54 protein-coding genes (2 of these 54 running past the window's edge) are annotated in these 57,671 nt (G+C 42.2%); 19 read left to right on the top strand and 35 right to left on the bottom strand.

The genetic code is table 11. The features are described 5' to 3' along the window. From R8G66_11630 to R8G66_11580, 11 genes are all read right to left on the bottom strand, one after another. On the bottom strand, nucleotides 1-10 hold the 5' end (the start) of the coding sequence (locus R8G66_11630; protein MDW3193012.1) for a hypothetical protein. The gene continues 179 nt to the left of window position 1, outside the view; the window shows 10 of its 189 coding nt (coding positions 1-10); its start codon is at nucleotides 8-10; its stop codon lies beyond the left edge, outside the window. A 95-nt stretch (nucleotides 11-105) separates the two neighbouring features. Continuing rightward, on the bottom strand, nucleotides 106-408 hold the full coding sequence (locus R8G66_11625) for a hypothetical protein (GenBank protein ID MDW3193011.1): 303 nt from the start codon (nucleotides 406-408) through the stop codon (nucleotides 106-108). Between the two features lie 34 nt (nucleotides 409-442). Continuing rightward, nucleotides 443-724: a hypothetical protein gene (locus R8G66_11620; protein ID MDW3193010.1), complete on the bottom strand. Its 282-nt coding sequence runs from the start codon at nucleotides 722-724 to the stop codon at nucleotides 443-445. A gap of 4 nt (nucleotides 725-728) precedes the next feature. Beyond that, the gene (locus R8G66_11615; protein ID MDW3193009.1) at nucleotides 729-2,879 is read right to left on the bottom strand and encodes a TonB-dependent receptor; all 2,151 of its coding nucleotides are present in this window, start codon (nucleotides 2,877-2,879) and stop codon (nucleotides 729-731) included. A gap of 51 nt (nucleotides 2,880-2,930) precedes the next feature. Next, nucleotides 2,931-3,332 (bottom strand): Fur family transcriptional regulator, encoded by a 402-nt coding sequence (locus R8G66_11610; protein MDW3193008.1) that lies wholly within the window; start codon nucleotides 3,330-3,332, stop codon nucleotides 2,931-2,933. A gap of 783 nt (nucleotides 3,333-4,115) precedes the next feature. After that, the gene (locus R8G66_11605) at nucleotides 4,116-6,287 is read right to left on the bottom strand and encodes a molybdopterin cofactor-binding domain-containing protein (protein MDW3193007.1); all 2,172 of its coding nucleotides are present in this window, start codon (nucleotides 6,285-6,287) and stop codon (nucleotides 4,116-4,118) included. 2 nt (nucleotides 6,288-6,289) lie between these two features. Further along, nucleotides 6,290-6,766 carry a (2Fe-2S)-binding protein gene (locus tag R8G66_11600; GenBank protein ID MDW3193006.1) on the bottom strand — a complete coding sequence of 159 codons (477 nt, stop codon included), beginning with the start codon at nucleotides 6,764-6,766 and terminating at the stop codon, nucleotides 6,290-6,292. 14 nt (nucleotides 6,767-6,780) lie between these two features. After that, nucleotides 6,781-7,446 carry a hypothetical protein gene (locus R8G66_11595; protein ID MDW3193005.1) on the bottom strand — a complete coding sequence of 222 codons (666 nt, stop codon included), beginning with the start codon at nucleotides 7,444-7,446 and terminating at the stop codon, nucleotides 6,781-6,783. A gap of 144 nt (nucleotides 7,447-7,590) precedes the next feature. Then, nucleotides 7,591-8,577 carry a bestrophin family ion channel gene (locus tag R8G66_11590; GenBank protein ID MDW3193004.1) on the bottom strand — a complete coding sequence of 329 codons (987 nt, stop codon included), beginning with the start codon at nucleotides 8,575-8,577 and terminating at the stop codon, nucleotides 7,591-7,593. Nucleotides 8,578-8,695: 118 nt separating this feature from the next. After that, nucleotides 8,696-9,601, bottom strand: coding sequence for an SDR family NAD(P)-dependent oxidoreductase (locus R8G66_11585; protein ID MDW3193003.1), 906 nt, complete (start codon nucleotides 9,599-9,601; stop codon nucleotides 8,696-8,698). Nucleotides 9,602-9,609: 8 nt separating this feature from the next. Further along, nucleotides 9,610-10,518 carry an AraC family transcriptional regulator gene (locus tag R8G66_11580; protein ID MDW3193002.1) on the bottom strand — a complete coding sequence of 303 codons (909 nt, stop codon included), beginning with the start codon at nucleotides 10,516-10,518 and terminating at the stop codon, nucleotides 9,610-9,612. Between the two features lie 522 nt (nucleotides 10,519-11,040). Here R8G66_11580 and R8G66_11575 point away from each other — a divergent pair. From R8G66_11575 to R8G66_11565, 3 genes are all read left to right on the top strand, one after another. Next, nucleotides 11,041-11,835, top strand: a complete 795-nt coding sequence (locus tag R8G66_11575) for an MBL fold metallo-hydrolase (protein MDW3193001.1) — start codon at nucleotides 11,041-11,043, stop codon at nucleotides 11,833-11,835. A 565-nt stretch (nucleotides 11,836-12,400) separates the two neighbouring features. Then, nucleotides 12,401-13,291: a hypothetical protein gene (locus R8G66_11570; protein ID MDW3193000.1), complete on the top strand. Its 891-nt coding sequence runs from the start codon at nucleotides 12,401-12,403 to the stop codon at nucleotides 13,289-13,291. A 132-nt stretch (nucleotides 13,292-13,423) separates the two neighbouring features. Beyond that, the gene (locus R8G66_11565) at nucleotides 13,424-13,657 is read left to right on the top strand and encodes a toll/interleukin-1 receptor domain-containing protein (GenBank protein ID MDW3192999.1); all 234 of its coding nucleotides are present in this window, start codon (nucleotides 13,424-13,426) and stop codon (nucleotides 13,655-13,657) included. A gap of 256 nt (nucleotides 13,658-13,913) precedes the next feature. Here the strand turns inward: R8G66_11565 and R8G66_11560 are convergent, their stop codons facing one another. Further along, the gene (locus tag R8G66_11560; protein MDW3192998.1) at nucleotides 13,914-17,138 is read right to left on the bottom strand and encodes a multicopper oxidase domain-containing protein; all 3,225 of its coding nucleotides are present in this window, start codon (nucleotides 17,136-17,138) and stop codon (nucleotides 13,914-13,916) included. Between the two features lie 237 nt (nucleotides 17,139-17,375). On the opposite strand from R8G66_11560, the gene R8G66_11555 reads away from it, so the two are divergent. Both R8G66_11555 and R8G66_11550 read left to right on the top strand, forming a co-directional pair. Next, nucleotides 17,376-17,672, top strand: coding sequence for a GNAT family N-acetyltransferase (locus tag R8G66_11555; GenBank protein MDW3192997.1), 297 nt, complete (start codon nucleotides 17,376-17,378; stop codon nucleotides 17,670-17,672). Nucleotides 17,673-17,676: 4 nt separating this feature from the next. Continuing rightward, nucleotides 17,677-18,102, top strand: a complete 426-nt coding sequence (locus R8G66_11550) for a (4Fe-4S)-binding protein (protein ID MDW3192996.1) — start codon at nucleotides 17,677-17,679, stop codon at nucleotides 18,100-18,102. A gap of 206 nt (nucleotides 18,103-18,308) precedes the next feature. Here the strand turns inward: R8G66_11550 and R8G66_11545 are convergent, their stop codons facing one another. The 11 genes from R8G66_11545 to R8G66_11495 form a co-directional block, all read right to left on the bottom strand. Further along, on the bottom strand, nucleotides 18,309-18,686 hold the full coding sequence (locus tag R8G66_11545; GenBank protein ID MDW3192995.1) for a hypothetical protein: 378 nt from the start codon (nucleotides 18,684-18,686) through the stop codon (nucleotides 18,309-18,311). Nucleotides 18,687-19,037: 351 nt separating this feature from the next. Next, a complete protein-coding gene (locus R8G66_11540; GenBank protein ID MDW3192994.1) occupies nucleotides 19,038-19,661 on the bottom strand; it encodes a CatB-related O-acetyltransferase in 624 nt (207 codons plus the stop codon). Between the two features lie 372 nt (nucleotides 19,662-20,033). Then, entirely contained in the window at nucleotides 20,034-20,648 is a 615-nt protein-coding gene (locus tag R8G66_11535; protein MDW3192993.1) for a hypothetical protein, read from the bottom strand. 222 nt (nucleotides 20,649-20,870) lie between these two features. Beyond that, nucleotides 20,871-21,152 carry a hypothetical protein gene (locus tag R8G66_11530; GenBank protein ID MDW3192992.1) on the bottom strand — a complete coding sequence of 94 codons (282 nt, stop codon included), beginning with the start codon at nucleotides 21,150-21,152 and terminating at the stop codon, nucleotides 20,871-20,873. A 185-nt stretch (nucleotides 21,153-21,337) separates the two neighbouring features. Then, complete coding sequence (locus tag R8G66_11525; protein MDW3192991.1) at nucleotides 21,338-21,757, bottom strand: EthD family reductase; 420 nt, start codon at nucleotides 21,755-21,757, stop codon at nucleotides 21,338-21,340. 72 nt (nucleotides 21,758-21,829) lie between these two features. After that, nucleotides 21,830-22,642, bottom strand: a complete 813-nt coding sequence (locus R8G66_11520) for an SDR family oxidoreductase (protein ID MDW3192990.1) — start codon at nucleotides 22,640-22,642, stop codon at nucleotides 21,830-21,832. Between the two features lie 129 nt (nucleotides 22,643-22,771). Continuing rightward, complete coding sequence (locus tag R8G66_11515) at nucleotides 22,772-23,680, bottom strand: helix-turn-helix transcriptional regulator (GenBank protein ID MDW3192989.1); 909 nt, start codon at nucleotides 23,678-23,680, stop codon at nucleotides 22,772-22,774. Between the two features lie 94 nt (nucleotides 23,681-23,774). Further along, a complete protein-coding gene (locus tag R8G66_11510; GenBank protein MDW3192988.1) occupies nucleotides 23,775-24,989 on the bottom strand; it encodes an adenylate/guanylate cyclase domain-containing protein in 1,215 nt (404 codons plus the stop codon). Between the two features lie 46 nt (nucleotides 24,990-25,035). Beyond that, on the bottom strand, nucleotides 25,036-26,181 hold the full coding sequence (locus R8G66_11505) for a PQQ-dependent sugar dehydrogenase (protein MDW3192987.1): 1,146 nt from the start codon (nucleotides 26,179-26,181) through the stop codon (nucleotides 25,036-25,038). A gap of 128 nt (nucleotides 26,182-26,309) precedes the next feature. After that, complete coding sequence (locus tag R8G66_11500; protein MDW3192986.1) at nucleotides 26,310-27,218, bottom strand: SDR family NAD(P)-dependent oxidoreductase; 909 nt, start codon at nucleotides 27,216-27,218, stop codon at nucleotides 26,310-26,312. Between the two features lie 30 nt (nucleotides 27,219-27,248). Further along, on the bottom strand, nucleotides 27,249-28,121 hold the full coding sequence (locus R8G66_11495; GenBank protein MDW3192985.1) for an SDR family oxidoreductase: 873 nt from the start codon (nucleotides 28,119-28,121) through the stop codon (nucleotides 27,249-27,251). A gap of 218 nt (nucleotides 28,122-28,339) precedes the next feature. Between R8G66_11495 and R8G66_11490 the strand changes: the two genes are divergently transcribed. Together R8G66_11490 and R8G66_11485 are read left to right on the top strand one after the other, a co-directional pair. After that, on the top strand, nucleotides 28,340-29,383 hold the full coding sequence (locus tag R8G66_11490) for a helix-turn-helix transcriptional regulator (GenBank protein MDW3192984.1): 1,044 nt from the start codon (nucleotides 28,340-28,342) through the stop codon (nucleotides 29,381-29,383). A gap of 77 nt (nucleotides 29,384-29,460) precedes the next feature. Continuing rightward, entirely contained in the window at nucleotides 29,461-30,558 is a 1,098-nt protein-coding gene (locus tag R8G66_11485) for a type 1 glutamine amidotransferase domain-containing protein (protein MDW3192983.1), read from the top strand. Nucleotides 30,559-30,660: 102 nt separating this feature from the next. Here R8G66_11485 and R8G66_11480 read toward each other — a convergent pair whose 3' ends face one another. Both R8G66_11480 and R8G66_11475 read right to left on the bottom strand, forming a co-directional pair. Next, nucleotides 30,661-31,323: a hypothetical protein gene (locus R8G66_11480; GenBank protein ID MDW3192982.1), complete on the bottom strand. Its 663-nt coding sequence runs from the start codon at nucleotides 31,321-31,323 to the stop codon at nucleotides 30,661-30,663. 66 nt (nucleotides 31,324-31,389) lie between these two features. Beyond that, a complete protein-coding gene (locus R8G66_11475) occupies nucleotides 31,390-32,334 on the bottom strand; it encodes an AraC family transcriptional regulator (protein MDW3192981.1) in 945 nt (314 codons plus the stop codon). A gap of 286 nt (nucleotides 32,335-32,620) precedes the next feature. On the opposite strand from R8G66_11475, the gene R8G66_11470 reads away from it, so the two are divergent. Both R8G66_11470 and R8G66_11465 read left to right on the top strand, forming a co-directional pair. Next, a complete protein-coding gene (locus tag R8G66_11470; protein MDW3192980.1) occupies nucleotides 32,621-33,421 on the top strand; it encodes a type 1 glutamine amidotransferase domain-containing protein in 801 nt (266 codons plus the stop codon). 122 nt (nucleotides 33,422-33,543) lie between these two features. Beyond that, entirely contained in the window at nucleotides 33,544-33,999 is a 456-nt protein-coding gene (locus R8G66_11465) for a DUF1801 domain-containing protein (GenBank protein ID MDW3192979.1), read from the top strand. A 148-nt stretch (nucleotides 34,000-34,147) separates the two neighbouring features. Here the strand turns inward: R8G66_11465 and R8G66_11460 are convergent, their stop codons facing one another. The 5 genes from R8G66_11460 to R8G66_11440 form a co-directional block, all read right to left on the bottom strand. Further along, nucleotides 34,148-35,341: an ATP-binding protein gene (locus tag R8G66_11460; protein ID MDW3192978.1), complete on the bottom strand. Its 1,194-nt coding sequence runs from the start codon at nucleotides 35,339-35,341 to the stop codon at nucleotides 34,148-34,150. A 478-nt stretch (nucleotides 35,342-35,819) separates the two neighbouring features. Beyond that, a complete protein-coding gene (locus R8G66_11455) occupies nucleotides 35,820-36,323 on the bottom strand; it encodes a YfiR family protein (protein ID MDW3192977.1) in 504 nt (167 codons plus the stop codon). A gap of 13 nt (nucleotides 36,324-36,336) precedes the next feature. Beyond that, on the bottom strand, nucleotides 36,337-37,452 hold the full coding sequence (locus R8G66_11450) for a hypothetical protein (protein ID MDW3192976.1): 1,116 nt from the start codon (nucleotides 37,450-37,452) through the stop codon (nucleotides 36,337-36,339). 12 nt (nucleotides 37,453-37,464) lie between these two features. Next, complete coding sequence (locus tag R8G66_11445; GenBank protein MDW3192975.1) at nucleotides 37,465-39,633, bottom strand: methyl-accepting chemotaxis protein; 2,169 nt, start codon at nucleotides 39,631-39,633, stop codon at nucleotides 37,465-37,467. A gap of 229 nt (nucleotides 39,634-39,862) precedes the next feature. Continuing rightward, nucleotides 39,863-40,600: a SpoIIE family protein phosphatase gene (locus R8G66_11440; GenBank protein MDW3192974.1), complete on the bottom strand. Its 738-nt coding sequence runs from the start codon at nucleotides 40,598-40,600 to the stop codon at nucleotides 39,863-39,865. A 967-nt stretch (nucleotides 40,601-41,567) separates the two neighbouring features. Between R8G66_11440 and R8G66_11435 the strand changes: the two genes are divergently transcribed. The 5 genes from R8G66_11435 (at nucleotide 41,568) to R8G66_11415 (ending at nucleotide 45,411) form a co-directional block, all read left to right on the top strand. After that, the gene (locus tag R8G66_11435) at nucleotides 41,568-42,623 is read left to right on the top strand and encodes a helix-turn-helix domain-containing protein (GenBank protein MDW3192973.1); all 1,056 of its coding nucleotides are present in this window, start codon (nucleotides 41,568-41,570) and stop codon (nucleotides 42,621-42,623) included. A gap of 119 nt (nucleotides 42,624-42,742) precedes the next feature. Beyond that, complete coding sequence (locus R8G66_11430) at nucleotides 42,743-43,486, top strand: hypothetical protein (protein ID MDW3192972.1); 744 nt, start codon at nucleotides 42,743-42,745, stop codon at nucleotides 43,484-43,486. Nucleotides 43,487-43,617: 131 nt separating this feature from the next. Continuing rightward, nucleotides 43,618-44,046 (top strand): MarR family transcriptional regulator, encoded by a 429-nt coding sequence (locus tag R8G66_11425; GenBank protein ID MDW3192971.1) that lies wholly within the window; start codon nucleotides 43,618-43,620, stop codon nucleotides 44,044-44,046. Then, nucleotides 44,043-44,576 (top strand): NAD(P)H-dependent oxidoreductase, encoded by a 534-nt coding sequence (locus R8G66_11420; protein MDW3192970.1) that lies wholly within the window; start codon nucleotides 44,043-44,045, stop codon nucleotides 44,574-44,576. Before R8G66_11425 ends, R8G66_11420 begins: the two co-directional genes overlap by 4 nt. Nucleotides 44,577-44,973: 397 nt before the next feature. Next, nucleotides 44,974-45,411, top strand: coding sequence for a nuclear transport factor 2 family protein (locus R8G66_11415; protein MDW3192969.1), 438 nt, complete (start codon nucleotides 44,974-44,976; stop codon nucleotides 45,409-45,411). A 90-nt stretch (nucleotides 45,412-45,501) separates the two neighbouring features. On the opposite strand, the gene R8G66_11410 is transcribed toward R8G66_11415, so the two are convergent. Continuing rightward, entirely contained in the window at nucleotides 45,502-46,614 is a 1,113-nt protein-coding gene (locus tag R8G66_11410; protein ID MDW3192968.1) for a BamA/TamA family outer membrane protein, read from the bottom strand. Between the two features lie 554 nt (nucleotides 46,615-47,168). Here R8G66_11410 and R8G66_11405 point away from each other — a divergent pair. The 3 genes from R8G66_11405 (at nucleotide 47,169) to R8G66_11395 (ending at nucleotide 50,785) form a co-directional block, all read left to right on the top strand. Beyond that, the gene (locus tag R8G66_11405; GenBank protein MDW3192967.1) at nucleotides 47,169-49,310 is read left to right on the top strand and encodes a hypothetical protein; all 2,142 of its coding nucleotides are present in this window, start codon (nucleotides 47,169-47,171) and stop codon (nucleotides 49,308-49,310) included. Nucleotides 49,311-49,650: 340 nt separating this feature from the next. Continuing rightward, nucleotides 49,651-50,208: a hypothetical protein gene (locus R8G66_11400; protein MDW3192966.1), complete on the top strand. Its 558-nt coding sequence runs from the start codon at nucleotides 49,651-49,653 to the stop codon at nucleotides 50,206-50,208. 154 nt (nucleotides 50,209-50,362) lie between these two features. Beyond that, nucleotides 50,363-50,785, top strand: coding sequence for a VOC family protein (locus tag R8G66_11395; GenBank protein MDW3192965.1), 423 nt, complete (start codon nucleotides 50,363-50,365; stop codon nucleotides 50,783-50,785). 365 nt (nucleotides 50,786-51,150) lie between these two features. Here the strand turns inward: R8G66_11395 and R8G66_11390 are convergent, their stop codons facing one another. Together R8G66_11390 and R8G66_11385 are read right to left on the bottom strand one after the other, a co-directional pair. Next, nucleotides 51,151-51,654, bottom strand: coding sequence for a hypothetical protein (locus R8G66_11390; GenBank protein ID MDW3192964.1), 504 nt, complete (start codon nucleotides 51,652-51,654; stop codon nucleotides 51,151-51,153). A 179-nt stretch (nucleotides 51,655-51,833) separates the two neighbouring features. Beyond that, a complete protein-coding gene (locus R8G66_11385; protein MDW3192963.1) occupies nucleotides 51,834-52,202 on the bottom strand; it encodes a helix-turn-helix domain-containing protein in 369 nt (122 codons plus the stop codon). A gap of 94 nt (nucleotides 52,203-52,296) precedes the next feature. Between R8G66_11385 and R8G66_11380 the strand changes: the two genes are divergently transcribed. After that, nucleotides 52,297-53,178 carry an NmrA family NAD(P)-binding protein gene (locus R8G66_11380; GenBank protein MDW3192962.1) on the top strand — a complete coding sequence of 294 codons (882 nt, stop codon included), beginning with the start codon at nucleotides 52,297-52,299 and terminating at the stop codon, nucleotides 53,176-53,178. 87 nt (nucleotides 53,179-53,265) lie between these two features. Here R8G66_11380 and R8G66_11375 read toward each other — a convergent pair whose 3' ends face one another. Continuing rightward, entirely contained in the window at nucleotides 53,266-54,123 is an 858-nt protein-coding gene (locus R8G66_11375; GenBank protein MDW3192961.1) for a response regulator, read from the bottom strand. Continuing rightward, nucleotides 54,120-56,645: a tetratricopeptide repeat-containing sensor histidine kinase gene (locus tag R8G66_11370; GenBank protein MDW3192960.1), complete on the bottom strand. Its 2,526-nt coding sequence runs from the start codon at nucleotides 56,643-56,645 to the stop codon at nucleotides 54,120-54,122. Before R8G66_11370 ends, R8G66_11375 begins: the two co-directional genes overlap by 4 nt. A 419-nt stretch (nucleotides 56,646-57,064) precedes the next feature. Between R8G66_11370 and R8G66_11365 the strand changes: the two genes are divergently transcribed. Beyond that, nucleotides 57,065-57,671: the 5' end (the start) of an MBG domain-containing protein gene (locus tag R8G66_11365; GenBank protein ID MDW3192959.1), read on the top strand. The gene runs 17,099 nt beyond the window's last position; 607 of the gene's 17,706 nt are visible here — the first part of the coding sequence; it begins with the start codon at nucleotides 57,065-57,067; its stop codon lies beyond the right edge, outside the window.

Genomic DNA, 57,671 nt, shown 5'->3' with positions numbered 1-57,671 from the left:
TGGCTGCCATTTCAGCGATTAGGCGTCCAAAGCATTCCCACTCATGGGATTGTTTATATAGTTTTTGCAGATCAAAAATATTGATGCAAATGATACTGGAATCCGTCAGCGCTTCGGTATAGTATTCACATGGATTTGCTTGACGAAGCTCTTGTAAGCAGTTACAAATCCATTTTGAGAATAGAAGAAAAGGTTTTTGTCTTCACCGGATTTATAGTCAATGATGTACGAGCGAAAGGTGCCCGCTAGAATGAAACCCAACTCTTTGCAGACATTTTTATAGTCATTAAAGCGTTCTCCTTTTTTAAAGGACTTTTCATGCCAGTAGTTTGAAGATAAATGGAATGCGTCTTCAGACATGCCGGCAAATTCTTTGAAAGCTACCTGGAGAATTTTTAGGTTGGACATGGCACAGAGATAAACAACATTGTAATATGGTGAATTATTGTCTGAGCAGAATCTCTAAGGCCACAAAAGACAGATCAGAAGCGGTGATTAACAACATAATCGATGAAGGGAAAAAGGAAAATAGGGTTATAGAGATCCAGGTACCTAGCACCATTGCTTTATAAACGCGACCAATATAATCATGAGCTTTGTCTGTGTTCTCAAAAACAAGCGGATTTACCCCAGTCTGTTTCCAAAGGATGAAAGACCTGAGGATGAACACCAGCAACAAATAGAGTAAGGAAGCTATAGGAAGAAGTATTTGATAGAAGTTCATGATGTCATAGTTCTAAGATGAAACCTGCATTGATGATTCTACCATCCGTAGGAGCCCATATCTCTGGGAAATCGGGTTTGATATGAGAATCAACCTGGAAGCTCTCCATGCGGTGCTGCCGTGTATCAGTGAAGTTTTCAAAGTTGATGTAAATACTCAGGTTGTTGATCTTTCGCATGACCATGAATCCCATCATCCAAAAGTCATCCGTCTGAGAGCGGTCATTTCTAAACTGCCTGCCTGTGTAGTAGGCTTCATAGCCTATGCGCCACTTGTCTTCTACTTCATACATGAAAACCGAACCTATATTGTGTTTGGGTGTGAGTGGTTTTTGATTGTTCAGGTTATCATATTTCAAACGGGTGTCGATCAAGGCGTAGTTGGCAAATAGCTTAAAGTCCTGGAAACCTAATTTGATGTTGGTTTCTATTCCCTGGCTGGTCACTGGTCCATTCGCATTTTCATAGAAGAACTGACCTAAATTGTTCGTTCGGAATACCAGGGCATCAATTAACTGAGTGTAAAAGAAAAGCTGATTGAAAGAGAATGTCCATTCCTCACCAATAAAGGTCTGATAGTTGAAATCTAGATTGCCTCCTATCGATCTTTCTGCTTCTACGGCACTATTGATAGGCAAGATTCCTTGATACGTGAGGTTTTCGGCCTCTTCGGTGAAGATGGTCGGTAGTTTGTATCCTAAACCACCACCGATTCTTGCAGACCAGCGATCATTGAATTGTGCGAGAAGTGAAAGCCTGGGTAAAGCAAAGAATCCATACTCCAGGTCGTAATCGAAGCGCAAACCACTTTCTAATGCCAGCTGATCAGAGAGATCAATTGTATTTTGTGTGAATGCTCCAAACGTGGTATAATCATAGTCTCGGTCCAAAGAATCGGAAGGAGTCTCTTCGAATCGATCTGTGTAGAGGTTCAGGCCTGAAATCCAACTCGATTTATCAGTACCGAAATTGTATGAAACTTCACTAAAAGAGGACCATTGCTTTCCCATGAATTGAAATTCCGGTTCGATGATTTCTCTTTCGAAAAAGGTAAGACTATTCTTAATCGTGAGGGATCTGTTATCATCGAATTGATTCAGATAGGTCAGCTGATAGGATAAGCGATCTGACAGGTTTTCTTCCGTGAATTGATGGATTCCATTGGGATTGTCATTGATCACTTCCATATCCCCTCCGAGCCGATTTTCAAGGGTTGCGTTTAACGTGAGTCGTAGACTTGAGTGGTCAGAGGGATAATAGAATAGCGAAGGGTTGAGGGTCAAACTTCTGATTTGCGGTACGTCGCTAAAGTCATCCCCATTTGGATCATAGGCTTCCTGTCTGTTACCGGAAGCGTAGAAGGTCATTCCGAATTTATTGAAACGTTGAGCATAGAAACCATTGAGGGTAGTGCCTCGCGCTTGTGTTTGGTCTACCATGAGCTTAGCAATTCTTTCTTTCTCTGGAGTATAAGTAACCAGATTGATCAATCCTGCAATAGCTCCTCCTCCAAACAGTGTGGAGTTACTGCCTTTGATGACTTCCACTTGTTTTAAATCCAGGGGAGGAATCTGCATAATGCTAAGGCCACTGGAGAACCCTCCAAATAGCGGAAACCCATCTTTCAAAATCTGTGTGTATCGGCCATCCAAACCCTGGATTCGAATACTTTGATTCGCAGAACTCGCGGAAGTCTGTTGCATTTGAATCCCGGTGCTTTCCCTGAGGACCATAGCAATATTCGAGGACTTCATGATGGCCTTCTCTTCCAATTCTTCAGAACTGATGGCCTCAATCCTGGTAGGAATGTCGTCAATGGTTCTGCTGCTACGTGTGGAGGTAACAATGATCTCTTCTAACTCTTCACCTTCTTTCAATGCGATGGTCTGTATCTCTGGTAATGGGAGTACATAACTTGATTTAAAGGGCTTGAAGCCAACGAATGAAACAGAAACGGTGATTGTGTCGTCGATGATGTTATTGATCTCAACGTAGCCATTGATGTCCGTGACAGCTCCTTTGTTCGGGCCTATTTTTACCGTGGCTCCAAAAAGAGGTTCGTTTTCTTCCGCGTCAATGACTCGGGCTTTAAAGGTGTTTTGGGCCTGCACCAATGTCCCAACAAGGAAGGCAAGCCATAGCAATATGATTTTCACAATACAAGGATAGGAACCAGGGCGTGCAACCTGGTTGCAAACTTTCCCTGGTCAGCTGCAATTGGCGCAGGTACCTTTATAGACCATACTGGCACTCGCTGCTTTGAAGCCTGAAGGGATTTGTGTTTGAGGTATCTTGGACTGAATGAGGCAATAGGTCTCTCCGCATTTTAAACAGTGGAAATGGATGTGCTGATCCTGTGGCTCACACTCACAGCCTTCCTCACAGAGTGAATATTTGGCAACGCCAGTACCATCATCGATACTGTGAATGAGTTTCTTTTCTTCGAAAGTCTTAAGAGTTCTGTAAAGGGTTGCTTTGTCGGCTCGCTCAAACTTAGCTTCCAGGTCCTTCAAACTTAATGCAGCACCAGACTCCACCAATTGGCGTAGTACCAACAGGCGCATGCTAGTGGGTTTGATGTTCCGGTGTTCTAGTTTCTCTTCGAGCACAAAGCAAAGTTACCAAAAAGAATACCCTCTAATTTGAGAGGCATATAGCTAATTTTGACTTGTGCGAAATAATGAGGAATACAAAAAGGTTTTACATTCTCACGGGCTGAAAGTCACTGATTGTAGATTGGATGTATTTGATTTCCTTTTGAAGGAAAACAGAACTTTGTTTCGAAGTGATCTTGAGAGGCAATTTCCTCATCATGAGGGGCTACTATCTATCGAACACTTTTCAGCTTCCTGGAATCGGGGATAGTTCATAAAGTACCTTCTGAGTCAGGTATAGCCAGCTATGGACTTTGTCATGACACCTGTTCTCCAGATCATCATGATCACAATCATGTTCATTTCAAGTGAAACAATTGTGGTAAGACGGAATGCCTGGATGAAATGGCCATACCTTCTATCTCTTTACCGGAGGGCTATCAGGTCAAGAATACCAATATGATCTTGGAGGGGTTTGTGAGAATTGTTCTTGAGCTCTAGGCCTAATAGAGTGTTGTTCTGAAAAAGAATAAGAAGCCAATAGGGTTTGACTTCTCATTACTCAAATTCACCTAGTTTATATCTTAACTAAAAGTAATCAAGACACTTGAAATATCATGGTTCAAAAAAAGAATGAGCAGCCAATCGGGTTGACTCCTCATTCAATTTCAAATTCACCTAGTTTAAATAAACTAGATAACTAAGATAGTAAGCCTCTATGTACCTTTCTAAGGATTTATGCAACTAACACGGTTGGAAGAAACTCAGGTTAACATATTCACTTTCCTTCGAAATGATTTATATGTTTTCCTCTTCTGGCCTTAGTGGGATGTTTCTGAGGCGATTTCCTGTGAGATCAAAGATCGCATTGGCGAGCGCTGGAGCAATAGGAGATATGGGCGGTTCGCCAAGACCGGAAGGGGGGTAATTGCTATCCAATAAAATTATATCCATTTCGGGAGTATCCTTCAAAGTGGCGAGACCGTATTCATGATAATTACTCGCCACAAATTGACTGTCTTTAACGATCATTTCTTCATACAGGGCGGCACTTATTCCCATCATGATACAACCTTCAACCTGGGTTCTAGCTCCCTCGGGATTTACAATGATTCCTGCGTCCACCACGCTGGTTACACGTAAAACCTTGACTTGTCCTTCTACTAACTCAATCTCAAGCGCAGTAGCTACATACGTCTTTCTATCCTTGATACAGGCAAATCCCTTACCAATACCAGCGCGTTCCTTTTGATCCCATTTTGATCGTTCCCGGAGTGTCTGGATCACTTTTCTCATTCGACCAACATTTTCGTTATCTCCCTGTAAGTGATCCAGCCTGAACGCCATGGGGTCTTTTTGGGAACTATGGGCTAGTTCATCCATGAAGGATTCAATAGGAAAACAGTTGAGCCATGCTCCAATGGCTCTCCATGGTCCTGTGTGAAAAGGAAGTTGAATGTCGTAAATATTTGTAGATCGGTGATTAATCGGATAGAAGACCGTGGCACAGTGATTCGCTGATGGTAAATCGCCACCCAGAAATGATCGCATGGCTGGTGCCGCATTATTGACATACATAGCATCTGAGGCCTGGTGATGTTCAATCGCCTGGATACTGCCATTTATAACAACAGCTTTCATCACATGATGATTATTCGGCCTGTAGTAACCGGCCTGGAATTCCTCTTCTCTTGTAGTGAAGACTTGTACGGGTTTACCGACTATTTTGGAAATTTTCACCGCGTCGGCGACTTTAGGCCGGTAGATCCTTCGACCAAATCCACCACCCATGTAGGTGTTAGTGACTTCAATATTTTCCGCCTCTAAATCGAGCTCCTCTTGAATATAATTAACGACTTGATGGATAGACTGGGTGCCTGTGATGATCGTTGCCTTATCTCCTTGTACGTGAGCGATGCCACCATTCGGTTCCATTTGGGCATGTATACCAATGGGGCTTCTGTATTCGGCTGTAATAACTTCGTCGGCATTTTGTTTGAAGACCTTTTTTACACTGCCTTCCTTCTGAATATTTACAGCTTTACCATTGCCCACGGTCATATGTTCCTCAATCTCTTTTTGCTGCCAAAGCCTGGGGACATCCCATTCAGCTTTAATTCTCCGTATGCCCATTTCGGCAGTAAATCGATTTTTAGCTACAACGGCGACTAACCCATCTTGATTGATGACCTGGGTTACACCTGGGTAGTTTTCTGCTTCAGAGACATCAACGGATTTCAAGGTCCCGTTGAAGTAAGGTGAAGAAAGAGTTACGGCGTAAAGCATGCCGTCCATCTCAGCATCAAGAGAGTAAATACCTTCACCCATTACTTTGGGTTTGAGGTCTACACGTTTCACATCGGTGCCAATCAGTTTGAAGCTCGAAGCAGGCTTTAATTCAGGGGATTTTTTCGGAACTTTCCAATCAGATGTTTGCCTTGCTATTTCAGCATAGGTAATACTTTTTCCCTTCCCAATAACCAAACCTTCTTCTACCATTAATTGACTTTTCTCAACACCTAAAATCGGTTCTGCCGCGGAAAGAAGCATTTCACGCATGGTGGCTGCTACTTCTCTGATGGGTTCAAATAATGTAGATGTAGAAAAACTACCGCCCGTACTTGCTCCATCCTCGGCTCCTTTATGACTGGAGGCTGGTACGGCAATGATTTGATCCAAACGGAGGTCTAATTCCTCAGCTACTAACAAGGAGAAACCCGTATAAACACCTTGCCCCATTTCGACTTTAGGACAATAGAATATAATGTTGTTGTCCTCAGAAATTTCAAACCACACGAGCGGGTCGAAATCTTTGATTTTGAGTAGTTCCGTTTCAGAAATCACTTTGGCTGCAGACCTTCTGAGGGGAGCGCAGGCATATACACCAATGACTGTGGTACCAACGCCAAAACCACCAAGTATAAGAAACTTCCTCCTTGACAATCCTTTATTCGATCCTTCTTTTTTCATGTTTATGGTGTTTGTACTCCTTGTTTGATTGAAGCTGCTCGTTTGATGGCCTTGATTATTCTCGGATGTGTACCACACCTACAGATATTGCTAATATTTCCTTTGATGTCATCAGTGGAGGGTTTGGTGATTTCTTCAATCAATTTGGCCCCAGCCATCATAAAACCAGTCTGACAATATCCGCACTGAGGGACATTTTCATCCATCCAGGCTTGGTGAATAGGATGAAGCTGATTTTCGTCTGAGGATAACCCTTCTATGGTGGTAACTTCTTTGCCTTCTGCATATTTGACAGGATAGGAGCATGAGCGCACAAGATTATTATCTACATGAAGAGAGCATGCACCGCAGGCGGCCTTTCCACATCCATATTTCGTTCCTTTTAGCTTCAACTCGTCTCTTACCACCCATAGCAGGGGCATCATTGGGTCAACATCTACCGACGTGGATTGTCCGTTTATTTTAAAGGCTATTGTCATTCAAATAGATTTATTTATTCAGGAACATATGCACCATTGTCCAGCCACGTATTCAGTGCAGTTTTAAATTCTTCAAAAGGAATCTGAACAGGCTCCCTTCCTTCCCCTGGATCCCATCCCCAGAGAACCAGTTGATCTTCAGTCATATGCTTAACCAGTTCTTCGGGTGTCCGTCCGCCGTTTTGTTGGGGATCAATCAACTTACGACCAATTTCGATATCGGAAAGTCCAAGCCAACCCATTGATCTTGGAGCTAAGGCCCAATGAGGTGCTCCTGGAACATTACTATATGGGTTGTTCTCAGACTTGTGACATGATTGACATTGCTGAATCTTTCCTCCCAGGTTTTCAACCCCTCTGATGACATTGAAATGATGTAAATGCTGGTCATCTCCCTGCCTGGGCCGATCTCCTGATGGATGACAATTCATGCACCGTGGATCTTTGATGACCTCCAATACGGTCTGAAAAGCAAGTAACGATTGCACGCTATCTGTTTCGTTTACTTCATCTGCGCCCTGTGTCGTATTTCCGTTTTTGTCCGGTTTTATCGTATTGGAAGCAAGGATAAAGACAATAATAAAAGTTGGAATGGTGATTTTTAACAACACACCAATCCATGGTCTTAGGTTAATGTTCATGCTCAAGGAAGCGAGTAAAAACAGTAAAGCTAAGGTCACGTTGAATCCTTTACTTCTCCATATCGAAGAAAGAATAATTCGTTTCGCTGAATCTTCTTTTGCCGGTATTCAATTGATGAAACATCGAGTAAGGTTTACTTCATGTTGTCTGGCTTGGCAATTCTTAAGCCTTCATGAACTTCATCACATCAGAATACCATTTACTTCGGTTATTGGAGAAGGAATCTCATTATCTTCTAAGGCTTGTAGCAGGTCTATTTCAATGGTGCGGCAAAGTGAAAGCATAGGTATATCGTTACCTAACCCCTGGAATGGGTTCTCTGTAGTATCCCCAACCAATTCCATCACTACAAATACCCAGCAAACCAGTATAGTGAATGGAACAGATAATATCATCGACAGGTCTCCTAATTTGATGAATTCAGAGGCCATTCCAAAGGGAAGTAGTATGATGAAGATGAAAGTTAATAATAGGCTGGTGCTTGAGTACTGTCTTGGTAATGGGAATTTTTTGATCCGTTCTGCTTTGCCCTGACAATTCAGCAATTCCTGAAGTAGTTCCTGCAACTGCATATGACGGAAATCATCGATGAGGTCTTCTTTCCTGAGCTGTGATAGCGCGATAGATTGGAGATTAATTAACTGTGTTGCTCCGTTAGCAGAATGATCGATCTTTTTTAGATCTTCTTTCGATAGGTACCTGGACATTTCGGTATTGCTTATCTGTGTTTCAAACAGACCAGTACCAAAAGATTTCTTACGAGCATCAGCAATCCTTCGTGCCCTCCCAGATTGTCCTAATCCTTCCCAGGTTGTTGGAATTAATAGCTGTTTCCTCAAAACGTAAAGCCATCCGATGTGCCGATAAATAAGTCGTTTATGGTACTCGTTTAATTCGCTTGACTCGAAATGGTTTTCTCGAAATTGATTGCCCACAAATCCAATAATAGAAACTCCCCAGGTGCGACTTGCATTGACAATGGCTCCCCAAATTTTACGAGCTTCCCATGTTCTGTCGTATGCGCTGTTGTTCTTAAAACCAATATAGAAGGCTACTGCAGTGCCTAAAATTGACATAGGCAGCCATGGGATGATTAACCATGAGATGATCTTAAAGTAATAAAGGGCGGTAACCAGGGTCACCCAAAGGATAATGGCTGATAACTTCACTCCCGTGACCTTTAGAAGCCCAAGGACTGTGAATCTTTTGTAAACGAACATTTCTTAAAATCAATGATTGAGGACTAAAACCTGATGGTTAGTGACCTTTCCAAAAGGATTAGCAGAGCTATGATTGGAAACTACTGGTCACAGTATCGCAGTAATCGAACAGTTTTTTCGCATCATCCATGTTTTTGGCACTTTCAGCCTCTTCGGAGACCTGACAATCAGCGTAATAAGCTCCTTTTACCAATTCCTTTTCGGGCATGGTGGCAACCATTACCTGTGTTGATGCACCTTGTTCCGCATTTTGCATGCTCATCATCATCAGAGGATTGGTGATCATGAAGCGTAGTTTTTGACTGAGCTTCATGGATCGGCCGAGGTTTGTTTGTACCAATCCCGGATGAACTGATGCAGATACCAGGTTAGGAAACTCCAAATTGAACTGTTTTGCTAGCAGAATATTTCCCAGTTTGGCTTGCTGATAGCGCCAGGTTGTATCATAATTGGAATCGTCTACTTCTTTAACTTGATCAAGATCGATTCGAGGAGCACCCAACCTCGTATGTCCCTTTGAGGATAGCCAAACCTGGCGGTTGGTGATATCGGCCAATAGTTTAGCAAGGAGAAAATGGCCGATCACATTGGTTCCAAATTGTGTTTCGAATCCATCTTTTGTTTTACCTGGAGGCGTAAACATGACGCCAGCATTATTGATAAGGCAATCGATTTGTTTGTATTTGCCTTTGACATACTGGGTAAAATTCCTGACAGAAGACAGGTCTCTTAAGTCCATTGTTTGGGACATGTCGAGCTGTCCTTCTTCAAAAGGAATCGAGGCGTCTTCCTTTAGTTCTTTTGTGAATTCGGCCTGTGATTTGGCATTTCGTCCAGTCCCGATTACATTGGCCCTGGCTTTGAGTAGTGCCTTCGTTGTGGCTGCGCCAAGTCCAGAATAGGCTCCGGTGATAAGAAATACTTTTCCCTTTAAGTCTTTGTTCTCGGTGATATCGAAGGCCGTTTTTTTCATAGGATCATTTATTCATTGGTTTTTCTGTATTCATTTGGACTTAGTCCGGTTTTCGCTTTGAAGAGTTTAGTGAAGTTTTGAGGATACTTGAATCCAAAGCCAAGCGCTATATGCGTGACTGGAGTCCTTGAGTTAAGCAATTTGTTTTTCGCCTGTTCAATCAAATATCCATGGATGTGATCCTTAGCACTTTTACCTGTTTGTATCCTCAATAGATCACTTAGATAGGCACCGGACATGTTGAGCTCTTTACCACATGTATCTATCGATGGGAGCCCAGCTTCACTCAATTCCGATGAGTTGAAATACACTTCAAGGAAATCCTGAAATTTCGTGACTACATCTTCATTGGTCTGACTTCTTCTATGAAATTGACTGCCATAATAGCGATCACAGTACATCAAAATCGTAGAAAGATTTTGCACGATGAGCTCTTCTGCGTGCTGATCTTTATTGTCAATGATTTCTCTTTCGATAGAATCGACGAGTGCACTTAAGAATTGACGTTCTTCTAGCGGAAGGTGTAGCGCCTCACTGATTTCGTAACGAAAGAAAGAGTAATTTTTGATTTTCTTCCCTAGCTCATACTTTCTGATCAGGTCAGGATGGAACATGATCGTCCAACCCTCCATCTGTGCATCTGGCTTCTGATTTGACAGGGAGTATACTTGCCCAGCTCCAATGAATACAAGCGTCCCCTCTTCGTAATCATACACGCCTCGTCCGTATTTGAATCCTCCAGTCACGTGAGTTTTCATACCCATGTAATAGAGATCACTTACCATTTTCAGATTACTTGAATCAAAGTCCATTTTAGGCCACTTTCTGATGACTGAAATCAAAGGGTGGGGCGGTTTGGGAGCCTTCATTCCGGCATAGAACTGATCAAGGCTTTTGATGTGAATGATCTCACTCATATTGATTGGGGAAAATTAGAAATTGGTTGCAACTGGTACTTATCCATATCAAAGAAGTAACTATCCATTTCGCAGAAATTAGCAAAATCGAGGATGGAATTGGACTAGATATGTGTACAATGACTTAAACTAATTTTGATACCTAGCCCAAGGGGGTCGATTTACACGTTTGACCTTTGGAACCTCCCAGACGATTCTGATTGCATTCATGCTGATCCATACCTCACGCAGAAATTACAAGTCAGGGTGATCGAAGTTTCCTCATGCCTACTCTTGTTAACTAAGCATAAAAGTCCCTGTTAAAGTACTATACGCTTGATCGTTGATTAACCTGTCGAGACAATTCAAAGTGTTGATCAAATTTGAAAAGTCAAAGATGCTGAACAAACTCCCAACTTGAACGCTTTACCTGATGCTTATTCAGATTTGGGAACAAAATGATAGATTTTACATATGAATGATGCGGTTTGGAAAATAAAATTTTATGGTGTGCGTGGTTCTATTCCCATATGCGAACCTGCAATGAGTGAATTTGGAGGTAATACCACTTGCTTTTATTTGGAATTGCTGGCAGGAGACAAGCACCACGGAACCTCAATCATTTTTGATGCTGGAACTGGAATTCGACAATTGGGAAAAGACATGATGAGTGGCAATATACCGCGGAAGGAGAATATACTGATCCACTTTAGCCATTTCCATTGGGACCATATCCAGGGTTTACCCTTTTTCATACCTGCATACCTGCCAGATCAGAAAATTGCGATCTTCTCGCCTCATTATTTGGCCGATGAAACCAAAAAGTTGGAGAATGTTTTTGAAAAGCAAATGCATAGTGAGTTCTTTCCAGTTCAGTTGGAAAACATGGGTTCCAACATGTGTTTTTTTACAAATGAGGACTTTCAGAAATTGTTGTCATTAGATAACAAGGTGACGTTTACCTATTACAAAAACAACCATCCGGGAGATGCTTATAGTTTTAAGTTATCCGGTTACGGCAAGACCGTCGTAATCAGTACGGATTTTGAGCATGGAGAAACCTTAGATGAGGATTTTGTGACTTTTTGTGAAGGTGCGGACCTACTGATCCATGAAGCCCAATATACAGACAAGGAGCTGCAGGAACACAGAGGATGGGGCCACAGCAGTTTCAGCCAGGCCATGGAAGTAGCTGAAAAGTCAGGTGCCAAAAATCTGTATATCACTCATCATGATCCGGACCATGATGACGTTTTCCTCAGAGAAATTGAAAGAGATTGCCAACAGAGATTCAAGAATTGTTTCTTGGCTAGAGAAGGTGAGGAAGTTGTGGTTTAAGTTATCAGTATTCTTCTTGCCAAGTGCATCTCAATCATCGATTGCACTTTAGAAAGCTAGTTTTAAAATGGCTTGTTCCCAGTTGGAGGGACATTTTAGGTTCATAATCCATTACCCCGTCTCAAAATAAAGGTGCGTTATTCGGTGCTAGCCCGGATTTGTGTGTTCCCGAGAGCTTGATCCATTTATAAAAAGTGCTGGAGACCATGAGAAAAGGAGGGTAAGGTGTGCTGAGGGGTCTAATTTTTGCATGAAATGGGTTGGTGATTGAAGGGGTAGGGGTTATATTGTAGATAAAATGAGGGTGAACTTATTATCGACAACAAATGCTTAAGAACGCATTTGTTGCTGGAAATTAGAAAACTTGGCATCTGAATGTATAAGGTGGATAAATGCACCGAGGTGTTCTTATTATTGATGTTAAAGGCATAGAAAAAGCCTATGACAAACACCAGAAACAAATTGAAAGGTTTGAAATGAACCCGCACAAATTTGTTAAACAAAGATTATGTGAAAATGGCGAATTACATCTGACCAATGTAGAACATATTAAAAACAGATGAATATGTATGAACAAGTAGAAAAGCCGAAAGAGAATAAAAATAGAGCGATTGCTAAATCTGTTGGTCAGAAGAAAAGTATTGGAAAACCAGGTATTGGATTTGTTGATAATCGGCCAGACGCTGTTGCTCAAAGAAAGCTGCAAGATATGGTTATCAGTTCCTCTCAAGTGAAACAAGCTGCTCAGCTTCATGCAAAGGTTGACAATAATTCAACTCAACAGATGCAACCTTTTCAACTGGCTGGAATAGAAAAGGGTAAATGGGTCTCAGATGGAGAAATCCACCATAAAAAACTTTCTGATGAGTTTTATCCAACTTATGGATTCGTTACCCATGTTGAGGACAATGGATATATTGAACCTGCTAATGGACGCAGGAAAATTATTGCACCTGCCTGGTTAACGCTATGGAATGAATACGATCAATTGTGGAGTGCTGCAAGCCAAACTCACAATTATGCGAATGCAAACAGAACTATGTATAGCGCTGACCATGAGTGGGAGTCGTTTGCGGTTGATACGCCACTCCATAATAAACGACTGGAGATAATAGCAGCCGGTGGTTTTCTGACCACAGGACAGCAACGACCTGGTCCCATTCCAATCGTTGATCATCCTGAAGAAGTCCTCGTCGACAATTTCGTTGCCAGAGCATTAGCTGCATACGCTGCTTGGATGGCAGGTGTTAAAACAAAGCAAAATCGAGGACCAAAAGACCCTCAAGGACTAACTAACTTAGGTTCAAACATACTTAAGGGTCGTGCTTTGCCCCAACACTGGACTTTTCACCCTAGTAACAGTGGAACATGGGCAATGCATCGCAGTGGGAATGCAAATACACCGGAAGATCCAGATTCACCAAATGGAAGAATGACATTTATATATCATGTTTAATTCTTGAGTAAAAAGCCCCTTACAAACCTGAAAATCATTAAAACGCTTTTTAGCTCAATAGTTGAATAGCAGAACGCATGGCATACGAATATGATGTATTTGCAAGCTACCTGAGGAAAACGCCCCAAAAAGATGGATGGAAGAGCTATTTCTGCCATTGTTTCAAGATTAGTTATAAGAGGCTCTGGGAGGAAGGAAGTAAAGGTTTTTAGGGATAAAGAAGGAATTGAAAGTGGAGACAACTGGAGGCTTAAGATCAAAAGAGCACTGGCAACATCAAAGTATTTAGTTCCAATTTTATTGCCGTCGTACTTTCATTCTGAGTGGTATACAAAGGAAATTGCCGCTATTTACCATAGGAAATAGAAACTAAGCTTTAACTCTATTAAAAATCCAAATTGGTTAAGTTTCAGTAATCAACAATAAAACAATAGTCTCAACTCAATGAAATACGCCTCAGAGAGATGATGGGTTCACAGGTTCGTAAATGGATTCTTGTAGTAAATCCTAAAAAGAGCTTTCGTCTGCCTTATGGGTAAAAGATACTTATTGCATAATTTGTGTTAAAAAAAGACAGGTGGCATAGCCACCTGTCAGCATCATTAAATCTTGGTCTCGTCGTTCATTTCTCTACGCCAGGTCTGGTGATGACTGGCATCATCATGCCCCGGTCTTCATGGCGAAGGATGTGACAGTGGTAGACCCATATACCTGTACGATTCACATCGTCTGTCACCGTGATCCTATTGATATCTTCATTATTGGACTGCTCAGGCACGTTCATCCAGTATCGGACTTTTACATAGCCATGGGCCGGGACCACTATGGTATCCCACCAGTTGCCGACGATGCCATCCACATCAATTTCACCTTTGTAGATGGTACCTGGAATGGCACTTTCTTTAGCACCCAATGCAGGTTTTTTATCCCTTTGTGGCCAGTCGCCACCTTCGGCCGTTTTCGCTCTCATGAACCAATCGGCTATAGTGTCCCCCTTACTTTCAATCTTATAGTTTTCATATCCTAACTGGCCCACTTCTACAATGAAGAAAGGATTGATGTGGATGTGAAATGGGTGACCTACATCAGAGTTATTGATCAGTATCCACTCTTCCGCAGTAGTCGCAATTGGCAGACCGGGAATGTTGCCTTTATTGACTTCAGCTTTTCTGTTTTTTGGGTTCACGACGGCCATTTGAGGCTTATCGTCCTTATTCGGAATGCCAGATACGGCATACCAACTAGGTTTTCCTTTGCCATCAAACTCGTAAGTTTTTTTATCCTCCTCCAGCATGATGTCTTGATAATAGCCCGGATTGACGTAATACCAATGGTCATCTACTCTGTTCGTGTTCCACTGAATAGGTACGGCATTTACATATTCCAACTTCTGAGTGATGTTACGTCTGTCTTTAGCGTATTCATCATCAACAGGGCTTTTATATCCTTTCTGGATATGATCTTCGTTGGCGTGGGTATTTCCGATGGGATCGTTCAAAAAGAATTCTCTTCCATTGAGTGTGAATTGATTCACCGTAATGGCATTCTCCGGATTATTATTGTTAATCACCTTCACGGCAGTACCTGAAATATCAAAGATGACCGGCCTGGATTGCAGGATATCGTTATTATTGATCGGGGCGACATAGGCAGGGGGCTTCAACCCCTGGTCAGGAGCCGCAGGTGAGATCCTGCTCAGATAATCATTATTGGGCATGTACGGTGATTCATTTCCACTGACAGGCGTCCCTTTCACGTTGATCCACATTAATTCACCATCTGAAATGACGCCATCATTGTTGTTCACCGGTGTGAATCCTGTACCACTACCAAATTCGGCCGATACTTTAAAATCCATTTCCAAAAAGTCGCCATCAGTAGTTGCTGTTGGCTTCACTTTCAGGATAGGAACCACAGATTTCTTTGTTGGCACTTCTGATTCGTTCCAAAGGTGCTGGAATCCCATATAATTATCAGGTGTTGTTCCAGTTGGTTTGAACAAATAGGCATCGTCATAGCCCAATAGCGCCAGACGCGCCGGATTAAAGCGGGTTGTCTCATCATTCGACTTGTAGATGGTATTGCCGAGACTATCCAACAAAACCAAACCATAAGGTGGGGCATAATTTTTGAATAAGATGTAGTCGCCCTGTTCCAGGGAAACCAAAAAGTCGGTCCGATTACCGGGAGCCAGTAGCGCGGGTTTGCTTGCTGTTACTTTGGTCTTTTTCGCGTGAGAAATGCCGTCAGTAGCCACCATGTACATATCTGCGGATTGTACTTTTGGTGCATAAATGGGCTTGCCGTTTTTGTTTTTGCCGACCTGATAGGAAGAATCCGCTCCAACTATTTTTCCTAGCCAGACATGACTGAACGCCCGGTGGTTGGTCCCGGCATTCACCAGTCGCCAGCGCTCCAGCTGCCCTGGCCGCATACTGATGACCAAACTATCCTCACCATTGACCGTGAGGTCTATTTGCTTACCATTTTTAGGGTCAGCTACTTTACCTTGTGCGTTTCCCTTACCAAATTGCAGCCCATAATTGGTGATCTCCTGAATGGTCAGTACCCGGTCATGTTTTCCTCTCCAGTGATCCAATTTATAATCGTTTTGAGTCTTTTTGCCATTATCCACACTGTTCGCTTCTCCGGGATAAGGAACGATGGCGTTGGTTTTATTTTCCATGATCACCATGGTTCCTGCCAGCCCATTTTCTACCTGAGCTGAGGTAGAACCGTGTTTGTGTGGGTGAAACCAGTGGGTACCTGGGAGGTGAAATTCGGGGATGCGGTATTGGTACAGCCAGTCTCCCTTTTTTACGCTTTGATCGGCTACAGAATACTGATTCAGGTCTTTGATCTTACGAACAGGGTGATTGGAGTGGGGAGCGTCATATCCTTTGTTGCTTTCACCTTCCGGTACGATGACAATGGTTACATCGTCTTTAGAGGGATCTACATGCAGTCCATGGACGTGCAGGTTGGTATTGTTCAGATTGTGCGGGATATTGATCTCACCTCGGACGGCATCACCTGCCAGCACTTCGTCCGGATTTAGCGTATCCTCCATGATCTTCTGATAATCCTGAAGCGCCTGACTTGTAGCGGGGTTCAATTGATTCTTGATGTTAACTTCCAGCAGGTCTCCCGGATTGTAGTAAAGTGTAGGCCCGGGGATCATTTCCATGGTTTCACTCAGGCCATAAGCCCGTGTCCAAATGGCCCCCGCGACGGTACCTTTGACCAGATCGGTTTCTCCAAACTGGGTATAAAGCGTGGTAGTCAATACCCCGTCAGAGCTGGTGATCTTTTGCGGTAAGAACAGGACTTTCCTGATATGTACGGCACTTTGCTGATCGTAAACCTCATAAATCTTGATGATGTTGTCTTCTGATTGGGTGTAGCTTTCCGGAATCTGAAGCGCCATGAGGTTGGTTTCGTAATCGTAGCTTTCAAAGGTGGAGAACTGAAGTCTCTCGCGACCATTTACTTCGGCGTAAAAGCCATTCGAGCTTACCTGAACAGGATCTTCAAAATTAGCCTGAATGGCAATCTGCAGATTAGTAGGCTGATTCAGGTTCACCTGAAAAACCACTTTGTTTTTCCCTGTGTTTTTTAGATCCCAACCCTTTTTTGTCTGATCGTAGGTCATGCCTCCAACGGAAGTCAATTGAAGGTTTTGGATGGACGAAGATCCGGTGGGCAAAACGGCTTTTGGTTCCGAGGTGGACAGGTCTTCGTAGGCGTAAGAAACCTTTGCAGGTTTTTTGTCAGGTTCAGGGCATCCTTGCAAGGCAAGTATGCCCAACCCAATGAGCACATGGGAGATGAATAAGTTGATTTTCATGAGTCTAGGTGGTTTAGGTAATTCATGTAAGATATCATATCTCAATTAATTTATCAATTACCGGCGCAAGGTAAAAATGACGTATTATGACGAATCTTAACTTAATGGCATTGACCCGCTCTGGACCACCCCTGGCTCCAAATTCGGATAGCGCTATAATGAAAAACACAATAGGTAGTAGAACAAAATAAGGCTTAAGTTACTTGCAGTTTATATTCACCAAGGAATCGAAAGGAGATGATGGAATATCAATTGATCAACAATGAAGCACGAAAGCAGTATGAGGTGCATACGGATGAAGCGGTGCTGAGAATTGAATACATCCTGGCTCAGGATAGGATTTTTTTGACACATACGGAGGTTCCTAAATCGATGGAAGGGAAAGGTTTGGGGTCTGCCATTGTAAGATTAGCGTTGGAAGATATTGAGCAAAAAGGCCTTACATTGGTCCCGCTTTGCCCTTTTGTAGCGCTTTACCTCAAACGCCATCCGGAGTGGAAGAGATTAGTTATGAAAGGAATTAATATTGAATAATGTTATGGATAAAGAAATCGTAAAAGAATATTCTAACGGAGAACTGACGGTGGTATGGAAACCGAAGTTGTGTATCCATGCTGAGGAATGCGTAAAAACCCTACCGAAGGTTTATAACCCGAAAGAGAAGCCCTGGATCAAGGTAGAAAATGCTACCACGGATGAGATCAAAGCTCAGATTGCCAAATGTCCCTCCGGGGCGTTATCTTATTTCATGAATGGAGAAGATACAATGGAGGTCGAATCGCTGGAGACCAAGGTAGAGGTGATGGAAAATGGTCCTTTGCTGGTGTATGGTACCTTAAAAGTGACCCATAAGGATGGAAGGGTGGAGAAGAAAAACAAAACCACTGCTTTCTGCAGGTGCGGACAATCTGCGAACAAACCGTATTGTGACGGTGCGCATGTCAAAGTCGGGTTCAAGGCTTGACCCGATAATCCCTGGTTGATTGGTCGAGTTATTGTGAAAACCTATTGAGCTTTGCTCATCCGAAAGGTGGACATTTTGTCTTCTGCCTACAACACGAAGGGCTTACTATGTCCTTTGGTTTTGCGTGATACTCATGTGACTTGGACAGTCGTAGGGAACGTAGATTGAGCTATGCAGACGCGGCTCTCGACTTCACTGACTCTTAACTATTTTGGAGCTTTTTGCATTAATTGGAAAACATTACCTTCCGGGTCTTCCCCGTCGCAATAGAAGTATTTAGGGGTGCCGGAAGCGAAGATCTCCCTCATTTCGACATGACTGTCCATCAGTTTTTGTCGGAACTGTACCATATCCTCATCGATCATAAACACCATTTTCGTATTGCTGCTGGCGTTGAAAGGTTCCTCCGGATCGAAATAAGCCTCACCGATTTTGTGCAAGGCGATTTCGGCCCCGGAACTACGTAGAACGACCCATTCACCAGGAATCTCTTCGGTTACCTCCATACCAAAATGACGTGTATAAAAGTCTTTTAACGTATGAAGGTTCAGAGCAAACAAAATAAGGCGGTGAAAGGTAACCATAGGAGGGTGGGGCTTTGAGTTTCACCAAAGGTAGTGACCTCTGGGGTAACGACCAGTCAGTCAAATTTTTGCTTTTTTTACAGAAAATGGATTATTAGCTGATTGCTCACCATAGAAATACGGGTAAACCACGCGAAATTCAACTACCACCACCCCAACGACAATGCGCTTAAGTCAAGGTTGAAATTTTAATTTACAGAAGTCATTCCAGGAATGGAATCTTTGAAAATCGGTAATCAACATAACAGTTTTAGCTAAGACTCCCCTGGCCGTACGTGGAAGCGGAGTGACCTTAACTTAAGAGCATTGCCCCCAACTAATCATAGTAAATAACAATCAGCGAGAGGGCATTCAATCTTCCAGGGCATCTATTGCTCCGCCGGTTAGATGACGCACATTGCGAGTGATCCTTTCAATGGGCCAGTCCCACCAACAGATTTCTTGTAAACGTTTAATTGTTGCATCAGGGAATCGCTTCCGAATGGTTTGTGCTGGATTTCCACCGACAATGGTATATGGAGGTACGTCTTTTGTTACCGTAGCATTACTGGCGATGATGGCTCCATTTCCAATACTCACTCCGGGCATGATCGTGGCATTATAACCGATCCAAACGTCATTTCCCACCACGGTATTCCCCTTATTGGGATAAGTTTTGCCTTCCATGGCGTTATCCCAACCTTGACCGAAAACAGCAAATGGATAAGAAGATATTGAATCAGAAAGGTGATTAGCTCCATTCATGATGAAGGTAACATCGGATGCAATCATGCAGAACTTTCCTATGATGAGTTGATCACCTACAAAATCGAAAAGATATTTAACGTTTTTCTCGAAGTTGCTAACGTCCTCAAAATCATCATAATACGTGTAATCGCCAACAATGATCTGTGGATTCTTGATGATGTTCTTAAGAAAACATAGTCGATTGTATCCCTCGAGCGGAAATTGGGTGTTTTTATCTGGACCGTTCATTTAGATGAATTTGAAAGTTGACAGTTGAAGAAATGAGAGGGGCTAATATAAGTAAGGGTTTGTTTTGGGAATTGTAATTGAGCTTTTGTGATTCAAAAAAAAGGCAAACCTATGTCTGCCTTTTTAGCGTTCACATTAATCGCGCCCTGATTTTATTCAAAACTAGTTGAAACACAGCTTTTTCGCAGTTCGATCCAATAGAACGCTGTATTATTCGATGATTAGAGAAAAGCTATTCTCTTAACCCGATTAAAACTACTGGAGCTCCCCCGGAGGATATCTTCCTATCATCCAGGAGAACACCACTTGCTCCAGTAATTCATATATGCTATTTTATCTCATTTACCTTTTTCATGCGAACACACGATGCAACTATCGTTCAACTTCGGCCTTTAATTCGTTATTAAATGTGTTGAAGTGAAAGATTCCATTTAAAGCCAGTGTCTCCGTCGTGAAAAAGCCGTTGGCATCTACTCCCATGTACTCATCGGTTTGAATGAATCTCGTTTGAGTAGCTGAAATTTCTTCCACTCGATAAATATGATTATCGGTAATTTGATCTGAGCCAGCAACTGGGTCAGACCAACCGAATTCAATTCCGTCACGATAAATTAAGGTGTGTCTATAAGGACCATTTCCAAAGCCTTCAAAGAAGAGATAAGCGTCGACAATTGCTCCATCCTCAATCGCATTACCCTCTATAAGTTCAAGTCCTAGAAATGTAGTACTCCATCCCTCACCATCACCCAGCGTGTAATTATCCCAGTCCGTAAGTACACTCCAGACTTCAGAAGCAGATGCTTCAATCACAATCTCTGTATAAATACTATGGTGGTTCTCTCCAAGTTCACTTATTCGGTAGGAACTCTCGCCGATTTGTCCGGAATCTATGATATTAGGAGTAACCGAATCGTCTTCGGAACATGAAATAAGTCCGATTGAAATGATCGCCAGTAGAAGTGAGTAATTAAATTTTTTCATCATCATTTTTTTAATCCAATTCAGCAAAATTCGAATAGGGTCAGAGGTTTGATGAACACAGAAACAGGAAGGTAGAACACAAGTCATGGAAGATCGAAATCATTTAAATCCCTGGATGAGTTTACAGCCTCATGTTGTGCCTGTATCTTGTTTCCTCCAGTTCTTTTTTTAATTGAAGGAATGGATGGAGTTAAAATGTTTTTCAGGTTTTTGCACCATTGAATTTTCTTAGTAATCCTCTAAAGAGGTGGATTGGTTGATCTTTCGAGTGACTTTATCCAAATCTTCAACCTGTTTTCGAAGTAACCCTATCAGTTGCCATACTTCTTCCTTGTGGTTAAGTGTTTCAAGGAGGTATAGTAAGCCTTGTATAGAAGTCACAGGGGTTCTTAGTACGTGATTGTTGATGAAGCTGATCTTATCTATTGTCCGTGTCTTTCTTATTAAATCCCTTTTCAACTTAAATATGCAATTCGAAAGATCCGATAAACTATTATCAAATTGACTCATGGTTATAGCATTTTATTAGTATTCGTCCCTGCACATGCCCGGGACCTCTTATCATTTCATCGTTATTCTGGTATTCCAGTACAGAAAATGACGACTTGAACGAATACTCCACTTTCGTAAAGTGTCTGCAAAACAGCGATAATGACTGTGATTGCAAAATGGCAAGCTATGCGGGTTGTATATGGCTATTCATCACGTCCGATCAAGACGATCGGAGCTCCCCCGGAGGATATTCTCAAGGCATCTTTTCCTGCTACTTCCATTTCTTTTGAATTGATGGTAGCCTCAAGTTCCTCCCGCGTTTCAAAAGCCATGGTGAACATCTGGTAGTATGGCGCAAGGTTGCCAAATACTTCTTGATTCATTTTGGTGATGTAATAGGGTTTTCCCTGTTGGGAATAACCCATTAACGAATCCAACAGGACAAGGTGCCTTGCATAATCCCGGTTGAATTGAGTGGCATCGGTCGGCTGTGGGTACAGTACCTGGAACTTATATTGTTTTTCTGGAGCAGTTTCCGCTACATTATTTTGCTTTTGTAAAGTAGGTCCACAGGAGCATACCATCAACGTGATTGCGAGGGATAATATATTCAATCGTTTCATAGCGCTTAGATTAATTGATTATTTCTAATTTGTTTTTAACATATTCGGACAGATTACCACGCTGACAAGGATTTACAATCCCAATTGACCTTTCATCATGGAAATGAACTCACCATCGGCCATTTTCTTTCTAGTGTCAAGTAAGAAATGGGCATCATCTCCAGCCCTGTACCTAAGTTGATCAGTTCCATCGGTCACAGCATTATAAATAACATGGGCCACCAGACTTGATGGAGAAACCGTATTGTCCGGGTTTTGCCATTGTTTCATTATTGCGTTGATGATAGGCTGATAATCACTAACCTCACCTGCCTGAAAGTCAAAGGAACGACTGCCGAAATCAGTGGCAATGAACCCTGGCTCCACAATTTTGACCTTGACACCAATTTGTTCCATTTCATAATGGAGCGATTCTGAAATACCCTCAACTGCAAATTTGGTTCCGTGATAGAGTGAACCCAATGCGAATGTCATTTGTCCTCCGATGGATGAAATATTGACGATGACCCCTGTTTTGTTTGCTCTAAAGTGGGGGATAACTGACCGAGTCACATCTATCAAGCCAATGACGTTGGTATTGAACTGTCTGATGATATTTTCCCGTGGAAAAGATTCCAACGGTCCATAAGCACCATACCCCGCATTATTTACCAGGGCATCAATCTTTCCGAATTTCTCGATACCACTTTGGATTGCCAGGTGAATAGATTCCAAATCGAGAACATCCAATTTTTCTACCATTACATGCGCTAATTGATTTAGCTCCGTTTCTTTTTCAGGATTCCGCATGGTGGCAATGACGTTCCAACCGCTGTTTTGAAAGTGAATGGCTGTGGCTTTTCCGATTCCACTGCTCGCCCCGGTAATTAAGATGGTCTTTTTCATGTCTGTGATTTTGTTGCTATTTAGTGATACACAAATGTCCTGTAGCTTTTTTAGCTAAATCAACACGGAAAAAGGAAGCTTAAACACAAATCGCAGAAAGAAAAAGGGGGGCTTTAGCATCCTCTTGATCTAATTCAACTGTCTGTATTCCTGTGGGCTCTTACCTGTTTTTTGTTTGAACAGCCGGGCAAAATAATGGGGATAATTAAATCCCAATCTATACGCAATGCTGCTTACTGAATCGCTTCTGCTCAATAGCAATTGTTTGGCTTTATCTACCAGAAAATCATTGATGTGGTCCTTGGCGGAACGACCAGTCTCCTTGGCAAGCAGGTCACTCAGATAACTCGGTGAGAGGTGGCAATTTTCTGCCAGGTATTGAATGGTAGGTTGCCCCCTCTCGATAAGTACATTTTCCACATAATACTTTTTTAGTAGCGACTCTACCTTAGAAACAACATCAAGGTTGCTGGCAGAACGCGTGTTGAATTGTCTCTCATAGAATCGAACACTGTGATTCAGCATCAATTCAATATTTGAGACCAACACCTGTTGACTATGATTATCTATTCGTTCCTTGATTTCATGCTGGATCAGTCCAATAATTTGATTAAGGATGTTTTGCTCCAGTTCAGAAAGGTGCAGGGCTTCGTGAACTTCATAATTGAAAAAACTGTAAGCATCTATTTTCTCGCCAAGCGAAGTGTTTCTGATCAGATCTCGATGGAAATAAAGCATCCAACCCTCTACCTCATTGAGTTGTTGAGGTTTGGTAACGGTGATTACCTGGTCAGGAGCGGTAAAGATCAATACCCCATCATCAAAGTCGTATGAATTTCGTCCGTAATCAATGCCACAGCGCGAATCTTTCAGAGCGACACAGTATAAATCTGATGAGAAACGTTTTCCCACGGTTTCCTCTCCATAGGCCAGCTTCCTGGTATCGAGAATAGTAATCAGCGGGTGTGTAGGTTTCCCAAGGCCAAAAACTGTCCTAATTTCGGCTATCGTTTTAGAATGAATTATAGGATCACTCATCTTTTTTTTCAAAATTATTTCTAGTGAATCGAGTGCGTAAACACGAACCCCTGATTGTCTAACACATATTCAGCTTTGCCTGCTGCTTTTGAGTTTATTCAAGCTTGTAGATCCTTATTTCATCCCCAATTCCTTTTAAGGAAGTCAGTCCCAAATCGTGAGCTTCAGGTTTAGCATCTAATGCTTCATATGTAGCTGACGAAATCAGGAGTTGACTTTGATGGACTTTATTGAGTTGCTCAATTCGGGCGGCGATGATCACATTTTTACCTGTCAGTGAGTAAAAGTTGCGTGAGGCATTGCCCACATTACCAGCAATGACCTGACCCGAATGAATACCTATACCCACCCTGATTTTGGGGATCTTTCCACTCCTTCCCAATTCCGACGTTCTTTGCACAATTTGCAGCCCGGAATTTACCGCCTTACTGGCGTGATCGCGATAAACATTGGGTGCACCAAAGACAGCCATGATCCCATCTCCCAAAATCTGAAGCACGACTCCTTCGTTTTCCCTGACAATATCTATGATCTCACTGAATACCGTATTTTGAAATGAGGCTACCTGGGATGGATCATTGGAATCGGCAAACACGGTAAAGTCTCGAATATCCATGAATAAAATACTCACTTCATAGTGTTTACTGCCAAAATCTACCGCTCCGGAGATCAGTTCCCGGGCAATTTCAGAAGAGACCTGCTGTCCAAACAAAGATTCCACTCGGTCCAACATTTGAGTGGTCTTATCTTTTTCTTTCGTGAGTAACAACTCAGCTTTGTTGGCCGCACGTGAATAGTAATTGATCAACAGGGATATAATTATCATGCAGATCAATGCGCTACTCAAGGAGTTGCTTTCAAGCAAATTGGCCTCAAGATTATAAATTCCATTTTTGAACCAGTAGAACATTAAAACGTAACTGGCAAGGACAAAAAGCATCAGGGTTATTTGAACATGGTTTTTCCAGGCCGGATTAAAAAAAACCAAACCGCACAGATAGATGAGCCAAAAATGGGCTCCAATGTCCCATCCTCCATAATAGGTACTAAGAATTTGGTGTAACCAAAGTTCCATAAAAGCAAGAGCAAAAGCCGTGTTGTGATGCCCTTTTCTGTTCAATAGAAAGGCAATCAAAAAGGTAGGAATACTGAAAAACATGTTAACCCTGACCATTTCAATGATACCCATTTGCTCAAACATGAAATAGGCCATGATATGACCACAAAACCCAATGAGATAAGCCCATTGGGTGATTATGTAGAACCGATGGTTAGATGGCCGAACATGTGGGGATTGGAATAGCCTCATAGGTTAATTTAGCTATAGCGCCGCAATTCTGCCAATGCATGAGCCATTAGTCTGGTAAGCGGTTTATCTCAACGATGCGATGTGTGTTACTGGTGTCCGAGAATGAGCTTCCATTTGTGGCAATAAATAAGCGTCCATCTGGTGCCATGACAATATCACGTATCCGACCAAATTCCCTTTCGAAGTAGCGCTGTTCTTCGACAACCTGTCGACCATCATCACTCAGTGTTAGGGCAAAAAGCGTTTGTTCCCTGAGGCTGGCCAATAGCAATCGGTTGTTCCATGCAGGTATTCTTTCGCTGGAATACCAAAGGATATCTGATGGTGCAATGTTTGGTGTCCAGTTGGCTATCGACTCCATAACGGGAGTGTTTAGAGCAAACGCCTGTTCGTCCGGATTATCAATCGTGCCAAGTACATCAGGCCAACCGTAATTGCTACCTGCCTCAATGATGTTGATCTCATCATCGGTAGTAGGACCGTGCTCGGAGCTATAGATCATGCCATTGGGATGAACCATAAGTCCCTGTGCATTGCGATGACCTATGGAATAAATATGGCTGTTTGGATATGGATTGTCCGTAGGAATGCTGCCATCGAGGTTTAAGCGTAGCAGCTTACCAGCTAAGGAGTTTATGTTTTGAGAAAGGCTTGGGTTTCCAGTATCTCCGGTGGTCATCAGGATATGGTTGTCTGGTGTGATCACGATCCGTGCGCCATTGTGTCGACTACTTGCAGGGATATTGTTCAAAAGGATGGTTTCGTTTTCCATGCCCCCGTCAGCATAGGTATACCTTACCAGGCGGGCGTTGAAATTGCCAGCGTCCCTATAAGTGTAAACCACGTATACAAAGGGATTATTGGGAAAATCGGGATTAAGTGCCATCCCTAACAGTCCACTGTCACCGCTTTGTTCCACTATACTTGTCAGGTTGGCGATCACCGATCGATCACCTGTCTCAGGATTAATCCGGTTGACACGCCCACTGCGCTCAGTGACCCATAGAAAGTCATCAGAACCCCAAAGCATTTCCCATGGAACACTTAGATCTGAGACCACTGTTCTGAAAGCAGGTAATGAGTCAGGGGAATCAATTGGGTTGATCGTATCGGATCCGTCATCACTTGAGCATCCCATAAACAGCCAAACTGACAAGAACCGAAAACCATTTCTTATCAAGTACTTTTTCATAGTGATGATCATTTTTATCATTTCTTCAGTCTTGAATTGGATTTGTCACCTGTTAGGTAAGAATTGGTAACCCATCATCGGAACAGTATCCGATGATGGGCTTGACTTAAACCATAGCTTTAAAAACATTACTGCTGGCCTGAAAACATTTTGTAAAATTCCTCTTCAGACATCACCTTCCTTAACCTAACTATTTCATCTGCCTTTGCCGTGATGTATGTAATTTTTGGATTCACCAGTTCAGTGGCATTAACAATGGTTTCTGCTGTATCTTCAGCTCCAGGAGCGTCAGCAAAATTTTTCTCTAAAGACTTTGCACTGGCGTCGATCATCGCCCGATAATCATCCGGCACATTGGATTGTTCAAGTCGAGCAAAGGCTGTCGCTCCGAAACCTGTTTGAGCAGCTCCAGGTTGTATTTTTACCACATCAATGTTGAATTGTGCGACTTCTAATCGCAGGGCATCTGCCATACCTTCCAGGGCGTGTTTAGTAGACGCGTACCAGCCAAGCATGGGTAAAGAGAATTTACTTATTGCTGATGACACGATGATTACCCGGCCAGAACGCTGCTTGCGCATATGAGGTAGGACAGCCTGCTGTAGGCGAGCGTAACCGAATACATTGACATCAAACTGATGTTTGAGATCATCGATATTGATATTTTCGATGGTCGCAAATTCGCCGTAGCCAGCATTATTGATCAGTACATCGATACGTCCTTGTTCGGAAATGACACGTTCGATTCCTGCACGGACCTGCGCATCATTGGTCACATCCATTTCAAGTGCATGTCCACCAATTTTGTTCAAATACTTGTTCCCCTTTACATTGATATCACCTCCGTAAACAATGTGACCTTTGGCCACTAGTTTCTCCGCGGTGGCTTTCCCAAAGCCTGAGGCAGAGCCAGTAATGACAATTACTTGAGACCCTTCTTTACGTTCTGTTGTTTCTGTCTGCGCTTGAGCAATCTGATTTAAGCCCACGAAGTATATGAGGCTTACCATGAATACATAATACTTTAGACTTTTCATGACGTTAATATTTTCTATGAGGTAATTGAATTATTTGTTGAGGGTGAGTAGATTGTCCACGCCATTTGCTGCGTAGATTGCTTTTGTGGTTCCATCCAATACCTTATTGTATTGTTCAACCGGTTCTTTCAGACCTGAAAAATCAACCACTGTTCTGAATGGCTTTTCCCCAAAAGGTGTATTGACCAAAGCAACCACAGCATTTGCTACCTTTTCTGGTTTTTGCTCGGGAATGGTTTCAATGTATTGGACATAGTTATTTAATGCCACATCTGGAACTTGAGCCATGTCTCCGTATGCTTGCGTTCTATCACTATCGCTTGGCTTAAGCATGGCTCCCATGAATGCTGTGGGCATTCCTCCAGGCTCTACGATACAGGATTCAATTCCAAATCCCGATAGTTCAGCCCGATATCCTTCCGCCAGAGATTCTAAGGCATATTTCGAGGAGGAATAGGCGGCAAGAAAAGGTGTCGTTATTCTCCCGATACAGCTTGAGGTGTGGATAATAGTACCAACGCCTTGTTGTCTGAAATAAGGTAGAACGGCTCGCATAAGACGTTGAACGCCAAACACATTCACTTCAAACATTTTTTGAAGATCCGCTGTTGTGAAGGTCTCCAGGATACCATTGGCCCCTACGCCGGCGTTATTGAATACCGTATCCAAACCACCCATCTTATCTATGGCAGATTGCACACCTGTATTTACACTAGCTTCATCGGTGACATCCATCTCAATCAGGTGGACACCTGAAGATTTTAATTCTTCTGCCAATGCCGCGTTTTTACCGGAAGTTGAGCGAAAGGTTCCTGCCACCTCATGACCATCTTTTGCCAATTGCAAGCAGGTCAATCGTCCAAAAGCACCACTTGCTCCAGTAACCAGAATTTTATGTTTCATCACTTTGAATTTTTGTTCTATTGGATTTTACAAATGTCTAAAGGCTGCTTTGACTGGAGTAACACAGAAACTGGAAGGTTAAACACAAATCCCAGAATTGCGAAAAACCTGGAATTATGCTTTAATGCAGCTCAATGGATAGGGTAAATGAAATTTTGTGACGCTTTCGGATTTCCGCTGTTTTGGCGATTATAGGATCATATTGATACTTTTACCCAATGACAGCAAGTCAGGTATTTTTGGTAGTGGTAAGTGGTCTTGGCGTACTGCATGGTATGTTCCTTGCCTTGTTCCTTTGGACAAATAAGTTTGGCAATTTTCTGGCTAATCGGTTGTTGGGTGTACTGTTGATCGTGCTTTCATTCCGAGTGGGTAAATCTGTTTTTCTGGAATTCCTGGAAAATCTGGATGCCCAATTCATTTTTATCGGGCTAGGTACCATGATGATCATTGGACCCATCTTCTATTTTTTTGCGCAGGCCATTGCAGACAAAGATTTTCAATGGACCAATCGTCGATTGATCCATTTTGTACCTGCACTATTAGCGATCCTTTTCGGGTGCTGGATTAAGAACGATTATCTGGAAACGCTACCCATATTCCTGTTTGCGTTCCTTTTTCTCAGTTACTACAGCCACTATCTGATCTATTTGATCATGGCCCGGATCTATATCGTCAAACGGCGAAAGGAGGGTTTGAACGATTCGGGGTATCAATTGGTCAATCTCATATTTTATGGCTTACTGGTTATTTGGATCGCATACTTTCTTAATCTTATTGAAGATATTGTTCCCTACATTATCGGTCCCATACTTTATTCGCTGGTGGCATACAGCATCAGCTACGTGATCATATCCAAAGGATATCTCAAAAATCTGGGTCAGGAGAAATACAAGACAACACGGATATCGACAGAGCAAGCAGAACATGTATTTGCCGGGGCCATTGATCTGGTCGGTATGCAGGAACAATATAGAAATCCTGATATTACTTTAAAATCCTTGAGCGCATCGCTAAATGTCAGCACACAGGTGCTCTCTATGGTCATTAATCAAAAGAGTGATAAGAACTTCAATGCCTTTGTGAATAAATATCGTATTGAGGCGGCTAAGGAATTACTGGTCGACCCGGATCATCAGAATTACACCATATCTGCGATAGCTTTCAAGGTAGGTTTCAATAGCTTGTCCAGCTTCAATAGTGCGTTTAAGAAACAAACGAATCAAACACCTCATGCCTATCGACAGGCATTGACAAAATGATCTTTTACGCTGACGAAATGATCATTTAGAGAGTTTTCTTGTCCTGTGACCCATTGGTTTGCATCAAAAAACAAACAATGTCACGATTTAAGAAAATTCTAAAATGGTCTTTGGTTTCACTGCTTGGATTATTCATCACAGTCTTTGCCTTTGGCTACTGGTTCATAAGCTTAATCCCCAAGGCAGAAACAAATGCTGGTCTTAGTGAAACGGTGGCGGCCTCTTTACCATACTTAAGTGAAGACATCATTCCAAATCGAGGAAAGGTATTAGCTGTAGTTACAAGCACTGATCAAATGGGGTCCAGTGGAAAGAAAACGGGATACGAGCTGACCGAACTTTCGAGAGCCTATTATGTCTTTCAGGCCAATGGATTCGAAGTAGATATCGCCAGTCCGCAAGGGGGACAGCCTCCGGTAATCATTGATGACGAAGACATGGGCTCCTATGATTTCGCTTTCTTGAATGATTCATTCGCTCAAGCGAAAACGAAAAACACACTTTCCCTATCGGAGGTGGACCCTACTGCTTATGAGGCCATTTATTTTGTCGGGGGAAAAGGTGCCATGTATGACTTTCCGGATAATCCTGAAATTCAATCTATCGTGAGAGATTACTATGAATCAGGAAAAGTAGTCGGTGCGGTTTGCCACGGGCCTGCTGCATTGGTAAATGTTACCCTGTCAAATGGCGACTACTTGATCAAAGGCAAATCAGTAAGCAGCTTTACAAATAAGGAGGAGCTATTCCTGATACCCGATGCAAAAACAATTTTCCCTTTTCTGCTGGAAGATCGGTTGGTTGAAAATGGAGCGGAATTCAAGGAAGGTAGCATGTATCTGGAAAATGTAGTAATTGAACAAAATATTGTAACAGGGCAAAACCCCTGGTCTACCTGGAAGCTTGCCGAGACGATGATCAGTCAAATGGGTTATGAACCAAAAAAGCGAAAGATCTCAGGAGAAGAAAATGCCATTAAAGTACTTGGAAGTTATCAGAAACAGGGATTCGCTAGTGCGAAATTGTTGATTTCTGAAATGGCCGAAGATACACAGGAGCTGAATCGGACCTTAATTGCCATGCACGGCATCGTTTCGGGAATGCAATGGGAAATTGGGAAAGCCATTGAGCTGATTCGGTTGCTCAAGTACGCGAAGGACGTGGCGGAGGCTTAGTTCGGTTTGAAGTACCTACTTCTAATTTTTTTAGTCGAAGTTATATGGAATCAGGATCGCTTTGTTGGTGCGATCCTGAAAAGGCTGCTTTAACCGGGTGATTCAACTTTTACCAATTACTTGCTTCAACGAAAAGACATGCAGGAACAAGGCCACGGGTAACAGCACCGATGCAAGCAACAAGTAGGGGAACTCAACGAACTGATATCTTCCTCCAATGCTTAGAAAATCGGTGAAGTAATAGGTGGAGATAAATGAATAAACGGTAACCGACAAGATGGTTAACGAAGCGATATTCCAAATCAGAATGCCACGTGCTTCTACGAGTCTTTTGTGTATGGCAATACCCATGAAAAGTGCGGATATTCCCACCAGAATATCAAAATTCAATCCCTCGAAGGTTGCCCGTTGAGGGAAAATGCCTTTTTGATAGGTCGCATAAATCAGTAATTCGACTAATATTCTGAATGATTGAAGCAGGATCGGAATGTACAAAGGACTTCTTTTGAGTGCCTCTTGTAGTACGTTTCTATTGACCAAAATGACCATCGCGATCAGGGCGGGAAAAACAACCAGTACGGGAATCCTAGGTGGCATGTCAAAATTCTTGAGTACGTCGGATCTGTCCAAAAGAACCAGGTAGGCAATCCATCCGATCATGACCAGTAGGATAGTAAGTTTTTTGGAGGAGGGATAACTTCTAAAAAGGACAAAAAGCATTGCCAGAGCAGTAACCGACAGGAGGTAAAAACTAACTTCAACCATAGTATTTGATATTTTGCATGTCGCAAAGATTGTTGTCAGTTACCTAATACCACTTGACCGAAATTGCTAATTTCTGTGCCGAAGTGAAGATGGAGTCATTCCCGTTTGCCTCTTGAAAAAACGTGTAAATGCCGACAATTCGGAAAAACCTAATTCTGTCGCGATGGTGTTCAGGTCTTTATGGGAATTAGCCAAGAGATTTTGGGCTTTGTTGATTTTGAGTGCGGCGATGTAATTAGCAGGAGTTTGATGGTGGAATTCGCTAAATACTCGAATGAAATGAAACTTCGATAAACCACTGTTTCTCGATATACTCTCAAGGTCCAACTGATACAAGTTGTGGCTGTGAATATATTCCAGGCCTTTATTCACCCGTTTAAATAGCTCCATTTTCGTTGACCGTTTCATTGCGCTGGAATCCTCGAATTTCTTGAATCTGGAATCTCCATGAATGAGCAACCATTGCAGAATTGATCCCGTCATTTCATATTCCTGATCCGCCGAAAGGAGGCCGTGCTTTAGGTGATGGTGTAAGGTCAGGAGCTGATCTTTGAATTCCCTTTCCATGAAATGCGTCGCCGGAAGCATTGCATAAGCCGTCTCACCATAGTGTCGATAGTTATCTAATGACCATTCCTCGGTTTCTGAGAGCTGTTGAAGTACTTCACAATATAGTTGTTTCCCGAAGTGGATATTAAAGGTGGTTGCTTTATGGGCTTCAGGGACATGCAAGTCGAATGACTCACCATCATTAGAAATGCAATAAAAGAATTCGTTTACCTGGTGCCAATCGTTATCAAGTTTGACCAAGGAAGTGCCACTTAAATTATAAAACATACTGAAGGGGCCCTTGATATTGTCGCGTTCAGTAGCGTGGGTTGCGACATTGATGACAGCAGTAGGCCAGCCAGCGGAGGTTAATTTATTACCCTGGTAGTCTTTACCTGCTTGAAAACCCGAATGAGAATTTTCCCTTATCCAGTCAATATCAGGGAATTGGTTGAGATACATGAAATGCGAAACAGTAAGTGCTTGTACGAGATTGATCCTTTTTCTTATTTACGCATTATAAGGTATTTTGATGCGTCTATCCTAATGCCAGGTATACCCCGGACTGTTTCGATAAGGGACTCCAATCCAATATAATTTATGCCTCCACTCGGAGAGCGATTTATTGAGCAAATAGAATTTTGGGTATATCATGGTGGCCACTCATGTTAGAGGGTCTTTATTACCATACATCAATTTTTCTGAAGAACTGCCAGGATAGGTTTGCTGCAGAATTAAATACATCCCAATGAAAAAGTTATATATAGTACTCTCAAACCTCGTTCTGATGTTCGCTTTAAGTTTTCATGCCAATGGCAGCATCGAACTGAATGCGGAAGACCAACGACCCACCAAAGTATTACTTGTCTTGACCAGTCATGGTGAACTAGGGCGTACCGGTTTACAAACAGGATTTTGGTTGGAGGAATTTGCGGCTCCCTATTATTCATTGATAGATGCCGGTGTAGAAGTCATTCTGGCATCTCCGAAGGGAGGTCAACCTCCATTGGACCCCAAAAGTGAACAGGAAATGTTCCAAACGGATTTTACCAGAAGGTTTATGAAAGACCAAGAAGCGCAAGCCAGATTAGCAGAAACATTGAAATTATCGACAGTCAATCAAAAGGATTTCGATGCTGTTTTTTATAGCGGAGGTTATGGACCCATTTGGGATTTGGCTGAAGACCAATACTCCATCGCGTTGATAGAGGACTTCTATCAAAATGATAAACCAATTGCTTCTGTATGCCACGCACCTGCTATTTTCAAAAACACCAGGGACTCTAACGGTGATCCATTAGTCAAAGGGAAAATGATGACTGCCTATTCTAATTCGGAGGAAGAGGCGGTGCAGTTCACCAGCTTAGTTCCTTTTTCCGTTCAGGAGATGTTGATTGAGAATGGTGCTTTCTATTCCAAGGGACCCAATTGGTATCCTTATATTCAGGAGGATGGATTGTTGATCTCCGGACAAAATCCCGCCTCAGCTGAGTTAGTCGCAGGAGCATTGTTGAAGCGACTGGGAACCAAGGTTGATCTCGATAAATAGCCTTGAGAACTTTTTATACGATGATGAGGGTCTCCTTTGCAAGAGGCCTTCTTTTTTATTCCTGAGTTCAGCCGGCTACATTTACATTAGACAATTCATGTGATAGCATAAATCCTTACACTATGAAAGCAGGCGGAAAAACGGTCATGGAAATTCTTACCAACTTACCCGAGGACCGAGTAGAGCCCTTTAATAAACTTCATGACGTTATTGTGAATAACCTCCCCGAAGGGTTTGAACCGGCGATCAGCTATGGTGGATTAGGTTACGTGGTTCCTCATAGCTTGTATCCGGGAGGTTACCATTGTAAACCCAGTGAACCACTGCCTTTTGCAGGGATTGCGTCACAAAAAAACTCCATTAATTTCTATCACATGGGAATTTATGCCGACGCCAAACTCCTCGATTGGTTCGTATCTGAATATCCGAAATATAGCAAGCGAAAGTTAGACATGGGGAAAAGTTGTATTCGCTTCAAAAAACCAGATGACATACCCTACGATCTTATTGGCGAATTAATGAGTAAAGTGAGTGTTGCTGAATGGGTCGAAACGTATGAAACGGAAATAAAAAAATAGCCCATCCTATAGAATGGAACAATTGTTAGCTGACTGGTAGGTAGTTTTTGTACTTAACTCGATGTAGGAGGGGGGATTTCATCATTTTTCGAACAGAAGTAAATTGAGGGGTTCACCATCTACATACATTACCGTATCCCTTTCCTGCTTATGCACTTTCAAAAATCAAAGGTTTATTAAACGTAATGTGAAAGGTTGTGCCTTTGCCCAATTCTGATTGGACTGCTATGGTTCCGTCATGTTCTTCAATGGCCTTATAGGTTATTGACAATCCCAATCCTGTTCCTTCACCGGTATCCTTTGTGGTATAAAATAGATCGCTGATTTTTTTGATGTGCCTGGGATCTATGCCCCGTCCAGTATCGGAAATAGTGACTTTCAGTGCCTCACCCTCTGTGTAAGTGCGAATAGTGATGGTTCCATTTTCATCAATCGATTCTTCTGCATTTGTGAGGATGTTGAGGAATGCCTGGTGCAATTGCCCCTCGTTTCCAATGATCTTCAATGAACCCAAGTCCTCATATGCTTTGACAACCTCAATCTTATATTTTAATCGATGATTGAGCATCACCAGGCAATTGTCAATGACTTTCTGAATGTCACAAACTTCATTCATGTCCGGAGAATCTCTGCTAAAGTGGGCCAGGCTATCAATGATGGACGCTACTCTTTTTATTCCGTCCTCTATGGCATGAACGTGAGGTTGTGCATCCTTTGATCCTTTCAATTGCATGGTCAACATTTCGGCTCCTCCTTTGATGAAATTGAGGGGATTGTTGATTTCATGAGCGACACCTGCAGATAATAGACCTAGCGAGGCCATCTTTTCAGACTCGACCAATTTTTGATAGGACTTTTTCAATTCTAAGTTCTTCTCATTTAGCGTTTTACGATAAATATAGATGTAAGCACCTACTATGCCGAATATGAAAAATGCTGAAATAATATGCATTTCCATGATACAATCAGCCGGGAATCGATCTTCTGTGTAGCACAACGACGATAGTAACCAAATACTTAACGCACATAAAACGGCCATGATCATGAAGAAATAACGATCTCTTACCGGTTTGTAGAAAAAGGCGATGATGGGAGGAATGACGAACTCAGGCAATGCGGGTGAGAGAACTCCACCGGTGAAGAAAACCTCGAAATAGAAGGCATGGAATGCGGTAAGCACAGAAAGCCTAAAGAGCCATAGCAGGTGCTTTGTGAAGTAACTAGCGATGCCAAAAATGAAAAAGAGAGAAAGACAAAAAAAGCCATTGTACGCCAGTATGTAAACTTCACGAACGTAGAAATAGACACTAAAGCTCAGGGTTGAGCAATAAGCGAAAATCATCAGAAGTCTAAACCAACTCCTTTCCTTTTTAGATGTCACTAGGTTAGTCACTAAATGGCGGCCAGGTACTGAAAGATAGTAAAACTTCTAATGCGAGAAGTAAAAGAATTGATGAGTTGGGGGATTTTATCTCCGGTTATTGATTTAGGCTCTTTGGAATTTACAATTAATTGAGTGTTTACATAATAGACCGACGTGGTTTTTCTTAGCCGGAGCTAAAATGGATCACATAAATGCTGATTTTTCTGGGTGAATCACCTGGAGGGAAGTCAAGGCAAAAACCGATTTAGGAATGCACGCCATTGGGCTATAGCAGTTTGGAAACTCCAGATGATATTTATTCCTGTTAATATAATGGGCCATGAGGATAATCCTCCATTTTCTTGAAGCCGCATTCAAGCAGGCAGTATTTATTACCACTTACAATATGATGTCAATTCATCTAGACAATGGCATGTATGTCAAAGTTCTTAAAGGGTCAGATCACCTTCGCCAGTCCTATCAGGTTTGAACTGACTTTTAAATTTCTGGATTCAACGGCAGATTTATTGATAATGAATTTTAGTTTTCCTCCTTCGACGTAGAAACTAATTCCAGCCCCCTGAAAGGCAAGACTTTCTTCCTCGGTAACGATCAATACAGGCTTATTGTCTGAAGCCTGGTTCAAAGTAGTAAACAGTTTACTTTGGCTCGCAGGAATGAATAGGAGGTCACAATCGGAGATGTCTGCCACCCCGGCTATCTTCTTCACACGTGCCTTACCTCGTTTTTCAATGGTGCTTTGAAGTTCGATCATGACCCGGGAGTTTCCGACCACCCCAATGGTTAATTGGCCTGGGTCCGGCCAATCGATGTAGTCTATGAACTTACCGATGAATAGCGCATGATATTTACTCAGGTCCTGACTGAGTTTATCTTTACTCTCTCCTGGAGCAAGAGCCAATGAGAACACAAGCCATAATAGCAGTTTGTAACTTTTCATGATGCTGCAGCGCTTAAAATCCAATTGAAAACTGGAGGCCAAATAGATTATCATCAGCATCGGCACCATCGTCACTTCGCAGTTCATAGTTGACCTTTACCACCGCATTTTTAGCAACATGATAATTTGCCCCGAACGTAATTCTATTTCTGTCACCCTCAGGTGCTCCATCCAATTCGATGGCATCGTAACGTAGTATTGCTTCCAGCTTTTTGGTCAGGAAATACCCACCTTGAATGTAAAAACCCTGCTTGTTCAAGGTATTAATTCCTAATGCGACGTTTGACGGATCATTGTAGGCTTCCTGATTGGCAAAGTGGTACTCACTCCAGATGCTGTATTTCTCCTTGTCCAGGTAAAACGATGCGCCGAAAATAGAAAGATTCAATTCACCATCTCCGGTGTATTTTCCAGAGTAGTAATTGGAAGAAATCGTGATGTCATCGCCAATGTCAATGCCAAACGATGCACCCACTGCCTTGTTGTTATTGCTCCCACCATCCGTATCTCTGGAATTGCCTCGTAAGCTGCGAATACCTGCACCAGAATCTCCATTCAGGCCATTGACGACATAGACGGTGTAAAAGGGGGTAACGTTAGCTTCATCATTGATCCGGCCTCTCACCTGGACACCCACTTCGCCCCATGCCGATGGAGAAATCTCACGGTTGACATATGCCCGGCTTACCGTCTTATTCAGGTATTCGGGATACAGATATTCGTTAAATTCTCCTGCAGGTACTAGAAACTTACCAGAACGAATCACAAAAGCTTCAGATACTTTATAATCTACATATCCGTAACGCAGGTCGATATCGTCACCACCATGCTCATATTCTAGCTGACCTTCTACGAATATCTTATCGGTCAATTGTGATGAGATGAATACGTTGAAATAGTGGTTATCGAATGTGCTGTTTCGGTTTTGTTGAGCAAAAAATTCATTGGTGACATAACCATTGAAGTTTACGAAACTGGCATTTTTGGATAGGTCGGCTCCGAATCCTCCTATGGAAGATTTTCGCTTGTCCTCTTCGATGGTGACATCAAATTCATTCTTGTCTTGACCTGATACTTGCAGGGATAACACAACTAAAATGATAGTCGCAAATTTTAAGAAATGTCTCATGGTATATTTATTCTATTGGGTCGATTGATGATCGAGTTTAAATTGATCCAGATCCTGTTTTAACTGTCTGGAGATTTCGTTTAAGAATTGAGATTTATCGATGTAATTATTCATTCCAGTAGAAAGCTCGTTGGCTGAGGCGGCCACCTCTTCGGTACTGGCGGAAGTTTGTTCTGAGATAACTGCAATAGATTCGGTGATACTGACAAACTCATTTAAGCGCTCTACTTGCTGGTTGCTTGCCACTAAAATTTCTTCAGCGTATTGTAGGGTCACGGTAGAAGATTCAGCAATGTCCTTAAAAGCCAGGGAGGCTTCCTTAGACGCTTCAACTCCTCTTGACACGCTATCGCCCATTTTTCTTATGGTGGTAGCTGCCTGACTAGTATCCTCTGTAACAACAGCAATGAGTTGTTCAATGGACTTGGCAGATTTTCTGGAATCTTCCGCTAGTTTTCTGATTTCATCCGCCACAACTGCGAAACCACGACCGGCATCACCTGCCTGAGCTGCTTCTATGGCGGCATTTAGCGCCAATAGATTGGTTTGGGCAGCAATTTCGGTAATGACGCTTAGTATCCTGCTGATATCTTCTGAGCGTTGCAATAGCACTTTCATAGAATCGTCCGTGGATCGGGAATAGTTGTCCATTTCCGCAATGCTCAATTCTACATTCTCAATCATCTTTTGGCCACGCTGGCTGTTCGTCATTCCTTTTTCCGCCGCTTCATTGATGGATTGTGATTTGGAGGACATGTTTTTAGAATCGTCCAGGATGCTCTCAACAAGATGAGCTGACTCATCCACGCGGTTAACTTGATTTTGAGCGCCTGTAGTGATCTGGGCGATAGCTCCTGCTATTTCGTGAGTACTTGTACTCATTTCATGGCCTGAGGCGGTCATTTCTGAGGTCGAACTATTCACTGTATCTGCTGTACTTGAAATTTGTGAAAGAAGGGACTGAAGGTTGCTCAATGCTTGATTTAAGCTGTCGGTTAACCTTTTTATATCTCCCTTTTCTTCATCATGGTATCGGAGTGTCAGGTCCCCTTTCGAAACTTCAACTAAAATATCCATAACGGACTGTAAAGGCCGCGAAATGGAAAAGAGCAGTTCATTAATAGATAGCACGAGTTGTGACCATGCACCTTCTTTATTAGTGCCATACAATCGGTGTGACAGGTCTCCCTCTTCCGAAACGGATAGAATCACGGAGTTAGTGGCGGTGATCACTTCCTTGAGGTTATTGCGCATGCCAACCAAAGCGGAGCCTAATGCATCTTCCTTACTGAGCATCTGATAGTCGCTATCAAGGTCTCCTTGTCTGATCCGATCGGCAAATTCGGCAGTTTGTCTAAAGCTGGTGATCAGCTTATTCAATCCCAATGTAATTCTTCCTGTTTCATCATCAGAATGAACTTTCAATTCGTTCGGGATAGTACCTTTTGCCAGTTTGGATATGTTTTGCAGCACAAGATGAAGCGGGCGGGTGATGAGGAATGAGAGCCGGATCGATATGAGAATTGCAAAAAGAATCCCAAGAATACTTGCAATCCATACCGTAATCTGAAGGGTCGAAAAAGTGCCTTGCATATTGTTCCTAAGGCTTTCCGATTTGTTTCGAAGTGTTTCAATGATCAGTTCCAGTTTGGTGTCCAGGTTATCACTCACTGGAATTATCTCGTTTTCTATTTGATCTTCTGCCATGAACTTCACAAATGCGTCTTCGTAGTTTTCGAAACTTTGGAGGCTTTGCATCAAGTCTGCCTGGATGACCATTAAATGTGCTGATTGGTCCTGGATTTCCTGAATTATTGCTTTTAGAGAATCGTTTTCCAGGTATTGATCCACACTTTCGATTTTGATTTTTAATTCAGGATAACGCTGTTCATGGATAAGTTTCAAAGCGTCCTTGTCGGCGGTGTAATTCGGTACATAGACCCAATTTGTCGTAAATGTTCGCGCATCTCTGATCATGTTTCGATAGACTGAGAGGTCATCGATCACAGGATTTAATTCATTGTCAATTTCTTGTAGCGAACTGAGGGCATTTTGTAAGGTAATGATGCTAAAAACGCCTGTAGTAAAAGTGATAAGAATCAAGATCAGGAATGCTCCCTTTATTTTATGGCCAATACGCCAGTTCTTGATATTCCAAGCGTTAATGTTGGATTTGCTCATCTAGGTTGTTGGTCAATTTATACCTAATAATTTAGGCGATTTTCATGAGTTTTTAGTAGATAGTTCGTATATAAATACATGACAGAAAGTGGCGTTATACAGAAATTCATCTACGTTAATTGAGCTTTGTTTAATATCATTTATAAGCTTTTCTTGTGCTGAATTAACGATGCTCAAAGTACGCATGAATTAGATCAAATCTTTGTTTTCAGTATTTTTTTGATCATTTTCATATCCTTAATCCGACGATCAGTAAGTCATCTACCGGCTCATTAGCTCCACACCAGGAGGCGATGCTACTGGTGATCTTTTCTTTTTGAATATTGATTGGATGGTGAGCTACCTTTTTTAATAAGTGTTTTACTTGTTTACTCCCAAATCGCTTGGTGTCTTGCCCTCCAATCATGTCTGTAAATCCATCACTGGCCAGGTAAAAATTTGCTCCTTGAGGTTCATTAAGATGCATAACGTGGTTGGTATACGCCCTGGGATACTCGAACAGTTCTCCTAACTGTAACCGATCCGCTTTGAGAATCTCACATTGATCGACTGACACGCGAATCAGGTTGGTTTTTGCTCCTGCAAAAATCAACTCTCTACTGGTCTTGCTGATTCGAAGTACACCCATATCTGCACCCGAACCAATGTGCTTCTTTGGTTTACCAAAGAAAAGTGATTTCACGTGCTCATGAACTGCAGTCAAAATTTGATTAGGGTCAGTCAATTCACCCACAATTTGTTCCAGCGCTCTGGTATAAATCCGTGTCATCATACTGGCGCCGTAACCATGCCCCATACAATCAAATACTACCACAAACAGGTATTCTTGTGTCTGGTGTACCCAGAATCCATCACCACCAACTTCTCCGATCATCGGTTGATTGATGACAAAAGCATCCAATACACTGGCAAGTAATTCTTCGGGAAATAACTGAAAATAGTTCTCTTTGGCGGCGTTGGTAATCATTATATTAGAATGGAGTCATCATCAATCAGGGCTGTCTTCATAGAAGACAATAGGAGTAGGAGTTGAAATAAACTACTTGCTGGCCTTAGAGAGTGGTACTTTCCTTAATTGTAAGAAAGTAATACAGTATGATTATGTCCTTAAAATGAAGCTATTTAGATCATATGTGGGCTAGTTCTTCGATGAACAGTTCAATTTATCCGTTGAACCAGAATGTAGCCGGGTTAAGCATTTACATGCATTGATAATCAGTGACTTAGAACTGTCTAAGCTTTATTCCTGGTAAAATTCAATCAGTCAGTTCTTAAGGTTCTTAAACACGTTACTCACGAAATCTAGATTTTGTGTTTTCCATAGAAAATGGATTATGGGATTATTGCCTATAATGGCAGAAAGCAAGACACCAGTAGACATGATTTAGGACTTGGACTAAAAGCAAAATAGTCCATGCTCATTTAGAACAACATTTCTTTGACCTGGGAGATAAGCAATGATCAGCCTGAAAAGGTTACAGCATCTTAAGTGGTTTCATGGACATAAGTTTTTAAAAAGGCGTTCGATTACATGACCTTCCAATGCGTTTTCTAGTTTTTTTATTGTAACTATTTCCCGTAAGGACAATGTATCGAATGCCTGTGAAGCGTTTCCAGGCTGTCTTGATGAAGTCAAGTCTGGTCATTGTACGCATACGCATGTCACTGATCACAACCTATAATTCACTAAGGATGGGTGAGTCTCCTTTCCCACCAGGCTTCGCAGCCTTGACCAATCCGATCTACGGAGCTCCAACAAACGTTTTTATCAGCAGCCGTTTTCAAGCGTAAAGGTGAAATTGGGAAAATTTGATTTTGAGCATTAAGTTTTTTATTCACAGGTTATTTGAATGGTGAAGTACTTGTACCTCAAGTCTGTTGTGATTGAAATTCAAAAATGATCGTATTTTTAGTCACTCGATTCACATTTACAAATGCCCGTTGTTCTTGTAGACATCAGTATACTACTCAATATCCTTGGTTTTGGACAGGCGCTATTTTTGTGTTTCTCGCTATTGAAAAGCAGGAAAGTCAAGCCGGAGAACCAATATTTGATCGTTCTGCTTTCTGCCTTTTCTTTCATCATCCTTAATTCGATCTTCCGGTTGAGTTACTATCAGGAAGCCCTGGCGTTTTACCAGGATTTTTCTAATGCTTTACTGCTGCTGGTGCCTCCGTCGATTTATTTGTTTGTCGCGACAAAATTGAAAACAAAAGCATTGCGGCAACCTTGGTTTCATTACGCTCCATTTCCGGCTTATTTCGGTTTTCTAATTATCAATCTATTTGCATGGGGAGCGTACAGTGAAGTAAAGAACATCGTCAGTACAGCATGCTACCTTTTGTTTAATGTACAGTTCGTTATATACATTGGTTTGTCCATCAAGAAGCTATGGGGCAATGACCATTCCACGGGACCTCTAAAATGGATCAAAGTGGCCGTGTGGCTCATTGTGACCCCCTGGTTGATGCAACTGATTATTTTGATCATCGAACAAGTTTACAACACGCCTGTTTCGGATTTAATTTCACTGAATCTTGCCCTGTTTTTTGGTGCCTGCGCGATCTTTCTGAGTTACATGAGTCAAACCGTGAATAGTGGGTTTGTGCAAAAAGAGAAATACGAAACTTCTCAATTAGGAGAATCTGAACTACACAGCAACATCGAAAAAATACGTCAGGTCATTTCAGATCAAATGCTGTATAAGGATCCCAATTTCTCACAACAAATGCTCGCGAGCGAAACTCAGCTTACTCCCCGGATCATTTCGTTGACCATTAATCAGCATACAGGTCAAAACTTTGTTGATTTTATCAATGAATATCGGGTAGCTGCATTTAAGAAAACCATCAAAGAAGACTCGTCAAAGAACTATACGCTAGTGGCCATCGCTGAAAAGTGTGGTTTCAAGTCAAGTTCTGCTTTTTACGCCGCCTTTAAAAAACATGCGGGGATGACCCCCAGGCAGTACAAATCAACGCTTGAGTAGCGCCCAATTTCTCCGAAAACTTGTTTCAGGACAAAAAGAAGCCACCTTTTGATCGATCGAGGTAGTCACTCCTGATAGGTTTGCCGTATGGTATTCCTCAAAAAATCATTGCAATCCGTATGAAGAAAATATTGATGCTGATATTCATTATTTGTATCCATTCCGGAGTAGCACAACATCGTGTAGAACGACCGCTACAACTTCAGGTAAACCTTTCAGGACTGTTTGTGGACCTTGCGGCAAACTCACTGGCTGATAATACGGTGGACGATCTGAATGTCAATTCCTGGTATCCGGGCCTTTCATTAGGGTATCATTTCAATCGCTATCTGTTTGTAGGGTATTCCTTCTACGCGCCACTGGATCTTACCTTGAAAGAATCCTGGGGGTTGACCTTAAGGGCGCTGGATGCTGATATCGTGCTCGAACATCAAACGGGTCCGATCCATCAGATAGAAACCCGGTTCAGTCCTTTCAAAGTTGGCTTGTACGCTTCGCTAGCCTATGCGAACGTCGGTAAGGTGGACTACCAGATGGATCTGGATCGAAAAGGAGATGAGCTTCTCATTGGCAACAATGCCTATTCTACGGACCTGAATATTTCGTGGAATTCCAAAAACGTCCATGCCATGATGTTGGGGTTAGGCTATTCGCTTGTATTGGAAAAAGGACTTTCTTTCAACCTCGGATTAAGCATTCCGTTGAGCTTCCCGGATGATGAAAACATTCAGTTGGTAGGTACCGAAGATATCCTGCTGTCCGATATTGTTTTAGCTCAACGGCAAATCCGGGAAGAAACATTCTATGGTCCGGTCGTGCTTCAATTGAATATTGGATACAATTTCACTCGGATTTGGGAATGAGCCGATTTGAACAGATCACTGTGAAATCGAGATAATGGGGTAGGAGTCATTTGTGATAGATAGAGGAAAACTGATCAAGAGATGAACTTAATCTAAAGTTATTTGTTACTATTGTACATACAATAGTTGTAATGATGTCAAATTATTATAATGCAATACATCAGATCATCAGGACCGGACACTGGATCACGGATCAGGTTTCGCAAGAGCTAAAAGAGCATGACGTTACTGAGCCTCAATTCAATGTTTTGAGGATCCTGAAGGGGCGGAAAGGAGACCCTGTTACTGTGGTAGAAATTCAGGAACAGATGGTGCAGCGGACCAGTAATGTCACACGGATCATTGACAAGCTCCTGGTTAAGGGTTTGGTAGATCGCCAGGAGTGTCATTCCAATCGGAGAAAAATGGATATAACCATTACTGAAGAAGGCAGGGCATTTCTAGCAGTGCTTGATGAAAAAGTACAGACCTTTCATGAGCCAATGAAGGATAACCTTACTGAAAAAGAACTTGAACAATTAGATCATTTAATTCAAAAACTGAAAGGAAATACACCATGAAAAAGATCCTCGCCATTGGCGCGAGCAACAGTCGTCAGTCCATTAATGGCCGGTTCGCCCGATGGGCCGCGCAGCGGATTGAAAACACGGCGGTAGAGTTACTCGACCTCAATGATTTCGAAATGCCGATTTACAGCATTGATCGAGAAAATGAAACGGGCATTCCCCAGCTGGCACATGATTTTAAAACCAAAATCAAAACGGCTGATGGCATCGTCATCTCGTTAGCAGAACACAATGGAAGTTACTCCGCCGGTTTTAAGAACATTACCGATTGGGTATCAAGAATAGAAAAAGGAACGTGGGCTGATAAGCCAGTATTATTGTTAGCGACTTCTCCCGGTCAAAGAGGAGGTGCAGGTGTTTTGGCTTCAGCAAACTTGACCTTTCCGTATCAGGGCGCTCATGTTGTAGGAACCTTTTCATTACCCTCTTTTCATCAAAATTTTGAAGAAATACATGGTATTAAAGCTTCAGCCCTGGCTGAAGCTTTCTACGAGCAATTGAATCATTTTGTGACAGCTATTTAATCGTAAGCAGGCCAGTCATTTGAGAAACAGATACTAAGTTGACTTGGCTCAAAGTCATTATCCGAAAATTATAGCAGTTCACTGCCTTATTCATGCATTTCGTCGAAGTAGTATGGCTCTACTTCAAATCTGCATATAAATTGAGCGTCGTAAAAATAGTGAGTATCTATTTTCCATAGCTGGTTCTTAATGAGAAGCGACACGTTTTAGGGGTGTCGCTTTTTTATTTACTCATTGTAGATAATTCTGTTTTGTCTTCATTTCAAATAGCAAAGCCGGCGATCCAACATATTTCAATCTCCTCGATTGAGATAAAATGAAAAAAAGTTTATGGTAGTTGTCCAATAGGCGAAGCGTCAATCATTTAAGAGTTATGACTAACCATAAATACTACACGATGAAACTCCATTTAATTACTGCTCTGGGTGTGCTGTTTGCCTTTTTGATCATTTCCGGAAAACCCAAATCAACGGAAAACATGGACTACAAGACGTATTTCGAAGCGTTTTTTGGATACTTCAACGCCCATGATTGGGAAGCGATGGCGAACATGTATGCAGACACGGTTTCAGTTCAGGATCCTGCATTGGGGTTTGGGTCGTTTGAGCAATCCAGGGCTGATATCATCGCTCATTACACAGCTCTCAACGAAATGATTCCGGATGTAAAAGATTCTGTAATAAGCATTCATCCCTCCGGGAACACCGTGATTGTAGAATTCATCTCAATGGGAACAGCTCCCGATGGGACCAGGTTCTCGCTGCCAATTTGTGCAATCATGACTTTTGAAAATGGTCTGATCGTGAAGGATCATGTTTATTACGATAATTTCTGAGGTGGAAAAGCCTGTCACTTTGAGCTTGTCTATCTTTCGACAGGCTCAAGATGACAAGCAAGTAGACTCAAGCTGACTGGTTGTAGCAACCTAAAATGCCTCCAGAATCGAAACGTAAAATGCAGACTGGTTCCTTCGGGCCAGGCCATAGTCGAATCGAATATTAAGACGCTCATCTCTGACCACCTGGAACCTGAGGCCCACACCTCCGGCATATTTGAATTCACCGAGTCGAAAATCCTCCAGATTTTCAGCCACATCACCAGCCCCCAGGTAGGCTACAGCACCAACAATCCAAAATAAATATCTCCTGTACTCTACCTGACTGTACATCATTTGATTGTCCCTGTAGACACTTGCATTGCTGATGCCTCTAAGTGCGGCATCCCCACCTAGCTGTGGTAATTTGTAAAAGGGGATTCTACCTGCGTTAAAAGATCCAAAAGCTTGTATCGCCAATACGTCCTTACCTTCATTCCATCCAATATATCTCCTGGCATCGATGGTTAGGTTGCTGTAAGAAAAGTCCCCGACGTAATTAAATAGCGTTCTAAGATTGATGAAATAACCCTGTGTTGGATATATGGTATTGTCACGACTATCCAATCTGACTGCAGGCCCAATACCTGCTTGAAATCCGCCATTTGAACCTTCTAATACATTGGTTTCCAGAATGCCTCCGGCCTCTAACTCTCGTAAGTTGCTTTGCTGAATATCAAAGTAAGCTCCGTAGAACAGTTTGTCATTTAGGGGAAAGGAATACTGACCTTCCAGCTGGAAAAAAAGGTGCGTGTAGCCTTCTGAAATGTCAGGATCCGTGTCATTACCGATGCCAAAAAATTTATCAGGAAAAAGACGGAAACGAGGACTTAAACCGAGGTTTTTACCATCTAAAAAGAAGTAATCCAGGGTCAGTCCCGAGATGATTTGATTACGTACCGTATAAAGAAAAAAAGGAGTCAACGAAGAAGGCCTGCTAAATGTCTTTGTGGTATCGGGATCAGACCAGGTAAACCCTCCGCTCGCTCCAAACTGAAATCCGGTCTCTGGCTGTGAGGCAAGTGCCGGGAATGCGGACCATGACATTTTTCGTTTCGGTTTATCAGTGTTTTCTTGCGCGAACACTTGGTTTACCGTAATCAACACCAAAAAGGCGAGGAGCCAACTAAAGGTGATGTTTTCAAATAGACGCCTTTTTCTCATGACATATAGTTGCCTTTCAGTTACGGACACAATGTTAATGTCTGTTTCCTTTCCAGGTGCCTCCGAAACGGTAATAATCTCCTTATTGGAATGTAGGTAGGCAAACAGGATAGACAAAATCTACACTTACCCTGCTGTTGCTGGATCCGGGAGATCACTTCATTTGACTTTGACGATTTAGGCAAGTGTTGACTTTCAACAATAAAAAAGTAATTCTATCTACAATTTAAATGATTGGTAGTGATCAATACCTCGCTAGTTATAGAACCTGCTTCAAATCCAGACTGATTTTAAAGATTTGGTCTTTTTAGTGATTGTTCCAACATAGGAACCAGTTTGCAAAGCGAACCCTGAACATGTACTTTTAAACAATACAGGGTTACTTTAATTTTTCTCAATTTACTTTTTGGTTGCTGTGTGATATGTTTTGATCTATTTTAGACTTTGTTACCCGGTAATTTTTAATTCAAATAACCCGAATATTTATGCCTAGTTCTTCAACGAAGACGAATCCCATTGTTGTCAATAAACCTTATATGGAATTTAACCCGCCAATGAAGCCATTTTCGACTGATTATGGAGATTTTCAATTAGTCACGGGTATTCGATATGGGGGAAGATCACTTGTGTTTTTTGTGCAGAATACGAACAGCATCTTTCCGGCAAAGTATCAAGTTCACGAAGTGAAGTTATCCTTAACAGAGAATGAAGGTGTCACCGATTATGATTTTGTAACAGCCCCATATCCAAAAACCTATTCAGGTGAACTTGGTGGAATTCCTTGTGGTGACAGTGGGATTGAACTTCAGCGGATATCAGCCACTGTGTTTCAGGAAACGTTCTATTTGTTTTTGTTGGGCCCAGACTGGAAGACTATTTACCTGGTGACAATGAATCTGGATTTTGGCGTGGAGGGTTACTATACCCTTGAATTACCCCATGCTATTTACGACATGAATGCAGTGGTTTCTTCAGGGAATGTACAATTATTTTATCTCAATGAGGACAATACAAAAGTGGGGTATAGCATTTTTGATAAGGTAATCGCGGGATCAAATCAGATCACAATTAGTGAAAGTGAGACGATTGATGTTGATTTTTCTCAGTTGCCTTCGAATATGCCTCAACCTCAGACGCCATTTAATCGATTGACAGCATCAACCATTAATCAGGAAGGGCACATTATCTGTTTGACAGATCACGTCGGAAATGTATATTCCGCCCATATCATTGAAAACATTTGGTATCCTAATCAAGTGGCACATGTGGCAAGTCCAACACAGGGTCAAGCCAATACCATCATGTATGCTGGGGATGGACCTCTCTTAAAACAATCCGGCGGAGACATGAAAGATAATCAGTCTGTCGTTTTCCTGGAAGCGGTAAGAGGATTGAAGAATCCGGTAAACTGCATACAAGCGTCCTCAGATTATGATGAGGATGCTTTTTCTCTGGTACTGGGGGATACAACAACAGATGATCTTTATGACATGTTTGTGTTTGAACACTTACATGATATTGGAAATCAATCCTATTTTCGATGCCTGATCGTCGGACAGTATTCCTCTATTGGAAACAACAATTTGTCCCTCCAGTTATTCGCGGTGCCAACCGGAACACTGGTGTTTGAAGATGAGACCACAACGGATACCTCCCAAATAGACGATATGGGACTTACGCCAGAACAGAAAAAAGCGTACTACCAGAGTTGGACGCTCCTGGGCATTATTGAAGGGCTCCCACCTTTTCCCTATAATGGAAAAGAGATATCCATAGGTGCGCCCTCCGTAAGCTTTGATTATACGACAGATTCCGGATCTGAGCTTAAGCAAACTTCGACAACTAGCTACTCTGCAGGAGCTTCTGGTAAAGGAGATATGTTTAGTTTGGGTGGAAATATTTCAGAAGATCTCAAATCCTCTGCTGGAACATCGTTTTCGTACGAAGTGTCGAATACGGTTACATTAGGGCCCTTTAGTTCGCCACCTGAGGAGCGCAAAGACGGAATTATATTCCCTGGTCTGTTATTGTTCAATCAGCCTACTATTCAAAACAGGAAGTATCATCTTTATGCTCCTGATGGAAGTGATACCACACTTCATATTTACATCACTTCTTACATCAATATGCGCACGTATTTTCAAAGTTATGATACCCTCCACCCAGGTGGGCATGAGGTGAGTGCTGGCCTGAATGCTTTACCGCGAGGAGATGATTTTGAAGCATGGAGAGTTGAAAATTTCCCTTTACCTAATTTGCCGGTTTTCGGGGAAGGTAGCAATGATAGCGTTGCCATTACGACGCTGGAAGCCAATCAATCAGCACACGGCTCTTGCACTATTTCTGCCAATCAATCGGCTAAAGAAGGAAATGCAACTACTACTTCAGTCAAATTTGATGGTGGTTTGAATATCGGTGTATTTGGCTTCAGTGTTTCGGGCGGTGGAAGTTGGGATAATTCTTCGGACGTTTACAATTCCTTTAAGAATGGGTTTACAGCGAGTATGCCCAGGATTCAGGTAAATACTCCTATGAAATCAACCGATTATACCAGCATCACCGTACAACCTTACATTTATCAGGCGACAGCTCACGATACATTGGTAAAGCAAGGGGTGGTGCCCGATTGTTTCAAGGGTTCTGCACCTTGGATACTTACCTGGCGAGTAGTTAACTATATGCAGGGGGAAGAATAAGGAGACAGATGTTTGTCAAATAGTAGGGGTTCGCTTTTAGAAAAGAGAGTGAGCTCCTTTATTAGTTCGATGGACGTTTATGTTTGGTTTGCATCGTCAATGAGTAGTTCATGATAAGGATTGGGTACGAGAAAAAGCCAAACAAAAATGAACATCCCGGGAGGACGTTGGAGCAACACCCTGATTTGGTATACCAAAATCAATAGATTGAGATAATGATTGTGGAATCTCTGGAAGAGAGTCAGTCACTTGGTATGTAAAGGCAGGTACTGGATCGATTAAAACTCGACCAGTAAAGGAATATTCTTGACTATAGCGATGGATATGAATAGCTTACAGCATGAATGCCCAACGAGCGATAGCAAGATTTGATCAACTGGCTGATGAATGGTTGGTGGATTTGAAAATGTGGGATGCTGAAATCATCCAAATCAATCCTGACCCTAAAACATGGTCCCTTGCGGAAGTATATGATCATGTCATGAAAGTGGCGCGTACTTACCAAATACCTTGTCTCAAACAAAGCCTTACCGATGGAGCTATTAGAAAACGTTCCAAAAACCTGACGGGGATAGCCATTTTTGATCTCGTTTACAGAAAACAAGTCCATATGCGGATGGAGGAGTTCCCAACCAAATTCATCGATCTCTTTTCTCCAATTAAGCGAACGAAAGAAGACCTTGTTGAAGATTTTAGCTCGTTTATTCAGGAAGTGAAAGACTTACAACAGCCTGTTTTAGAAAGTTCCTCGGCTAACAAGCATTTTCATCCAATGTTCGGTGACATCAGTACCAAAGAGTGGTATTACTTAATTGAATTCCACATCTGGCAGCACAACAAACAGAAAGAGAAGATCATCAATTACCTCCGGCATGGTGAATTATGTGTTGCCTGTTAATCAGGAACAATTATTGACTGCTCTCAGAAATGCCCCCGTTGGATTTATCTCCAACAGGAATTCAAGGGCACAGCGTTTTTTTTGCCGGTGATAACACCTGCAAAGGCACCTACGAATCTTCGATATTTTTAATCAAGAATTAATCCTTAGATCCATGAAATCAACCACTTTTTTAACGTTTGTAGGAGACCAATGCGGAAAAGCAGAAGAGGCCATGCAATTTTATACTTCCGTCTTTCCTAATTCGGAAATCAATAGCATCACAAAGTATAAGCATGGTGAACCAGCCGGTACACCTGAATTAGTAAAACATGGGGTATTCACGTTGAATGGGACTACCTACATGATTTCAGAGAATAATTACAATCATGCCTGGTCCATGTCGCCTGGGGTGTCATTATTTGTTGAATCCGGCGATGAAAGTGAAATTGATGCTTTGTTCGAAAAACTTTCGGATGGTGGTATGGTGATGGTTCCGCTGGATCACTATCCGTCAGATAATTACGGTTTCGGAAAGAAGTTTGGATGGTGTGCTGACAAATATGGCGTGAACTGGCAATTCAACCTCTCAGATTAAGTTGTTTCTGAGGGTTGCTCCTTGTTGGAGTTATCTCAGACGAGAGTAATGCCGTTCCTCAGGTGAATACCCTGTAAAGGCTAGATCGGATTTTTACTATAGGACGATTTAAGATTAAGGGCATTATTTTTTCAAATCGTTTCTAAGGTTCAATTTCTTGTACTTAATGGAATTGAATTATATTTATTCTCATAAAGTCAAAGAGAAATAAAATAATTTTTTCATTATGGCAAAAGAACAAAGACCAAGTCCTACTCCTGCACCCCCTAATCCGAAACCGGAACGTATAAATGAAGGAGCTCCAAGAACACCTAAACCAAGAAAATAAGTATATATGGCTAAGCAACAACCCCCTAAACCACCGGTTAACCCTGATTATATTCCATTAGGAGCTCCAAGAACACCTTCACCCCCGAGCCCGCCACCGAAAAAATGAATAGGAAATAAATCATTAGTGTGATAAGGCCAGCAAACATGAATCCCATACTTGCATAATTCAAGATATAAGTTGCTTTTGAGAATTTCTCTGATTTTTTGTCACAGCGATCCCGTTCTACTTTTTGGTCGTTGCTCAATTCTTCCTCACTTTCAGACTCTACTAAATACATAAGGTAGTCGAACTTATTAGTCTCATAACCAGTCAGCTGAGAAATGAAATTAATAATGATACCAATTAAGAAGAGCCCTCCTGCAACCTTTACAGAGATTTCTGGAGGAAGGTTCTTTGAGATCAGAAACTTAATAGTTTCAAAGCATACATAAATACCCGCCCCACTAATAGAAATAATCAGCAAGTCAATTCTCTGGATGCTATATATCATATTTTGGTGCGCCAATTTTTCTCGCTCAAGGGGGTCCTTCATTTTCAATAGATATTTATAACTAAATATACACCCATTTAAATAAAAGGGGTATGTAAAATAAATTTTTGCTAGATCTATAGAATCTACTTCACGAAGGCTAAATACCCCTGTTGGAGTTATCTCCGATACACATTTAGAAGTTACAGCCTATGATTCGCAGGAGTTTTCATCTGCGTAGCTAGCAATTACTTACCCATTATTTTTTTCCGATGTTTCATGCCCCATGCAGTCAACGCCTGAAACACAGGATCCAACGAACGACCATATTCAGTAAGTTGGTATTCTACCGTAATGGGTGCCGTGTCTTTTATGGCTCTGGAAATAATGTCATGTTCTTCCAGAAACTTTAAGTCCATAGACAAGGCACGACCGGTTATTCTGGGAATATTTCTCTTGATTTCATTGAATCGCATGGTTCCTCCTACGTAGAGAGCAGTCATGATGATGATCTTCCATCTGCCACTTAGCAATTCCATCGTGTCCATGACCGGTAGTAATTTTTGTGTGATCTCCGACTGATAATTCACTTGTTCTGATTGTGGTTCGTCTCTCATAAGTATACTATTTGATACTAGTATACAATTGTATACTGATATACTATATATACTTAAATCTAAATAGTATTGTACAACGAAAAAAATATATCCAATGAGTACGATACTGGTTTTTAATGCCACTGGGATGCAGGGGCTGACCATCGCCAACCGACTAAAAGCTGGGGGACATCATATTGTTACTCCAGTACGAACGGAAGAAAAAGCGATCTCCATGGAGGAACATGGGTTTGAAGCGTTCGTTTCAGATTTCAAAAGGGGAACTTTGGTTACGAGAATCAGCCAGGTAGATCAGGTAGTGCTTCAGATTCCTGCGCAAATTGCACCTTTTGAGATGGTGGAAATTGCTAATCAGGCACTTTCGGCAATTAAGGAGGCAGGCTCACCAAAAACAGTTTTTGTGATCAGTAGCACGTTTCCTGATCATAAAGTTGGAAAAGCAAGTGTGGATGCGCGTGTAAAAATGAAAGAACTCTCTCTGGAACTGTTACCAGAGGCTCCGATTCTAAGTGGAACCGAATACCTGGAGAATTTTTCAACGGCATACCGAGGAGCCATAGAAGGGACAGGAACGATTCCTCAAACCATCCCTCCGGAATATCCGGTGAATTATCTTTCCTGGAGTGATCTTGCGATTTATGTGGAAGCAGCGCTAAAGTCAACAAGGTTAGAAGGTAAGCTTTATCGGATTGGCGGAAAGGAAGGGATCAATGGAAATGAACTAGCGAGAAGACTTGGTCTCATTTTAGGAAAAGAACTCAAATACATTGCGATCACCCACGAGCAATTACATGGGTTTCTAACGCCGATTTTAGGTGAAAGTGTAGCACATGATTATGCTGAATTTTATGAATATCAGGACACGGTAGGGCAGGACCTCTTAAATCCGGATACGGAGGAAATCAGATCACTGCTTGATATCCAGTTACCTGATTTTGAGGAATGGGCAAAAGAAGCGTTTAAAGATCGTTTGTGAAAATAAGGGGCAGGTGCTGCCCCATTCCAGGTTTCCTTGCACAGGAATTTAGGAGATAAAAGCTTACACAGGCTAGATCAATCACCTTTAACCCAATTCTCCAATCATTGCCCTCAGATTTATTTCTTCTTCCAATCCCATCTTTTGTTTCAATCTTGTCAGTGCCGTGCGGGTACTGGATGGCGTAATGTTCAATAACTGGGCGATTTGTTTGTTGTCCAAACCCATCTTGAGATAGGCCGACAATTTGAGGTCTTTGTGAGACAGGTTCTGAAATTGAGAGGTCAGGGCATTGAAAAAGTCAGGATGTACCTCATCGAAATGAAGTCTAAACGTTTCCCAGCTATTGTCAATATCGAGGTGATTGTTGACCCGTTTACGAAGGTTTTTCAACTGTGTGGAGAGGTCCTGACTGCCTTTATTGACCTCTGTTTCAATTTTTTGAAGCTCTGTTGAGAAATCCTGCAAGAGCCCATTCTTTTCCACGATCAGCATAGAAGCGGTACTTAACTTGCGATTTTTCAATTCTATGTCTTGTTGTAGCAGGGTTTTGATGGCCTCGTTCTGTTCCTTGATGCGAATCGCAGTATTGACCCTGGCGTCCAATTCTACAAAGTCGATCGGTTTGCGGATATAATCCACGGCTCCGGCCTCCAGGGCTACCTTCAGGTCATCAGAAGAGGTCATTCGACCTGTGGAAATGATCACTGGGATGTCAAAAGTTTCTTCCGTGTTTTTAAGTCGGCGCGTGGCTTCCACGCCGCTCATGACCGGCATGTCCCAGTCCATCAGGATCAGATCTGGTTGCCTTTCAATGGCAATTTGACACGCCATTTCTCCATTATTCGCATTGAGAACAAGGTATTTGTCCTGTGCTGAAAGGTGATTGATCACCATGCGAGTGATGTCGATGTGGTCATCTACAACGAGGATGGTCTTTTTCATGGCTTACTCATTTCCTTTTGACTCAACAATTTTTCGAATCCGTCCTCATCCCAGTTAAGAGCGGCGTGCCTCAGGGCTTCCTTCCATTCCTCAATGGACTCACTTTGTAAGGTGATTTTTGTCAAAGCCGTTTCAATATCTGCGAACTGATACAACGGAATTTTTCTAATTTCCGTAATCACTTCTTGAATAGCATCCACTTCTGATTTGGAAAGCTCAGATGTTTTTTCCCTGGTTCCCACAGCAGCATTTCCGACGGCCAAATCAAAATAAAATGTGCTGCCATTTCCTGGGCTCGAATTTACCTGGATGTTTCCGTCGTGGGCCTCAACCGCTATTTTGCAGAAAGTTAATCCTAGTCCCGTTGACTGGATCTGACCAGATTTTTTCGCTTCACTTTGCCAGAATTTGTCAAATACAAATGGCAGGTCTTCTTCGTGAATGCCTTTTCCCTGGTCCGCGACTTCTATCTGGATCCGATCATTTATTGAGGTAGCTTTCACCGTAATGTTACTTCCGGGATCAGAATATTTGATGCCGTTGGTGAAGAGATTGACCAGCACTCGCATGATGATCTCCCGGTCACAATGCAAATGGATGTCCTTGCCTACTTGCTGAAAGTCCAGTTGTATGCTTCTTGCAATGGACAACAACTCCACCTGGAATTTTGCCTGTACCAGTATGTCTAACAACGTGTGAGGAGCAAGGTTGAGCTTCATCTCGGTCTCATCGAACTTCTGGACGTCCAGCATATTGGTTACCATTTGCAGCATTAATTTGCCGGATTGATTTACCTGCTTCATCTTGTTGGCATCCGGCGCACCTTCTGAGAGTCCAATCACGACGTTCAACGGGTTTTTCATATCGTGGGCGATCATGTCCGTCAGGCCTTGTTTAAAGTAAGAAAGCTCCTGTAAGTCGTCGTTCTTATGTTCCAGCTCAACTGCTTGTTTGATGATCTCGGCATTTTTTACTTCCAGTAGTTGATTGGCTTTTTGCTTTTGTTGGAAGTTGCGATAGAGGATAAATGCGATCACGATGATCAGGAAGAGTCCACCAGTCGAAGCAAACGTGTAATACTGCTGTAGCTTCAGTTTTTCCTCTTGTGTACGGATGTTTTGTTGGTTAGCGGCTTCAATCTGATCTTTCTCTTTCTCGAATGAATACTCAGATTCTATCAATGCAATTTTTCTGGTGTTGTCTTCATTTCGAATCGTGTCATCCATGGCTTTAAAACGAACATGTGCTTCATAAGCCTTCTGAAATTCACCAAGTTCAGCATACAACTCAGCCTGATTGCTGGAAATGTTACGAACAAGTTCAGGTACCTCAAGCTCCAGACCAATGGCCAGTCCCTCATCAAAGTAATTAAGGGCTTTCTGATATTCTTTTTGTTGACTAGCCAACATACCCAGCAAATTGAGTGTCTGGGAGCGTTCGTTAGGCAGGTCTAATTTTTCCCTTATGGAGAGTGCACTGTCCAGATGAGATTTGGTCAACTCATACTGACCCAGTTCCAAATAGATTTCACCCAGACCAGAGTGTGAATATGCGATCATTTCAGAAATGTTGCTGGCCTTGCTGGTCTCCAGTGCCTGTTTCATGTAGGTTTCAGCTTCCTTGAAGGATTTCTTGGTTATCAACACCCAACCAAGGTTATAATAGGTATTCGCCAAACTTCTTCTCATTCCCAGTTGCTCTTTCGCCTTCTTTTCTCTGAAAAAGTATTCGAGTGCAAGGTCTGTTTGATCTTGATAGTTGTAGACCCCACCTATATTGCCCAGCAAGATGGCAACACCAACACTATCTCCGATAGATTCGCTGGTTTGCAATGACTGAAAATAGTAATCTAATGCCCTCGCAAAGTCATTCTTAGATTTATAGGCATTCCCCAGGCTTTGTAAAGAAATTGCAAAGTTCAATCGGTCAGACTCGCCTAATGAGTCCAATATGGGTGAAGCTTTTTTATAATAATAGATAGCGGAATCATACTCTCCTTGAGAATAATAGATATTTCCGATGTTTGAAGTATTTGTGGCAAAAACATTGGGAGCATTTCTCTCTTTCGCTGCGTCATTAGAAGCATTGTAATAATTGATTGCTTCCTGATACTTACTTTCATAATAATAAGTCGATCCAATCTGAGATAATGCCCGAGCGATGAAACTTATATCATTCGTGGGTAATGAGAATTCGTGACTCTTTTCAAAGTGCCATCTTGCTGAGTCCATCTGGCCCAATTGCATTTTCATGAAGCCGTAATAAAAGTATGCGTCAGAGAGGCCGATGTAGTAATCAATGACTTCAGACTCATCAATGGCCAAATCCCGCAAGCGTGTAGTTTCCAACGTATCGCTTGCCATGATTTCCGACATTAGAAACGTAAAAGCGTCAATGCGAACGGTATCTACGGAAGTCTCTTCTGCCAACATCTTTAATGAGTCGATCTTCTGCTGATTTTGGCTCCATGCCCATTGGTAAGCCAACAGCATGACAGCAAGCAGTTGATATCTGAATTTCATAGCACTTAGGTTAAGGTGAAAGTAATCAAAAAGGGCGGAGTTTTTCATTCGAACAAGGCACAGACCAGACGAAAACTTGGGTCATTCGGTTGCTTCATGTCAACAAAACGTAGACAGTAGCGCTTTGTCTACACTTAGTGACAAATCCGTAGCGCTTTGTCGACCCACATAATTTAATGGCCTTAAATCGTCCTTCTAGCTTTGTATTCCATTAATAAGTACAATTATTCATTTGAAAAATTTAATTCGAATTGTGATCAGAAATGCTGCAATTGATGATGAGTCAATAAATCGTCAACATGTGAAGCAACCATCGAAAAGACACAACCGTCTTGGGGCCGATTTGAATCTGAATAAGTGTTAACGAAATTTTTTTAAACCACCGGAAAGAGACCAACGATATGAAAAAGCCAACTGATATGAGTTTAAAGACTGCCCAAAAAGTCTTTTTTCAATTATTATTTCTTTTTACCGCCATGTTTGTGTCCTTTACGGTCTCTGGGCAGGCAGAAACTGAGCCCAATGATGCGATAGGTGCATCCGGTGTGCTACGGATCTACCAGGATGGTACGATCATAGGGGGAGTAAACGGCTCTTCTGATGTGGTGGACTATTGGGAAATATCCAGACCCAGCAATGCCAGCGGAATGATCAGTATGACCATTGAAAACACGAGGATCAGTGGAACTCTTGAAGTTGCAGCCACACTAGAGCAAAGAGATGCAAGCTATAGTGGTGCCATTCTTTCTTCCACTGTGATCCATGATGGGGTTGCCACTCCCGGTACAGTGCTTAACTTTTCACTGGATTACACAAGTGATGTGTATTACACTTTAAAACTTGCATACGCCAATCCGATTTTTACCGGAGACTATAGCTACCGCATTCTGGGTTTTTCTCCAGGCTTCTGTTCAGGCACAATCCTTAATTCAGCGACGTTCTCGGCTACCGATAACACCATTACGCTAGAGACCGCAAATGCCACTGGCTTGACGGGAAATTACTTTGTCTCAGCCAATACAAGCA

The sequence above is a fragment of the Cytophagales bacterium genome (genome assembly GCA_033344775.1).
GTDB lineage: Bacteria > Bacteroidota > Bacteroidia > Cytophagales > Cyclobacteriaceae > JAWPMT01.
Note: the sequence above shows the minus strand (reverse complement) of the source record. Positions and strands in the feature narration are given on the sequence as shown.

What these genes read in the sequence shown, in the direction of transcription:
- R8G66_11625 (MDW3193011.1), bottom strand. Translation starts at nt 408, where the DNA reads ATGTCCAACCTAAAAATTCTCCAGGTAGCTTTCAAAGAATTTGCCGGC.
- R8G66_11620 (MDW3193010.1), bottom strand. Translation starts at nt 724, where the DNA reads ATGAACTTCTATCAAATACTTCTTCCTATAGCTTCCTTACTCTATTTG.
- R8G66_11605 (MDW3193007.1), bottom strand. Translation starts at nt 6,287, where the DNA reads ATGAAAAAAGAAGGATCGAATAAAGGATTGTCAAGGAGGAAGTTTCTT.
- R8G66_11600 (MDW3193006.1), bottom strand. Translation starts at nt 6,766, where the DNA reads ATGACAATAGCCTTTAAAATAAACGGACAATCCACGTCGGTAGATGTT.
- R8G66_11585 (MDW3193003.1), bottom strand. Translation starts at nt 9,601, where the DNA reads ATGAAAAAAACGGCCTTCGATATCACCGAGAACAAAGACTTAAAGGGA.
- R8G66_11580 (MDW3193002.1), bottom strand. Translation starts at nt 10,518, where the DNA reads ATGAGTGAGATCATTCACATCAAAAGCCTTGATCAGTTCTATGCCGGA.
- R8G66_11575 (MDW3193001.1), top strand. Translation starts at nt 11,041, where the DNA reads ATGAGTGAATTTGGAGGTAATACCACTTGCTTTTATTTGGAATTGCTG.
- R8G66_11570 (MDW3193000.1), top strand. Translation starts at nt 12,401, where the DNA reads ATGTATGAACAAGTAGAAAAGCCGAAAGAGAATAAAAATAGAGCGATT.
- R8G66_11565 (MDW3192999.1), top strand. Translation starts at nt 13,424, where the DNA reads ATGGATGGAAGAGCTATTTCTGCCATTGTTTCAAGATTAGTTATAAGA.
- R8G66_11560 (MDW3192998.1), bottom strand. Translation starts at nt 17,138, where the DNA reads ATGAAAATCAACTTATTCATCTCCCATGTGCTCATTGGGTTGGGCATA.
- R8G66_11555 (MDW3192997.1), top strand. Translation starts at nt 17,376, where the DNA reads ATGATGGAATATCAATTGATCAACAATGAAGCACGAAAGCAGTATGAG.
- R8G66_11550 (MDW3192996.1), top strand. Translation starts at nt 17,677, where the DNA reads ATGGATAAAGAAATCGTAAAAGAATATTCTAACGGAGAACTGACGGTG.
- R8G66_11545 (MDW3192995.1), bottom strand. Translation starts at nt 18,686, where the DNA reads ATGGTTACCTTTCACCGCCTTATTTTGTTTGCTCTGAACCTTCATACG.
- R8G66_11540 (MDW3192994.1), bottom strand. Translation starts at nt 19,661, where the DNA reads ATGAACGGTCCAGATAAAAACACCCAATTTCCGCTCGAGGGATACAAT.
- R8G66_11535 (MDW3192993.1), bottom strand. Translation starts at nt 20,648, where the DNA reads ATGATGATGAAAAAATTTAATTACTCACTTCTACTGGCGATCATTTCA.
- R8G66_11530 (MDW3192992.1), bottom strand. Translation starts at nt 21,152, where the DNA reads ATGAGTCAATTTGATAATAGTTTATCGGATCTTTCGAATTGCATATTT.
- R8G66_11525 (MDW3192991.1), bottom strand. Translation starts at nt 21,757, where the DNA reads ATGAAACGATTGAATATATTATCCCTCGCAATCACGTTGATGGTATGC.
- R8G66_11520 (MDW3192990.1), bottom strand. Translation starts at nt 22,642, where the DNA reads ATGAAAAAGACCATCTTAATTACCGGGGCGAGCAGTGGAATCGGAAAA.
- R8G66_11515 (MDW3192989.1), bottom strand. Translation starts at nt 23,680, where the DNA reads ATGAGTGATCCTATAATTCATTCTAAAACGATAGCCGAAATTAGGACA.
- R8G66_11510 (MDW3192988.1), bottom strand. Translation starts at nt 24,989, where the DNA reads ATGAGGCTATTCCAATCCCCACATGTTCGGCCATCTAACCATCGGTTC.
- R8G66_11505 (MDW3192987.1), bottom strand. Translation starts at nt 26,181, where the DNA reads ATGAAAAAGTACTTGATAAGAAATGGTTTTCGGTTCTTGTCAGTTTGG.
- R8G66_11500 (MDW3192986.1), bottom strand. Translation starts at nt 27,218, where the DNA reads ATGAAAAGTCTAAAGTATTATGTATTCATGGTAAGCCTCATATACTTC.
- R8G66_11495 (MDW3192985.1), bottom strand. Translation starts at nt 28,121, where the DNA reads ATGAAACATAAAATTCTGGTTACTGGAGCAAGTGGTGCTTTTGGACGA.
- R8G66_11490 (MDW3192984.1), top strand. Translation starts at nt 28,340, where the DNA reads ATGACAGCAAGTCAGGTATTTTTGGTAGTGGTAAGTGGTCTTGGCGTA.
- R8G66_11485 (MDW3192983.1), top strand. Translation starts at nt 29,461, where the DNA reads ATGTCACGATTTAAGAAAATTCTAAAATGGTCTTTGGTTTCACTGCTT.
- R8G66_11480 (MDW3192982.1), bottom strand. Translation starts at nt 31,323, where the DNA reads ATGGTTGAAGTTAGTTTTTACCTCCTGTCGGTTACTGCTCTGGCAATG.
- R8G66_11475 (MDW3192981.1), bottom strand. Translation starts at nt 32,334, where the DNA reads ATGTATCTCAACCAATTCCCTGATATTGACTGGATAAGGGAAAATTCT.
- R8G66_11470 (MDW3192980.1), top strand. Translation starts at nt 32,621, where the DNA reads ATGAAAAAGTTATATATAGTACTCTCAAACCTCGTTCTGATGTTCGCT.
- R8G66_11465 (MDW3192979.1), top strand. Translation starts at nt 33,544, where the DNA reads ATGAAAGCAGGCGGAAAAACGGTCATGGAAATTCTTACCAACTTACCC.
- R8G66_11460 (MDW3192978.1), bottom strand. Translation starts at nt 35,341, where the DNA reads ATGATTTTCGCTTATTGCTCAACCCTGAGCTTTAGTGTCTATTTCTAC.
- R8G66_11455 (MDW3192977.1), bottom strand. Translation starts at nt 36,323, where the DNA reads ATGAAAAGTTACAAACTGCTATTATGGCTTGTGTTCTCATTGGCTCTT.
- R8G66_11450 (MDW3192976.1), bottom strand. Translation starts at nt 37,452, where the DNA reads ATGAGACATTTCTTAAAATTTGCGACTATCATTTTAGTTGTGTTATCC.
- R8G66_11445 (MDW3192975.1), bottom strand. Translation starts at nt 39,633, where the DNA reads ATGAGCAAATCCAACATTAACGCTTGGAATATCAAGAACTGGCGTATT.
- R8G66_11440 (MDW3192974.1), bottom strand. Translation starts at nt 40,600, where the DNA reads ATGATTACCAACGCCGCCAAAGAGAACTATTTTCAGTTATTTCCCGAA.
- R8G66_11435 (MDW3192973.1), top strand. Translation starts at nt 41,568, where the DNA reads ATGCCCGTTGTTCTTGTAGACATCAGTATACTACTCAATATCCTTGGT.
- R8G66_11430 (MDW3192972.1), top strand. Translation starts at nt 42,743, where the DNA reads ATGAAGAAAATATTGATGCTGATATTCATTATTTGTATCCATTCCGGA.
- R8G66_11425 (MDW3192971.1), top strand. Translation starts at nt 43,618, where the DNA reads ATGATGTCAAATTATTATAATGCAATACATCAGATCATCAGGACCGGA.
- R8G66_11420 (MDW3192970.1), top strand. Translation starts at nt 44,043, where the DNA reads ATGAAAAAGATCCTCGCCATTGGCGCGAGCAACAGTCGTCAGTCCATT.
- R8G66_11415 (MDW3192969.1), top strand. Translation starts at nt 44,974, where the DNA reads ATGAAACTCCATTTAATTACTGCTCTGGGTGTGCTGTTTGCCTTTTTG.
- R8G66_11410 (MDW3192968.1), bottom strand. Translation starts at nt 46,614, where the DNA reads ATGAGAAAAAGGCGTCTATTTGAAAACATCACCTTTAGTTGGCTCCTC.
- R8G66_11405 (MDW3192967.1), top strand. Translation starts at nt 47,169, where the DNA reads ATGAAGCCATTTTCGACTGATTATGGAGATTTTCAATTAGTCACGGGT.
- R8G66_11400 (MDW3192966.1), top strand. Translation starts at nt 49,651, where the DNA reads ATGAATGCCCAACGAGCGATAGCAAGATTTGATCAACTGGCTGATGAA.
- R8G66_11395 (MDW3192965.1), top strand. Translation starts at nt 50,363, where the DNA reads ATGAAATCAACCACTTTTTTAACGTTTGTAGGAGACCAATGCGGAAAA.
- R8G66_11385 (MDW3192963.1), bottom strand. Translation starts at nt 52,202, where the DNA reads ATGAGAGACGAACCACAATCAGAACAAGTGAATTATCAGTCGGAGATC.
- R8G66_11380 (MDW3192962.1), top strand. Translation starts at nt 52,297, where the DNA reads ATGAGTACGATACTGGTTTTTAATGCCACTGGGATGCAGGGGCTGACC.
- R8G66_11375 (MDW3192961.1), bottom strand. Translation starts at nt 54,123, where the DNA reads ATGAAAAAGACCATCCTCGTTGTAGATGACCACATCGACATCACTCGC.
- R8G66_11370 (MDW3192960.1), bottom strand. Translation starts at nt 56,645, where the DNA reads ATGAAATTCAGATATCAACTGCTTGCTGTCATGCTGTTGGCTTACCAA.